The organism is Halobacillus litoralis, assembly GCF_020171725.1.
Lineage (GTDB): Bacteria > Bacillota > Bacilli > Bacillales > Halobacillaceae > Halobacillus > Halobacillus litoralis_F.
Window position 1 is genome coordinate 113,948 of sequence record NZ_JAIVAJ010000008.1, and the last position, 47,606, is coordinate 161,553.

The window sequence follows — 47,606 nt, forward strand, 5'->3', positions numbered from 1 at the left end:
CATGCCCCCACTGATCCAGCAGCGAACATCAGATCAACGGTTTCGATTGGGGACCTGAATAACAAGGGGACTGACAGCACCAAGGCGGCGCCACTGATGCCGAGTCCGACTATCGATAAGGCCAATAATTTATTCAAGGAAAGCATCATAGACACGATACGGCCTCCTCTTTAACATTTCTTTACTACTTTGACGCCCACAGGTCATCCTCCTTCTTTTTCGAAAACAAAAAGAGCCTGAGCCCTATCACAACGATAGTACTCAGGCTCTTCTTTCTATGATGGAACAATCGCAAGCATGATCGTCATAAACAACGACAGCACGATGCCACAGACAAGCAGTGCATACAGGAATGCGGACTTCCTCTCTCTCAGCACGAGATACTGACAGATGGCGAGCACGGCGGTGATGCCGAGCCAGAAGAGTGATGAGGTCGTGAGCTCGACCTGCACCGACATGGCAGGCTGCCAGATGCCTTGGTAGAGGGCGGAGAATAAGGGCGATACGCCTTGGGATTGGACCGTCTCGCTGACGTCCAGAGGCGGTGACGACTGCCCCATAAACCCAGTGACGAGGAAGATGAGTCCGATTACGATACTCTCAGCCCGCAACCAGCTGGGGAACATCCCTTTTTTCAAAAGAAAGGCGTTGACTGCGGCGATGGTGAGCACTCCGGCGTATAGTAAATGCTTGAGCAGCAGGGCTTCTCCGTACGGAAGCAGCCAGGAATTCCAATATTCCGGGACGGTGTACTGCATCAGGATGAGTCCCGCGGCTGTCAGGAGGATCATGCTGCCGATTGAAAAGGGCGTGTACCAGCTGAGAAAGGCGCTCCAGTTCGCTTTATTGCGGGCGAACCATGCCATAATCAGCAGGATGCCCGCCCATGCTGCCATCGAAGTGATGTGCATGGATTGAGCGATGACGCCGATGACAGGTGCGGTGCTCGCGACGTGTCCGGAGAAGCTCGTCATCACGATGAGGATGACGACGCCTGCAAGCGACAGGATCGATGTGCGCTTCGACGAGTCGCCTTCGCTCATCGCGAGGAACACGACGTACAGAACTGACGCCACGAAGGTGATCAGCCACACCATCCCGGGTCTCGAGTCGAGGACGACGTTCGCGAACGGGAAGTTTCCATTCTGTGAAAAGAAAAGCAGGATCCTGAGTACGGGTCCGAAGCTCAGGATTCCGATGCCGAGCGCACTCGCAAGCAGCAGGCCGTTCGGGACACGGAACGCCGGACGCCTGTCCGCTGGCACGAGTCCGAGAATGCTGTGCCCCATCAGGACGGCGAAACAAACATAAATCAGAGCCTCCGTCACCATGAGGAGGGCCATCATTCGTTACGGTTCGGCTTTCTCATGAAGAGCACGACCACTCCCACGAGCAGAAGCAGCGCTGCAATACCGGCGATCAGAAGCGAGTTTCTCAGCTGGTTCGAATCATCGCTGGACTCATCAGATGCCGTTTCAGAGGCACTCTCTGTCTCGCTTTCCGGTGTATTCTCCATATCGGCAGGCTCTTCCTCCGCTTCAGCTTGTCCTTCTTCTTCAGAAGTTGGTGCTTCCTGGACAGGGGCGTCCACTTCGAACGAATAGCCATCCTCGATCGGGTGGCCATCCTCCCCGACAATTGCCCAGTCGACGTTGATCGTTCCATTCGGGAGCGGCTCGACGGTATTGATGATCATCGTATCTCCGTCGACCACCACGTCCTGCAGCGGAAGCTCTGCGCCATCCGCTGTCGTCAGCGTCACGGTACTCCCTTCTGAAATCGGTGTCGTGAACAGGACCGTCACTTCGTTGATCGACTCCGTTACGACGGAACCTTCAGACGGATCGGCTTCTTCCTTTCCTGTATGGGCAAACGCATGGGCAGGTACGAGTAAAGTCAGGACCAGCATCCATGCTGTTATCATTTTTTTCATGAAAAAAACACTCCTTGTTTTGTACAATCTTATAGGTTGATGTAATTCCCCCTTATTATAATGGATGGGGGATTTTTTCGACAGCGAGAGCTGTCCTTCCATTTCATGGTCCTGTTAACATTAGTCCACTATACCAATAGTCCTAGATTCCCTTTACACTTGTTTTATTGTACAAAATAGGGAGGACGAATGTTTGAGAAAGGTTATGTTCTTTGTGTTGATTGGAATGTTGTTGGGGATTGTACTGTCTTCTCAGCCCGTGAGTGCGGAGAAATCTTCAAAAGTGTTATCAGGATATAAGTTTGTCGATTGGACGTATGATGAGGAACGTGAACTGGTATTTGCTGCATTGACGGCTAGGAGTGATCGCGACTATGACCGGGCGAATGTGCTAGCGACACTGGATGCGGAGACGATGGAGGTGCTCGACCTTCACAATTTTTCTAATGTGGACAGAGGGACGGGTTACAAACCCACAGATTTGCTCGTACATAAAGGACTTGTTTATGTGGCGAACGGCCATTCTGTTGTTGTCTATGACCCGGGGATGAGACAAGACATCGATGTCATCGACCACTATCTCTCCACGCCGAATGCGGGGGAAATCGCTTTTGTCGATGACCGTTTGTACATGGCCAGCCATGAAAGAACGAAGCAGGGTCATGTCGTACCGCGGCTACGTTATCATGATACGGGGTCAGGTGAGCTTACGATATTCGAAGAGAGTTGGTACCATATCTCCCGTCCGGCGCTCGAAATCGATGAAGAGCGGGGCTTTATTTATATGGCCGAAACCGACCTTCGTCATCACTCGCCCGTCGTCTACATGTTTGATTTGGATACGCTGGAACGAGTCGGTACAATGCGTGACTTTGAAGGTTTTCAAGGGTCAGGTGATTTATATTTGGATGGGGACACGATTGCTTATGGGAACTATCTGATCGATGCGGGTGATTTGTCGAACGTGAAAGGCGTATTGGAAGAACAGGTGCTGCAATTCCGCGATCGGTTTATAGTGACAGAAGCAGGCATCTATGATCGTGAGACACTGTCGCAAATACAGGATCTGACGGCTTCTTTTAACCATTATTTAGATAGTGACTTGGATCTCTATTACGTAGACTACGGCTTTATGCACGAGACGCTTCAATTTAAGAAAACCAATGTCGGACTTGGCTTTCAGGATCTCGTCCGGTTTGAAGAGGAAATCCAGTATTTGAAGAAAAATGAGATCATCAACGGCTTTACGCCAGTGAAATTTGCGCCGCAGCAACCCATTAAGCGGATTGATGCGGTACGGATGATAATGCGCGAAAAAGGAATGGACGCCACGAACGTGGAGGACCCTGAGTTCACAGATTTACAAAAAGGGGCGCCAGGCTATGAAGCAGTAGCTCTTGCGAAGCAGCAAGGGATTATCGATGGCCTTGGAGATGGGCGATTCGCCCCTGCGGGTCAGCTTAAGCGTTCCGATATGGCAAAAATACTGGCGAATGCATACGGGATTGCGGGTACGTATGATCAAACCTTCTCGGATGTGCCGTCGGATCACCGTGCCTATCCGTTCGTGACCGCTCTTGCCGCCAACGGGATTACAGTCGGCTATCCAGACCATACATTCCGACCGGATCAGTCGATCACTCGACAGGAGTTCGCGGCTTTCATGGCGCGTAATCTGGATGTGGGATTCCGCCCTGATGATGCAGCGGGTTCCCAGGCAGAGCAGCCGTTTCGAATGGAAAATGAGGGGTACATCAACAATCAGAACGAGTACCACTACTTTTTCAAAGGAATGGGGACGCCTGGCTATAAGGTCCGATTGTCCCGTATTGATGGGAAGGCTGTTGGGGAATATGTTCGTGCGGATGGTTATGTTGGCGCAAACGGTCGGTTTTCGTTCGAGCATGATTTGACGGAGCTGAGTGAAGGGACACATTCGTTCACGGTTGAGACACTTGATGAGGACTGGAATGTGGTCGAAGAGGCGTCGGTGGAACTTGTGAAAGAGACGGAGTTGCGTACAAGTTATTGGCCAAACGCTTCGGTGAACAAACAGAATGAAGAGCATTATCCGTATGAGACATTTATTGACCCGTATGCGACGGTGACGATTTCATTTGTTCAGGACAGTATGGAGATGACAGAGACGTTTGAAAGTGCAGATGAGAAATCACTCGAGCGGACGATTGACCTGAGTCGGTTTGAGGAGGGGACGATTGAGGTGGACGTGACCTTTGAGGATTCTTCCGGAAACGTGAAGCGATTTTCCGACAAGGTGCGGAAAGATGTGACACCACCATCAAAGCCCAAGATTACGAAGCTGCTTGATATAACGGAAGAACGCCGGTGGGATCCGGTGATTTTTGGGACAGGCACTCCTGGCTCGGACGTCGGATATAAAATGTCGGACGGTGAGGACGTGATTACCTCTGTGGACTATCGTTCTGTAGATGAGGATGGAACATTTGAGGTGCGTTTAGGTAGAGTGACTCAGCTGAAGAGTGGTCCGATTTCGGTGGAACTTTACCATGAGGATTATGTTGGAAATGAGAGCGAACGGGTGACGTTTAAGTTGAAGAATGAAATCGGGCGATAGCTGACGGAGGTTTCACCCTACAAAATGCCTGAACTCCAATCCTTACAGTGATAAAGAGGTTGGAGTCAGGCACTATTAAAAAAGCATCCATTTTCCCCTTTTGAAAAAGGAGGATACTTTGTAAAAATCAATGAAACAAGTAGACCAAAACCAGAAAAAACAGCTGAATTTATAGCTCCGAATCCACTCATCGTATAAGTCTTATAGATCAACCAGATGGTAATAAGACTTACTAGTAAAGCAGGTATATAATATCTTTTTTGTTTACAGGTATTAATTTTCAGCAGTAAATAAACGATTTGAAAAAGTAGAGCAGCTAGAAGTGCCACCTTAAAAATCATTTTCGAGCCCCTTCCCAACCGTCATTTTCAGTATTTGCATACATTACAGAAAGGCTGTAAACATCGTCTATTGAGTATGACGATTAAAATTCTTCTTCGTTACGATACCCGACCAGAAGAAGTATGCAGCAGCTAGCATCGAGCTTGTTAAGAACACTATATTCAGCCATAGCCAGCCCTCGTCTGTAACGATTCGGTCTATGTCATGCGCTGCGCTTAATAGTAATAGAAAAGACAACAAAAAATTCACGAACGGACGCTTAATCATATAATGACTCCTTCCACTTGAGAACCCTTCCCCTGCACAGTGTATCCATAACCAACGATGTGGGACGGGCATTTATTTAATCCTCATCTGTCTCTGCATTCGGCATTCCACTTATGTATAAAATCTTTAAATGAATCGCTCTACATACTCACCAAAGATTCTCTTCATCACTTTAGGCGTGTTCCCCACATAAACATTCATTTGTTCCTCATTCGATACGAATTGCTCCGAATTACTTTCCTCTGTCGGAAAATCAGATATCCCTTTAATAATCAGGCACTCCACATCGTTCTTCCCGCAGATATAAGCAATGGCACCCGCTTCTGTATCGGCTATCGTGATCCCGTTTTCCTGAAGCTCCAAATAGTCCTTCCACATCACCACCGCTTTATCAGCAGTGCCGATGGTTCCGGTATGAAAATCGTCTCCGTATTTGGATAAATCGATGTCGACTACGAAGGACTGCTTAATGAAAGGCTCGATCTCCTTTACGGTGCAGTCGTACTGAACGGCTCGATCGGGTACGAAAATATCCAAAGGACGGTACTGATCACCGATTCCGGCGCATGTTCCCGCAACGATGACTTTCGTTAAATCGAACGTAGATATCATATACTGATTCCCACCGACACCATTCACTTTTCTAACGCCCGTACTGTACAAAACAAGCTCTTTATCATGAATCATTCTCATGAAATACTCGCCATACGGATAGCTGGAACGTTCGTCATCCTTCACATTGAAGTACTCCAACGCCGCTTCATATTCCCACTTCGTCGCCATACTGATTCCGATCATGCCCTCACCCCTTCGCTTTTTAACTTGATACAAAGCAACTCCATTCGGCTTCCATTCTGATACCAATTATTTCAAAATTATATCAATTGCTCAACTATTGATTCCCAAATTTTTAAAACTTATGAAAACATTGAGCATAAATCGCAATCCCCATCTATAATGAAGCTAATGGTATTCGTTTACAGGAGGGAGTTTTTTGATGAGAGTTACGACGATCGACACCTTAACACAGGTCACATTCATGCCGGGATGGTTCCCGATCAACTGCTACATCGTGGAGGAAGAAAACGATCTGACTGTGGTCGACACGGGCATGTCGTTCAGCACGAAGGCTATATTACAAGCCGCTGAAAAAATCGGAAAGCCGATACGGAATATCGTGGTCACGCATGCTCATACTGATCATATCGGTGGAATCGACCGTCTGAAGGAAGCACAACCGGACAGTACATTTTATTTACCGAAACGTGAATTGGAGCTCTTGGAAGGAGATAAGTCGTTGAGAGATGGAGAGGATCAGACCCCCATCAAAGGAGGCGTGCCAAAAGGCATTCAGGCACGTCCTGATGAGGTCCTGGTGGATGGTGATCGTATCGGCTCACTGCAGGCGATACATGCCCCGGGCCACACACCAGGGATGATGGCGTTTATCGACGTCAGGACCAACGCCTTACTCGCAGCAGATGCCTTCCAGAACCATGGCGGCTTCGCTGTCGCCGGAGACATCCGCTGGCGCTTCCCCTTCCCTGGTCTGGCCACGTGGAGCAAGCCAACAGCCATCGAAACCGCCCGGACGTTAGCTGACTATCAACCTGCCATCCTCGCACTGGGGCACGGCGATCTATTGATGAACCCCGTTCCAAAGATGCAGGAGGCCATCAATCAAGCACCACAAAAGTAAATGACACTCGGACATTTGTGAGTATTTGCTTTTATAAGGAAAAAACCATCTAGAGAAAGAAAGAGGGTTATGCGAAAGAGGAAAAATAGGGGGTGATGAAGGATTTTTCCAACATCACTTCTCTTTCGTAAGATAACTTTCAAATAGTCTATAAAACGCTCAAAATATGAGAGTGCAAGAGAAACTATATATACAATGCTCTAAATACTTTACTATAGAGGGTTTGCGAATCATTCAGCTTTCTAATCTAGACTCCAAATCTTGAATTATCTGTTTAATGATATTTATATCTTTATAATCCTCTTCAGTTAAATAAAGTGGATTTTTTTCTCCAGCCAGGTCTTCCAATCTGGAGATTGTATCATGAATAACATCCTCAACATTGTCCATCAATGATTTTGTACCTTGGCTAGTATAAGTCTGATCCCCTAATTTATAGTATCCTCTCTTTGTATTTGTATAGCCTTGTCTTTCAACTAATTCACGCATTGTGCCAGAAAAATTACCTTGGGTGAATTCCGTATCTGTCTGAGAGTGAATGTATTCTTTGATTTCCTTCAAACTCTTTTCTTTTCCATCCTGCAAAAACTGCTTAACATAGTATTTTATTTCCTCTGCGTTCGATTTGAATTGTCTCATCAGTAATCTTCTCCTCCTTTTATGGTACAAAAAAGTTTTGTGTTGTATTTCATATTACTGTATCAACGATCCAAACACAACAAAAAGACAACAAAAACAACAAATAATCCTTAGCTGTATCGGTGCTATCGGGAAGATATTTTGATAAACACGACTTTTCATTAAGCAGGCGGGCTTAATGAAAAACAAGCTTCACACTCCTTCTCAATCCCTAAAGTCCATCACTGTACCCTCAAGCATCCCTCGTGAAGAGGCATACTGGCAGATGTACACTTATTATCCTTACACTTGCTATGAAATTTAAGCAACATTTGTCAAGGATGATGAAATGAAAAAGCATAGTTTATTCCTGATAACCTCTCACCCAACTTTACGGACTTATAAAACAACGTTGACAACATTGTTTTATTTGTGTTTTAATATACACATGAGCCGCTTATCATCAACCGTTGCGTTGCAAGTACAGACGAGAAGGGATATAAGCAGGACATATATTATTAGTCTGGGAGTGGATAAAATGGGAAAGTTAATGATTGCCGATCAAAGATGGTTAGACAATTTGGAAAGCCAAAATATTTCCAAAGAAGATGAAGTCAATTTCTGGTCAACTAAGAACTCTAGTTTAGAAGAAGGAGATTACTTCCTTCTAACAAGCGGAAGAGAGGATGGCAATTGCAAAATCGAGGCTATTGCCCAATTTGTTAGAAATGAAGACTTACCAGTAGATGAGGCATGGGAAAGTTTCAACCAGCTTAATGGGGCAGTAAATTACGAAGAGTTTAAGCAAATGGTTTCGGAAGTTATCAACGTGAATAATGGGTTAATTACATGCACAGTATTGAATAACTATACTCCAATTGAACAAAGTGAGGGCAAATCTCTAACATACAAAATTCCAGGAACCGGTAAATTAAGGGCTTCAGGCATTTTCATCTCGAAACGTTGACCATAAAAACCCCATCTTATAAAAGCCGTTTGATACCAGTCAAACGGCTTTTATTTACTTCAGAGAGCCTTTGTGGTTACAAATTAACTAAAGACCGTGCTTGCAAACCGATATTCAACGATGATCGAGTCGTGGTAGTCAAGGGCATGCCTATCACTCTTAGTACTTAATCATATAGGCCATACCCGTGAAGATATACTCCACACCCTCTACTTCTACTGAACCACCATTTCCTCTAGCAGACGATGATTTCACATTATATTCTACTTCTTTTACACTTACCCCTAACTCCTTAGAAATGAATTTGTATATATCTTCTTTCACACTACCTTCTGAAGAAGGCGAAAACATCATGCCAAACGTACGTCCTTCTTCTCTATTTTCTTTCTTGTTAATCACTACCACACTTTTCCCATCTACCTTCACTTCAGCTCCATCTTTACCAGAAGGCTCTACAACATAGCCCTCAAAATGTTCTTTCGTCTTTTCTAACGCCTCATTCACAATTTCTGAAGACTCTTCTTTCACTTTCTCTTTCGGCTCCTCATACACAGGGCGTTGCTTTGTTTCATCTTCCGACGTATCTGGACGGTCTTCAACGGAACGTCCATCAACTTTCTCCTGCCCTTGCTTCGCTTTCTCAATTAAGGACCTCTGCGTCTCTGTTTTATCCAATGCCTCCTCACCAAGGCGATTCATACCATTATTGTACATTCGATACAAAAACACTACAGCTTGCACACGAGTCAAGGACTGCTTGTGACCATACCGTTCCAATATACTCCCAGACTCCTTAACACCCTGTGTAATTTCTTTTTCAAACAAATACTGAATCGAATCTTCCAATTCATAATTCTGTCCGAATACATACGCAATCGTCTGCGCAAACACACCACGTTGAACCGGTTTTACTCGATAAAACTCATTATCATACCCCATCAACGGCGCTTCTATCTTCGCTAAATTCACATATGAACCATCCGACCAATGCCCTAAGTTATAAGGATAAATTCTTTCATCAACTTGAACCTTATCTAAATCCTTGAAGAACCTGGATAAAATGGCCGCAAACTGCCCCTCTGTCAACTTCAGATGAGGCTTAAACAAACCATTCTCATAACCTTGAATCAAACCATTTTGTGCCCCCCACTGAACTGCATCAGAGGCCCAATAATCATCTGCTATATCACTAAACGAACTCGGCTCGGTGACTCTCAAATCATTCAAAGCATACCTCTTATCTTCCAATGTTATATTCGCATGGACGTTTTCTTCTCCAATACTTAGGCTTAATGTTCCGACAAGCATAGCCACAATGATTAATCTTCTCCATATCTTCGCTTGATACATTATAATACACCTCTTCTTAGTTACACTTTTTAGAAAGCAGACATCACTCAAACAAATATTCTTTCGAAATAATCACTTCTATTGATAAGATGATCTGATTCTAAAAGCTCTCTTCTCTTCCTCTTCGTATACAGTCAATTCAATTGTCTTATCGTCTAATTTCCATTTATCCACGAATACATTTCCATTGTGGTTAAGGTATCCGACCTCTTCAAAGGACTCGTCTGGAGTTCCGTATTCATCAACTAAATCTTGATAGAATGTGAGTCGGAGCTTTTCTTTCGTTTGATTACTTTCACCCCAATATCTTAGACTCATCACTTCATCAGATGTATATTCAATACTCATCCGGTCAATAAAAACTGTGTTGTCCACCGGATGTCCGAAGATCTTATCAACCATATAATCTTGATTCATGTATTCGCGATCCCCAAAAGTGTAATAAGGTTCTGTTCTTAGAAGTTCTTTAACCTCATCTGTCGTCATGTCCCCTTCTATCACATCAATATAATTTTCTTTAGGGAGGACCTTTGATTCATCAATACTTGGATCGATGTAGAACTCTTTCTTTACAGGAGAGGTAGCGTGACCATCCATATCCTCTAAATTCCTTACAAATAATCCGAAGGTTCCACCTTCTTCTAATTGTTCTTCATTACCTTTTACTTTGATGACGTTTGGCTTTACTTGTTGAATTGTGGATTTGATTATAAATCCATGCCCATTACGTATATAGATGTTTTCTTTGTTCACAGAACTAGGCTTTATGGCTTCACTCAATTTAATAGTCCACTCTTTACTTTCAGAAACTTCATCAACCCCTTCGATAGAACGAGCTTCTGGTAGTACTGTGAATGGTATAGATTTTGTAACATAACCCTTAAGACTCAATCTCATGTTTCCTTCTCCAGCTTTTAGCGGAATGACTTGGTCTGTTACTGGGTCAACCCTTATAAGTGTAGGCTCATAAGTATAAATGTCCCTGCGCTTAGAACTCATGTAGGGATTGCTACCATCGCGAAGAACGAGTTCTTTTTCGAACCTTGGTTCATATCCCAGGTCCAATGTCAGTTGGTTCACTTCAATTTTGGTATCATCCTCTTTTCCGTAACGGAAGAAAGAGATTCGTTCAAGCGTATTCTTCTCATCATTCGGCAGTACGTTCTTTCCTGCCTTAGAGAGGATATCACCTAAATTGATATCTTTTCTCTGGCTTGTCCAAACGCCTTCAAAGTATTCATATGCAACAAGAACTGCAGGGTGGTCTTCAAAAATCTCTCTATTCCTATAATCAATGCTGAAATATCTCTCACCATCCATGACTACAGATAGATCAGTTACTGTTCCTCGTCCTCTATCATAAGGAAATACTTCTTCAGCTAGAACCATGCGAGACATCTCTGGATTGGTCACACCTGAATTTAAGCCTATTCTTATATGAGAGTCCGATACCTCTTTCACTTGAATCTCCATTTGATTAGATGGTATTTGGTAATGAACCCTCGGAGAAACCCCAGATAAACCCTCAAAGTAAGTATCCAATCCTTTTACGTGGGTTGCGAGTGGATTGTATGGGTTCTCTTGAGGAATGTTTCCGCTCTTATTAGCTGTCTCACTACCATACAAAAGAACATAATCCTCAGCAGCCATCTCTTGAATCCCCCACATGTGATCATCTTGATAATGATCGCTTAACAAAGGATCGACAATATTCCTAGCATTCTTATAAGATAAGTTTTCATAGTTTCTGATCGATTCATTATTCTTCCACCAATGGTATTGAGTAAAATGGTGTCCGTACTCGTGTGCTAACGTTCTTACTTCGTCTTTTAAAGATTTAATGCTTTGAGCCTCTTCAAAAACAATTTCCCCTTTAAATGTGTTATCAGAAGAAGTATAAGTATAGAACGCAGAACCAAAGTGGTGGTCATCATCTACTAATATAATCCTATCCAAGCTCCTTATTTCTTCACCAAAAGTATTATCGAATAATTGAACTGCAAGGAACTTCAATTCGGCGGCATCATCCCATTTTGAGCTGTGGCTGATTAAGGATATTTTGTGATCGTATCCTGGAACCTTTGCTTCGAATTTTGCATACACCGTTTCGCAATCGTATTTCCCGCAATTGAGCTGTGCATATGAAGTAGGTGAATGTATTCCTAATACGGTTAAAGTAATACCCATTAAAAACAAGAATTTTTTCAAAATCACTATCTCCTTATTTCGTTTGATTTTGGTAACATTGGGACAAAATATTTCGTTACGTTTGTACAGTGTATATATTTTTGAGTTTTCCATTTACAAATGTGTACTGATTTTCCCCGATAATTATTTCACGCACTTCATAAAGATCTATATCAATGCAAGAGTCCAGATATCTAAAGTCTTCCCCAACATCATGTGTGTGGGTGGTTAACAACTTATCTATCTCATCATTTATCCAATACAATTCTCTATCAGATTCAATTCTTCCCTGCAAGGTTTCTAGTGGCTCTTCATCTCTTAAAATAAAATCCTCATCTTCTATCCAATGCTCCGAAAAGACTTTTTCTAAGGTTTCTCTTACAACAGGGGTTGCATTAGTTTTAGTGACCTCGTAGACATGCCTTTTTCCATTACAATCACCACACATGATGAAACCTGTCCCCTCACAGCTAGAGCAATTGAAAAATCCTACTTCACACTCTTCAGGACATTTCACCCTCGTTTCACCTATACACTCACTGCACGTTTCTCGAACATATTGATTACCCTGGCATCCTGCACAGTACAAATAGCCATTATCACAACCCTCTCGGCAATCAACTAGAATATCGGAACATTCAATTTTCTTAAATTTTTCCAATTCATGGTTATATTCGTATTCAATTTCCCGTACTATACCTCCGAACGGCTCTTGGACCTTCTTCCAGGCTGAAGTCCAACCGTTATCACTGCACTCCCCACACCCATCACCTTTACACTTTCGACAATACTCTTTTTTCGAATCGATTACTTTTTCTGTTTGACAGTTGCAACGAACTTTCCCGTCACTACACTCTGTACATATCGACTCCTCTTCACCTGTCCCACGGCAATTTCTACATGCAACTTTCCCGTCGATACATGTAGTACATCGCACCTTACCAGTATCGCAATACGGCTCTCTACACTTGACCGTTCCTTTTACTTTACACGTTGAACATTCAATTTGTTCTACTGCAGTAGCAAAGCTGCGACCACTATCATTTATTTTCATTTCATCTACTATTTCATCAATGGTATATCTTTCAGTGGGTTGTTTTTGAATATTGGATGTCTCCTCTGAAAACTTCAAATCGTAGAGGTCCATAGATATTTTCACTATTGCAGAAACTTCTTGATCTTTATCCAATAAATCACTTTCAAGGATTGAATATAATTTTTCGTAGGTCCAATCTCCACTTGAAATGAGATTTAATAACAAGTAATCTCTTTCCCAATTGTCATAACTGAAATCACCTCTATAAGTACGCTCAAACTCTTTTCGTCCTAATTCGTTCAAAACCTTGTCATTTTTTTCATCCAACAATAACTGAATTAATTTGTTATCTGAGAGATCATCAAACAGACTGACATTAAAGAAGCCAAGTATCTTTATCTTTTTTTCGTTGCTGTAGTTATTAAACCGCTCACCAATGAATTGATTATAGGCATCTGTAAATTCCGGTTTCATTTCTTTAAGTACTTTATGTAAAGTGTCTGGTCTAGCATCATCCAACACTTCCATGATATACGTATCAATATTTACGGAGAAGTTCTCTTTTATAGAGTTTAATACCCTCTCTAATGCAATACGATCATCTTCTTTTACAGCGTGTTTCATGATTGCATGCAGTTGTTGCAATGTATATGGGGTTTTACTTTTACATCTAATGGAACGAACAAAAGCTTGATTCTCTAAGTCAAACCAATCCTCAAAGTCATCACCCTTCCATTCTGCCCCTTCTAACACGAATGCCTCGGTCGTATTAACAGAACCATAATCAATAGATTTTCGTAAGTAGTGGTCTTTGTCGACACAAGAAGCCAGATAATGAACGACAACAGAGTTATCTTTATAAATAGCGAAATCCAAAGTGGTTATATTATCTTCTTCATTCAATAAACTTTCAGGTTTATACTTATTGTATTCCAAAAAGCGCCTGACCTTTTCTTCCTTACCTTGAAGTAGATTGCTTACCAAACGCTTACAATCGTCTTTCTGATAATGATTTTCGTTAAGTTCAATAAACCTTTTTATAAATTGTTGATTGAAAATAGAATGGTTATTCGAGGAAGCAAATGCAAGACCTACTCTTACCAATACCAAACAAATAGATAAGAGAATTAGAAATACAGGTGATCTTTCGGTAAAGACCATTACTGCCATTCCTATCAAGAACAAAACGGAGGACAATTTAGTTAATAATGATGAATAGTAATAGATGAAAACACCAACTGGAATTAACGCAAAAAAGTTAAGTACATAGGCAAGAGGAATAAAAATACAAAGCAAAATAACAGCCCTCATAGCAATATGCAATTCGGTGTACTTTCTTAAACTCTTTTTGAACCCGTTCATTTCCGCTTCTTCAACACACATAAGACACCTATCAAAATACAACCGACTACTGCACTTGGCACACATCTCCACCTGTCAACCACCTCATCATGCTCATTTCTTTTAAATTACTAACCTACCAATTATAACCTAATATTTATATCGGACATAGGTATATTTCATCAAGGTATTATCATCAAAATAATTAGTAATAGGTCTGGCAACGTGGAGCAAAGGGACGGCCATCGAAACCGCCCGAACATTAGCCAAGCATCACAAGTCGCTCAGAAAAAGCGATGAATGCGAACGAAATCAAGAAGTATGTGACCATCTAGATCTATCGAAAAAAATGCCTGACCCGTAATCTTTTACATTCATAAAACGGTGGGGGCATGCACTTTTTTAAAGAAGAAGGAAAACAAATATGCTGTTCATCACGCTCTCGTAAGGAATAATACGTCTCATGGTCCGTACAAAAAAAAGCCGCTAACTAGGTAGCGGCCTTCCTTTTCCAACCTTCTAATCAGATACTGGAGCATCCTCTTGTCTATCTTTTCTCATAAGCTTATTAGCCATTGTCGTAATGGCTCCATCGCCCGTAACGTTCGTTGCTGTACCGAAGCTGTCTTGAGCTAAGTACAGGGCGATCATTAAGGAGACCATTGTCGAACTGAACCCTAGCATGGATTCGAGAAGACCAATCGCTGCCATAACCGCTCCGCCAGGGACACCTGGAGCTGCAATCATGGTAACTCCCAGGATGAGGATGAATGGAAATACATCTGCAAATGTTGTGCTTTGTCCCTGCAAATACATGACCGCCATGGCACAACTGGTAATGGTAATCGTACTTCCTGCTAAATGGACATTCGCAAGTAACGGCACAGCAAAGTCTGCTACACGTTCCCGCACTCCGATTCTCTTCACATGCTTTAATGTAACGGGAATCGTAGCCGCAGAAGACTGCGTCCCAAGTGCTGTAAAGTAGGCAGGGGTCATTTGCTTCAATAAGCTAAATGGATTCCGGCCATGCATACTGCCTGCGATGCCATACATCGCGACAAGATAAAGCCAGTGCAACACGATGATCATCAAGAACACTTTGGCGAATACACTTAAGATCGTACCTACTTGTCCCGCATAGGTCATATTCGCAAAGATTCCGAATATATGAAACGGCAATAGAGGAATGATGATGTTCTCTATTACCTTTTGGATAATCGATCGGAATTCATCCATGACGTGGAATAAAGCTTCGCCTTTAACAGCCGTCATTCCAACTCCTAATAAGAAAGATAAGATAAGTGCGGCCATTACGCCCATGATCGGAGTCATTTCAACTGTAAATGGAGCTTCCACCAGGGATTCTTCCGGATTAGCGAAAGATCCTCCACTTTGTCCTTGTAAAAAGGATGGATACAGGTTCTTAGCGATGAAGAACGCCACCGTACCTGCCAATACCGTAGAAGCATAAGCCAGCCCGGCGGTCAGACCCAGCATCTTTCCTGCTCCTCTACCCATTGAGGCGATTCCCGGCGCAATGAAGCCAAGAATGATCAACGGGATGACAAAGCTCAGAAAGTTACCGAATAAGCCTGTAAATATGGCGGCCATTTCAATAAAGATTTCTGGTGCAAACTGCCCTATCACGATCCCTAACGCAATCGCTAGAACAATCCTTACTAACAAAGGTATTCTTTTCATCTCCCTCTCCCTTTCTCTTGTTGTGAAATTTTAGTGAGTTAAAGTGATACTGAAATAAATCATCGTTTATACCATAGCTTTTTTTAGGTGGTTTGTGAAGTATAAAATATTGTAATTTCAAGGATTACATCTAATGTCTGGTATTGCAATTCCCCCACACTCTATCACCATTGATTGGAACATCAGTTGTTGCTTATGGTTTCTGATTTTCTATCTGACATCTATGTGCTGTTTAGTATTTGGAGTAGATTGATAAATTCCTTCACCCATAAAAAAATCCGCACCATTTCCAGTGCGGATTCGATAAATAGATACCTCGTCTCTTACTTTGTAAGGACAGCATGCAGAGCGTCATCAGCAGGGACATACTCATAGCCGAGGTCTTTCGCTACGGCTTCGTACGTGACCATGCCGTTTGCCGTGTTCAAGCCTTTTTTAAGCGCCGGATTGTCTTCCATCGCTTTTGATACGCCTTTGTTGGCAATCTGAAGCGCATACGGGATCGTGACGTTAGTCAGAGCGATCGTCGATGTCCGCGGCACGGCACCAGGCATGTTGGCTACGGCATAGTGCACCACATCATGCTTCACATAAGTAGGGTTGTCGTGCGTCGTGATCCGGTCAACGGTTTCGATGATTCCACCTTGGTCGATCGCTACATCGACAAGGACAGAACCCGGTTTCATCGTTTTCACCATGTCCTCTGTGACGAGTTTAGGTGCTTTCGCTCCTGGAATCAGTACAGCACCGATGACAAGGTCGGATTCTTTCACAGCTTGGGCAATGTTCAACGGATTGGACATGAGCGTATTGATCTCTGTACCGAAGATATCATCCAATTGGCGGAGACGTGCAGGGCTCAAGTCTATGATCGTCACGTCTGCGCCGAGTCCCATGGCGATTTTGGCAGCGTTCGTTCCGACGATCCCGCCGCCGATGATGGTGACTTTGCCTCGTTTCACGCCTGGCACGCCGCCGAGCAGAATGCCGAGTCCGCCTTTCGATTTCTCGAGGAACTGCGCACCGATCTGAGAAGACATACGGCCTGCCACTTCACTCATCGGTGTCAGAAGCGGCAACGTACGATCCGCTTCGACCGTTTCGTAAGCAAGCGAAGTGACGCCTTTTTCGACAAGTGCCTGTGCCAGCTCCGGTTCTGCGGCGAGGTGAAGGTATGTGAATAAGATGAGTCCTTCACGGAAGTATCCGTATTCGGATGGAAGGGGCTCTTTGACCTTCATGACCATTTCTTTATCCCATGCTTCGGCTGCCGTCGGGACAATCGTCGCCCCCGCTTCCTGATAGTCCTCATCTTCGAAACCACTCCCGACACCTGCTGTCGTTTCGACGAATACACGATGGCCGGATTCGACCAAGTTCAGTACCCCTGCTGGTGTGATAGCGACACGATTTTCATTGTTTTTGATCTCTTTCGGAATTCCGATGAACAATACCCTCAACCCCTTTTCGTTATAATCGATTTTGTATCTCCGATTATAGTCGGGTAAAGGAAGGAATGCATTGTTGAAAAATGAGAAAGTCGAGACCTTCTTTTGTGCATTCGAACAACGTCACTTCTTCAGCCGTTCCATCATCAAGTCGATGTACAACGTCACTTTCTGATTTGGGTCTTTGAAATTGAAACCTGTCAGGTCGGCAATCCGTTTCAACCGGTAATTCAACGTGTTCGAATGGACATGCAACACTTTCGATGCTTCGTTCACATTACTGTCCGAACGCAGGTAAACGCTTATCGTCCTCAACAGGTCGGAGCGATGTTTCTTATCATAGGCTCTCAGCGTTTCGATATATTGGTTCGTATAATGATCACGCACCCTCTTTTCATAAAGATCCTCGATGAACTGGAAAATGCCGAGGTCTTGATAACTGTTGATATCGCTCACTTCTTCTGCAAAACGTTCTTTCACCGATAAGGTGTGCAAGGCTTCCTTATAGCTGTCATGGATATGGGAGGGACTATGATACAGCTTCCCTGCAGCCCCTTGCAGCGCTTCTACGCTGACGCGCTCACTGATTTTCTCCATAAAGTGCTGGACGAAGTCGCTCACTTCTTTACCAGGTGCTTCGGTCTGATAGGGCCTGACGAGTAGAATCAACTGATTGCCGTCAATCGCACTACAGACGATGCCGATTTGACGAGATGCTTCAATATAGTAATGGATATGCCGCTCCAAGGACTGGTGGATTTCCTCATCGAACCCAAAGACAACCACAGCGAGCTGCCCGTCCAAACGGATGTTGTATTTCTCCGCTTGAGCCTTGATAGCATCTGCGTCTTTCAGATGGTTCGTCAGCAGCTGCCAGAAGAACTCGCGATGATCCTCTTCTGATGTCCGCTGCTTGATCTTCATGTGCAGCATCTGGTTTTTCACCAATTTGGCGGCTTTCTTGAACAATTCCAGCTCCTCTTCCGACACTTCTCCGTTCAGCTGAGCCCAAATGAATCCAAGGATTTCATTGTTCTTCCGCACAGAAACCGCCACACGCCTCCCGAGACCGACGGATTCGATTGCGGGAATCACAACGGGCTCCTCGCTTTCGAACAACTTCGGGATCACTCCGTTCTTCCAGAGGGTCTTGATCACGTTCTCCGGCACTTTCCTCCGCATGATGGTCGCAATCCTCGCAGGATCCACATCCTCATCATGCGTACTGTACGCCAGAATGCGATGGTTCGCATCTTCTATGGTGACAGGGCAGTGCAACCGCTCCCGTATCAGGTCCGCCACTTCCTCCAAGGACTGGAACTTCCCTTGAAAAGGATCTTGGCTTCCGTGTTTCATTTCCATGGCATTCTCCCCCGCTTCCTGCTTATTCCCTTGCATTCATTCTAAAACAGGGAGAGGAGGAAAAGCTATAGGAATCGAGGATAGAGTTGAGTACCGTTCATGATGAAATGACCAAGAATAACACCTTTTATTTGAATAAGTCTTTTGGGTGAAATGCTCAAGAAGGAAAGAAATCTCTCCTGAAAAGATTTCAGCGAGCGGTTTGAACGAGGAAATGGTTCATTTTTAAATAAAAATGTAACTTTCAGAGGCCTTCATCCGTTATAAAGACGAATGCTATTTCTAGGAGGAGAACGATGTTCAGAGTAGGCAGTATATTCATTCCAGTAACAGACCTTGAGAAATCCACCGCATGGTATGAGAAGCACCTTCATGTGAAAAAAATCGGCGGGTGGGAAGGCGGTGCCGGCTTTTATTTACAAAAAGGCCCGACCCAGCTCGCCCTGATCCAAGTCGACACCCCGCAGCCCACAGAGTTCACGATCAAAGGCCAGCAGAAGAATTCGTATTTCAACTTCGTCGTCGATGATATCGAAAGCACCCATCAACGGTTTAAGGATGAGGGCATCGCAACGACGGAAATCGATGATTTTGGCGGGATGAAGTTTTTCGACTTCTATGATTTAGATGGTAATCCGTTTAGTGTGGTGAATGAAGTGGAAGGTTCGCGTTATCATTCGGATTCTGTGAGGGAGATGCAGGAGGGAAACACGTAAAATATGAGTCCTTCAAGCAAAAAAGCCAGCCTTCACTACTATCATCCCTTTAAGGATAGTAGTGAAGGCTGGCATCAAATCATATCTTAGGACATTTCCTTTAATCTTCTAACCACTTCTTCTACTCCCACGCAGTGCTCTGCCTAAGCTTCTCGCTTCAGCGAACACACCTTCCATGACTCTCACCGTTTCATAGCAGGCATCCACATCAAGTCGCTCATCATCCGTATGCTCCATCTGATACCCGACAGATACATTCACCGTCTGGATACTATTGGAAGCCCATACTCTCGCATCACTGCTGCCACCATCCGTACAAGCCCAGTCATCATGACTATACGCCAGCGCTGTCTGTTCCACCCATTCACCGAAGGCTTCGTCACAAAATGGCTCATAACCTCCACAAGAAGTCACAATGTCACGGTTTCCTCTCCGGTCAAGAACGAATGCTGCATCCACATCCCACAGAAACGACTCATCCACACGCTTCGCTCCCTGAAGTCCCACTTCCTCCTCAACTGAACAAATCACCTTCACTGTTCCGTTGAAGTCCGTTGCATGAAGGCGCTTGATCGTTTCTACTAGCACCGCAATCCCCGCGCGGTCATCAGCTCCAAGAATGCCTTCACTAGAACGCCATGTTGACCCATCTTTGAGAATTCTACGATCTTCGCAAAACTCTTTAGCAGTATCTAGGTGAGCGCTCAAGAGAATGGTTGGTCCACTCCCTCTTCTAAACGCTTTTCTACAAATTAAGTTTCCGTAGTGGTCCACTTTCATTTGATCCACCCAAGGCTCGAGTTCCTCTTTTACAAAAGAACGGATGGATTCTTCGCTCCCGCTGACTCCATCAATCTGAAGTAACCGCTCCAACCGTTGTTCAAACTGCACACGCTGTATCCATGCCTCACCCTTTTCCAAGTCCGTCGCTTTCAAAGTATGAAGAGATTCACAAATGTCCAGCAGTTCCTTTTGCTCTACATGAATCCGAACATTTCTTCTATGCTGGGTGACCTTTACCATCCCCACCGTACGCAGCAGGCTTTCTGCCATTTCAGCCGTTTCTTCATCTACAAACCCAATATGCGGTCTCCTGCGTCTGTGCCCATCGCAGCTAATGATCGTCTTCAGTCCCAGACGGTTGAATTCTTTGACCAGACCACTGATATACGTATCGAACTGACGGATGATCAACGCTGATCCAATCGATTCCGTTCGACCACGTCCAGGGACATCCACAGCCTCCAACCAAATTGCCTCTTCAACAGCCTGATCCAGAATGGTGACCATTCCTCCTGCACGGGAATAGTCAACGCCGACGCGGTCTAAACACTCATATAAGAATGAAAGATTATCCTCTGATTCACCTGATTCGTCAAATACCCGATCCTTCACTTCAACCATTTCGAATCCCTGTCTGATGAATAATTGATTCCATGTTTTCATGTGCCATCATCTCCCTTATTGGTATAATCCAATTATATGAAAAGGGCGATGACCGACCTGTCATTGAATAGATGCACGATCATCATGACGGTAAAGCACAGTATATACATAGCTAGGTTCGAAGACGTACTTCTGATTCTTATATTGAATCGCTTCGTCTAACCCCACTTCCGCGAGTTGACGTCTCAAACGAGATATCGTTTGAGCAACCGTGTTAATCGGAGAGCGGTCCACCCGTCCTCTTATTTTAGATAAGCGCCACCCGTCAAAAGGTTCCTTAGCAGAATGTAAGACAAGGTCTCTCAACACATCTGCCTGAGTGTACGTAAGATTAGTGCTTCGGTATCCATGAAACAACTCAATTTCACGATCGTTGAAAAACAAAATCACTTGGGACGGATCCGGGCTTTCCACGATGGCTTCACACTCTTTTTTCGAACAGTACCCTTCCCCATCATTGGTCACTTTGACAAAGGCACGGGCTTCTAAGTAATTGTCGGACTCTAACAAGCGGCCATACAAATCAGATAAACCTTCAAAACCAAGGGGATCATAACGACCCTCCAGACCTAGGAGGTCCATTTTTTTATAGATTTCATAGGCTTGGTGAAGGGAACTATTGATCGCATATAAGTGTGCGTAATACAGCTGCCTCTCGTCCAAGCGATAAGCCTCCTCGGCGATATCCTGCAACTGAATAGCTTTTTCAAAATGAGAAGACGACGCTGCATACTCTTGATGACGGGAATAAAGAAACCCGAGACGATAATGAGCAATCGGAAGGCAGTTATGTAATGAGATGGCTTTTTTTAAAGAGTCAATCGCATCTCTCGTACGCTTCACATCACCCATCTTCAGGTATGCTCCATAATTGACGAGATTCTTGACCACCTTCCTCTGTACAAAAGCGACCGCTTCCCGCTCTTTTTCTTTTCTATAACGCTTAATCATCGCCTCATAGACCGAAATCAGTGAGCTATACCCATAGCCGTCCACCTCGATAAGTTCCTGCAGCCGTTCTTCTTCGTCCATCAGTTCATCCAATGTCATATCTCGTAAGCTCAACTCATTCACTCCTTTCACATTATCAATTATACCTTCAAGACTAGAGCAAGCCCTGAGATCAGTTCTGGCTGGATACAAAAAGAAAAGGGAATCTATCTTGTATAAGATTAGATCCCCTCTTCTTTTACATACTTCTATGAGAAACTACAAACGCAAGGTATTGTATCATCTTGCATATCCACATAATTATCTATACCTTCTTCATCCATTATTTCTCTATATTCCTTCATAGTGAAGCGCGCCCCGTCTCTCTTAAGAATTGATACGTCCTTATCAAAATACTTTCTAAACCTTTCTTCCATCTCTTCTTGTTCCTTATAACGTTCAGGCCAGACTTTATATAATCTTGCATAATGCCCTAAGCCTCCACGTACACATCTTCCTCCACAATTGGCGTGAGAAAAGCCCAGGTCGTACATTCTTGGCAGCTTAATTTTCCATTCACTTTCGATTATACTTTTCACATCAATATCTTCTCTATACGTGTCTATCATAGGGAAACGAGTTTCCACAGGTTCCAGCGGATGATGGCTATAGAAATTCTGAAGGTTTTCCATACGATGCTTCTCATGAGGACCAATGCCAAAATGCAAAATAGGCTCTAAGTTTTGCTCATCACGTAGATCCTCCAGGAACGTCAAAGTTTGATATACCTTTAATTCCTCAGAACATTTCGCTACTCTGGAATTACCTAAGAAACCATAATCATAAAATACTTCTTCTGGAGTACGTCCATCTACTACCTCTGTAATTTCAACTCCGATATACTCTGAAACCTCTTCCATAAACCGATAGTTGTCCTCGTCTTCCCAGAGAGTGTTAGTGAAAAATAACATACTATTTTCCCTACCATATGTTTGGACCATTTTGTATGCAACATAAGCACTCGATGCACCACCACTAAACATTGCAATGTGAACGGGTGTACGACCTGTTTGGTTTTCCATAATAATCCTCCTGTTTATTCAATAAAGTCTTCCATTAGCTGAACAATTAACGTTTCAATTTCATCGTTAGAAACTGTACGTCCTCCATTCTTCAAGATCCTATAAACATTGTCGTAAAGTGTCTTTGTTTTAGGAGACATCCTTACCTGTTTAACACTTTTCACTTTTCCATTATATTTTATCTCTGTTCCTTCGCTGGTATTAACATAAAGAGATTGTATATGACGTTGAATTTGTTCATAAAAAGTTTCCGTTGTAATATCAGACCAATTAGTAAGAGGAATACCAATCACTTCCACAGCTAGAAGTTCAATAAGATCTTCCTCGGCTGAATTCAAGACAGCATAAACTAGAGGGTTTTTCTTTTGTTGAAAACTGTCTTGGTTTTTAGCCCATCTCAAGAGTTCAGCATAGTTAGAACAATTTAACTTATGATAAATATAAGCTTCAAATTCATTTATTTTAAGAGGTATAAATGACTCTAAGCTTTTTTTATATTTTTCTAAGAAACTTTCGTCCTGGCTCCATTTTGTTTTAAGATATTGTACAGAAGCATTCGGATCAATTTCTGAATAACGAATATTTCGTTTAAAATCTATAAGTTCTCCAGTCATATTTTCTGATAGCTGAGTGTATTTAGGTAAGCTTCTGAGCCACTCTAATAATGCACTTGTTACTTTTAGAAATAAGGGCTTATCATCCATAGACTCATGTATATAATCAGCAAACACATCTTCAACGTACTCGAATAATAATCGATATTCTTCATTATAATCGTAGTACTGAACAGAAATTGTCTCTGGTTCGTTTTCTATCATATCGAAAATCTTCTCACCATTAATACCCGCTATGAACATATCATTTTTATATAACACAAGATTGTTCCATTTGTCTCTTAATAATCCCACTATTAAGATAGGTATAATTGGTTTCCTAACTCCATAAGGCTTGGACTGCACTACGTCAATTAATTGCTTCAAAGTACAAAATTCATTTTGAGCTAAGGTAAGTAACAATTTTTCTCTAATAGCCTTAATAGTTGGATGCGTTATTTCATTTAATTTTTCAATGTTTATACCATTATTTTTAAACACTGTAGCATAGATTAAATAATCTGGACCAGAACCTGTGATTCCAATGTTCTCTTCTGATGGATTACCTAGAATGCCATCTATCACATCTATTCCAGCTTTCCTTTGTACTCTACTGATTTTCCGTCTGTTAAAAGCATCATTCAAAATCTCTGGAGTTTGAGGGTATTTATCAATCATTAACTCTGTTAGCCTACGTTCGAGTTGTATACGACTCAATATATCATTTGATTTACCTTGGTGAATCCATGTTAAGCTTTCCGAAAAGCGATCATAAGCTTCAACTTTAGTGTATATTAAACTCTTAAGTTCTGTAATGCGAAATTCTAATTCCTCTATTACAGTTTGATCTTCTTTTGCTAATAAACCTTCTTCAAGTAGAACCTCACAAGTTTTCCATTCTTTTAGGTAAGGAGATACATTGTCTAATGATAAATCTCTTTCAATAACATAGAATGTGAATTCATCTTCATCACTCGCTACTTTATCTAGCAATGTGGAAATAGATGAGCGTTTCGGCAACACATAATTTATCAAGATGTCGGATTCGTCTATATCATTATTAGTCACATAGGATACATCATCTAATTTATCCTCAAAGAGGAAGTTCACTTTTGCGAATCTCGTCATACTCTTTTGATGATTATACTCGCTTGGTAAATAGAACTTATTGTGCATTAAAGACAACAAATAACTCTCTATTTCATCATCGCCCATCTTAACATCAAGAGCTCTTTGATTTATGGCATTTCTCAAATCAACACTGCTGCCATCGTAAAGTTCCCAGTGATCCTGTACGTAATTAAACCGAACTACTTTCTTATCAGATAACGACTGTAATTGCTCGGTGATATCCTTATTCATGGAAAAAGACAGGAATTCCTTAGTAATATTAAGCTTAGAATAAGAGTTAGTAATTTTAAGAATCAATAGCAAACGAATTATGTTCGTTTCTTCATTGGTTAATTTAGTCTTTTTGATAAGCCGATTGAAAAGAGCTATATCTTCACTGTAGTCTGAACCCATATTACCTCGGTCCATCTCGGGGAAGAAATAATCAAATAACTGATGTGGTAAATAATATTCATCAGTATTGATAATATGTTTCCTCAAACCTCCACTAATGTTACTTTCTAAGAAAGTAAATAGAGTTCGCTCATTCTGACCGTAAACTTTAGACAATTCTGGCAAAATAAATGTAGCTACTGGATGTAACGGATAGAATCCTTTAATGACCAGCTGTTCTACCTCAGTCATATTTAAATCTTGGAATAAAGGATACTTTCGTAACCTTTCCTTCATTTTAGATACATAACTACTATCTTGAGAGAAACTAGCTTCATCTAATATCTTTTGACCCAACCTTAAAAAAGTTGACCGGTCATTATCTATATGATACAAACTGTATCGTTTTTCTATTCGTTGAAACTCTTGCTGAAAATCTCTAGATAAATGAGAGAAATATTGTCTTAAGTTTTTATGTGCTATTAAAACATTATGAAGATTACTACTCTCTTCATTAGATAGCTCAGCAATATCTTGAAGATCCTGCATCGCTTCATTAATAGACTCTGAGTTTAAGTTCTGTAAGAAACGACCAAACTCGTCATATATAAGAATAATCCCCATGTTCTCATTGCTCAATTTACTCAGAACATATTTTAATTGCTCTACAAAATCCTGTGTCTCATAGTTTGTGAATTCTGTTCCAGCAGTTAAGGAAGGGAATATGTATTTAAACCAGTCAATTTCGTCTCGATTATAACTAAGGATCTCTAGTCTCCAAAGTTCATAATCTTTGTTACTCTCTTCAAGAAAGTGTTTGAATGCTTCAAAAGTCTTCGGAAAATCTTGCTCCCACATATCTATAGTGCTAGTTATTTTAGAAACTTCACCCGGTACTGTTATAGGGATCTTGTTGCGGTTCAAAGTCTTAAGTAATCCAGATAATACAGCCTCTCTAAAGCGACCCTCATACCCATTTAAAAAGACAGGTAAAAACTTTGTATTATTACTCTTAACATTTTTCAAATCTTTGTGTATTGAATCATCTACACTTTCATACTTATTAATTAAAGTTTGATAATCTTCATCTCTAATAAAATGTGAAGCTATTCCCGCTATTAATGTACCTATTAGTGACTTACCCGTTCCATATGGACCAACAATTATATGCGACTGTTGCGTATTGTTATTCAAACCACTTAGTAGACCTGCCATTGCACCTGCATGAGAAGGCGTAGGTAGATAGTAATCGAATAATTCACTCTTTGCAAAATCAAATTTCACATTTATGCTAGTTTTAAAATTCATAAAGCGACTTCTGCCTTTCTTTCATATTCAAACTGTAAAAATTCTAAAGGAGTAATATCTGGTAAACGTACGGTGTCTAAATTATTTGTCCTAATAAATGAAATTGAATGTTTCGGATGATCAGTTAACCGATTCAAAGAATCCACTACACTTGACCTGGACATATTAAAAACTCGCCCCCACAACCCCGGCTGATTTAATATTTCATCCACTAGCAAATCTTTAGTTTGATTCGTTTGAGCGTAATCTAAAAGAACATACATTAATGTTGTATATCCTATGTCCTTACCTTCTTTGAATACCTTTCTAACGCTATTTTGACTAACTTCTAATAAATTCAATACATGAAGAGGACTTTGGTTGACCTCTTCAGGGTCTTGAGAGTTTTGACCAGCTGTGTAAAGCTTAATTAAACAATCCACATCTCTTTTTAAAGAATTCTCTGACACTTTAATGTCCTTCTCAATATCTACCCATTCAATAAGGTCTTCTGAAATTCTATTTTTTGTAGTGAACGTTTCATTGTAAATATTAAAAAACCAATACCATGTAGTTGCAGGTTCAGTTCTACTTACAATGTAATAGTGTAATAAAGATAGAGTATCCCTCATTTGAATGTAAGGGTCATTATCTCGAACAAATTTTGAAAAATCTGTTATAAAATGACCTTTTTTTCGATCTTCTCTTATTCTTTCATCTACTAAGTTAGTGGCTAAAGCCCAAAACCGTAGTGATTTAACCATATTTTTACCTAATCCAACTTTCTCAAATGCATCTTTTCTATAGAAGAATCGATCGTCATTTGACACGTTTTTAAAAATCCTTTCTATCCATCTATCTCTTAAATAAAAACTTTGATGCTGTCCGAATGCCATATTTAAATTCCTTTCTTGCTGGAAGCAAAGCTCCAATGATAAAATCATTCCGGAAAAAGTGCACCTTATAAAAAGATGCACTCATAACTCAATTATTCTCAGTATATTCTTGGTTTTAAAAAGTTTATTTTAGTTCTAAAATTAAATGATCGGTGTACTACCTTTAAAAAAATGATCCTTTAGTAGTCATTATGTATGTAGTAAGGAGAAAAAAGTACTCCTTACTTAATTTTACCAAAAAAGAAACGAGAGTAAAATATCATTTTGCAAAATAAATAAAATAGGGGTGTCCCCCTTTAGATTCGATTCAAGCACTTAAGTTAAACCAAGACTATAACCTTTTATTTTGTTTAAATTGAAAAACACCTTTTAGTATTAGCAACTCAGCTTGCATCCTTTTTGAATTAAAAGTCCACGAAACAACCACAACCACCAATATCGAACATATCTACTTGCTCTCCACCTCGTTCTAGTTCATGTCTCAACTCTTTCAAAGTGAATGGCATTTTTGTAGAACGCTTTCTATAATATCCGGGTATAACAACCTCTTCAGCTTCCGCTTCTAACATCCCTTTTTCAAATTGGTCGTAGAGTTCTGAGTCCTTTTCTAATGTCTCTCGATCATATTTTTTAGGCTCAACCCACTCATCGATGGTCTTTGTCTTCGACAGGATTGATACATCTCTTCCGAGAAAATGCCTCATTTCTTGCTCTCTTTCCTCGTGGTACATGTATAACCTTGGTTTTACTTCCCATAACTGAGCGAAATGACCTTGGCCTGCTCGGACACAAAAACCACCACAATTGTTGTGACTAAAACCTTGTTCATATAATTTAGGACGTTCAATTTCCGTTTGTTCTAAAAGTTTTGCCATATCAATCTTTGTCCAAAGTGGTTCTTCACACATAGGAAATTCAACACGATATGGCGCCCAGTTTTTTTTAGGAGCTTTGACCCTATGCTCTTCTGTCCAATCAATACCTAAATACAGAGTACACTCTTCAGACGTGAAGTTTTCTTTTATCCACTTTTGAGACATTTTTTGCTTTAACTCATGGGAACAATTCGCAAGCCTACTATTTCCCAAAAACCTCACATCTTTGAAAACATCCCAAGGATCACGACCGTCATTTATCCATATAAAGTTAGGGTTTCGCTTGTTAGTGTCCTCAGACAATTGCTTTAGGAACAGTTTTCGATCCTCCATTGTCTCATGACTAGTCTCCGGAATATGCTTTGTTCTCTCAATTAAATCCGTTTGTTCGACTCCATACATCTCTTGGGTAGTCTCTAATAAGAAACGATACAGATCATCATCTTCAATCAGAGTATCAGTAAACAAGCAAATTACATCTTCCTTACCGTATCTATCTATAACACGTTTTGCTGTAGCCCAACTACCAAGTCCGCCACTATAAAAAACTATGTGTTTCATATTTCCCCCTATTTTATACCTATGAATTCTATATGACCCATGATCTACTCAATCATAACAGTTTCTAATTATAATGCGAGTCCTAATAAATTTCTATTATTTGGACTTAGTAAATACCTATTTGTAGATCTGCTAACTAGCCTAAAATTTTTCTCGTGTAATATGATACACCTACGCCTGGCAAACAAATATAACTGAGTTAAAGACCAATTTATTTATATAACAATATTTTCAAAACATGAGGGAGACTGGTTACTACCAATCTCCCTCACATTTAGTTTATACCTTGCAAGTCTTCAACATTCTCAAGGTCTGTTAATTCGCTTTTTATGCTCTCTAATAATCTCTCATACCTGTTACTCAGCAGTCGCTTGTGAAAATCATCCATCTCCTCATCTTCTGCTCTATTCCAATTCAAACCAATTGCATGTCCCCAAGAGGTGATATCGGACAAATAATTAAAATAATCCTCAGGAGATTTGTCTCTTATTTTAGAGTTTGAATAATCGGAAATGTAAGTTCTGTTTAAAGGACTATTCAGGATATTATCACTATTATTTCTTAACTCTTTAGCAGTCTTGTCAATGGTGTATCGAGCCCCTAGGGGATATATATGATGATCATGAACCTTCAATTGACGTTCTACACCATCCTCATGCTCTACATCGACCCCTTTTGCTATATCCCAGGCATTCAGCGGAATATTCCTATGCGGGTTAAAGTCTCTAGGTTGAGTACTAAGAACATACTCCAAGAGCCCCTTTCTAATAGCAGCAGGTACAACCTCACGCTCTTCAGATTCCAATAATAATACATCTCTATCAGAATATCCTTCGCTAGATAGTATTTTAGTGAACCTATACCTGAACGGATTCTCTCCTCCATTTACCCAATCATATAGAGACCTTATGTCTTCTATACATTGCTGGTTTTGCTTTTCTCTATAAGAACCACCAAACAAAGAGGCCCAATACCAATACTCTAGTTTTGCAATAGTGGATCTACTTTCCCAATGTTCTTCTTCTTTTAACACATATGCCAATGGTAATAACATCAACTTATAATTGAGATCGTTAATACTTAGCTTACCACATCTAAATTGCAAGAAAGCTAATGCTCGTACCAAGGATACAGTGGTTAATTCTGTGTTTTGGTTGATTTGGTCAGCGTTCAACTCTAAATGCTTCTCTTTTTTAATTAAGTCTACCTTAAAATTTGAGAAATCACCGTAGTCTACGTGTGAAAAAATTGAAAGTAGATTAAGATATTGTTCTCTTATTGGATTTACGATTTTTTTATCATCGATTGCCCCTATTTGCGTGGCTGCCCACTCTCTATTAACACTACCATTCAATGGATCAACTAAGCCGTCAGAAAGGTTAATAGGAGCACTTAGGGTTGATGCAATCCTTTGCGTTAATGTTCTTTCACTCCTATTACCAGCAGCTGCCTTAGCAACAATTAGATCATATGTATCAAGGCCTTTTCCACCCTTGTTAATATTCTCATAAATAGAAGTAGCTCTACTTATTTCATCAGATGGTAGTTGAATTACATGAAGCTCCTGATCAAGAACACCCTCTAAGTATTGAAGAACATCTTTTTTCCAATCAGCTGCTAATGAAGACCATGCATGTTCCAACTCAGTCTTCTCATCTGTGTCAAGCTGATCTCTACCTTCGTACGATACAACTTCTGGGTTTCTTTGCCCCATTAGTTCTGTAAGTGTTTTAGAGCCCTGCTCTACCTCAACCTTTAAGTCCTCAACTCTTGCTCTTGCAATTCTACCTAATGTGTACTCTAAAACAGTGTTAGATTGTTCATCAGAACTATACAATTCATAAAAAGGTATAATCCCTTCTTCTGCAGCGCACTTAGCAATTTCGTTTTTTAATGAAATTCCTTCAAGGTATTCACCATTTCTTACAATACTAAAGGCAGGGTGATGCCAAGCATCTTTGTTTCCTTTAATGATTTTTTTATATTCGATTTTGTCAAACACTTGTCCTGGTTCTAAACGATCCAACTTTTTGAAAGACAAATTTTCAAATCCAAAAATGTCTTCGTTATCGATTTTTTTAACGTTAATAAACCATCGATACCTTAACTTTTTATATAATTCATCATAATTGTGTTCCCATTGATCAGTAGTCCCATACAAATTTGAAAATATTGCTCTTAATGTTGAAGTCCTCTGCTGTCCATCTAAAAGGTACAGGCAATTTTCTGCTTGATCAAAATCCTCACTTTCATAACACAGCTGTCTTGTAGCAAACTCTCCTCTGTTCCCTTCTAGTAATAGCAACCCCCCTATAGGAAGCTTCACTAAAACAGTAGATAGTAGCAATTTTTGATCATATTCCTTCCATTCATACCCACGCTGGAAGTTTGGTAGTACTAACTTACCGTTTTCGTTATCTTTAAATAGCTCTCTCAGTGTCTTAGTATTATTCACATTGACCCTCCATACATCTATTTATTTACATTATTATACACCAGAACCATTAATATTATCGCTTACACAATTATTAAATTTCTAAACCTGAAAGTGTTACTACTTAAGCTTTCATAAAAATAAAATGGCAGTAGATAAAGGTACTTCGTATGGATACCCCTATGATGAACCTCCCCCTGATTCATATACGACCTCTTACTTTCAAGCTATTACTTCATAAGCTATTCTTTAATTAATGATTATTTTACGAATTCTTTCAGAATAATTAGGACGATCTAAAGAAAGCGCTTCTATTTCTAACTCTTTTACCCAATTTAGCAAGTTAGATAGATACTCTTTAACATCCTTGCGATATGGTGAGGGATCATCTATTAAAGAAGAATGTAGCTTTTTGGTTAGATATCCAAAATAAGCTTCTTCATCAAAAGCTTCCCATAGCCACCTATAAACTTTAGTTTTCATAAACCTATCTTTTATTAGATCCATATCCCCAGAATCTTTACTTGTAATTCCAAGAAGAGAACAATCTCTGCTATAGAGATCATATGGTGAACTGCTATAAAGCATCTCTGAACACCACATGTTATTCAAAGTTGTCATAGAATCATGTTGTTTATGAATGAAGTCATCCCATTGGGCATTTAAGAAATTCTCTTCTAAGTGTTTCGTTGCTCTTAACTGATCTTCCATACTCTTCTGAACGGTATTGTTCATTTTTGCCGAAGAATTAAAGAGACAATCCACTTTATCTATTTGATCTGAACCTAAGGTACCGTATACCACACTTTCAATATTCGGAGCTTTGGACAGTCCTAATCCAGAAAGTGTTACATTTGCACTCCCTAACACAAAAGAGGCTTCATCAAAGATCATAATCTTGGAGTGAAGATCGAAGTTAAAAAATAAATCCCAGTCGTTCTTTGAACAATACTCAATAAGTTCAAAATCTGAGCTCTTTGATATTATGTCATCCATTCTAAAGCGAACCAACAGCCGTTTCTTTTCTAAAGGGATACTTATTGTTTCATCAATTACTTTGAGTGCCTCAACTTTTACATAAGCTGAAACAACTGTTAGTTCACTCTCTGTTTTTTTAAGGTTCCGTAGTACGGTTTCAAGTATCTCTTCTGAGTGAAGAATAATGCTCATGATTCTACAATTCTTCCTCAGTCATAAAATTTTTAGCTATTCTTCCCCAATCTTTCCTAATATCTTGAATGATATCTTTCCTTTGACCGTCAGGGACTTCATCTTCAAATCTAGCCCATGCAGCCAATAGTAATCTCAAACCTTCTGAAGCTTTCTCTAAGCGTTTCTTGAGACTGTCTACGCTCTCATTTTCTGATCCATCATCCAATAGCACTTCAACTAAATTCTTATATGCGGGGTGTTCTCTGTTAATTGCGATGTTAATTGCGCCTCCACTTGGCCTAACGGTAAAGAATGCGTCACTTTCAAAAGAAAAATCTATAAAGGAGTACTTTAGATCGTGCTTAACTGTATATTCGGCTACCTGTCTAGCAGTTTGAGAATCTAGACCTTGGTTTTTTAAACCCGTCTCGATAGCATCTTGTCTTTCTTTTGGTGGATTTTTTTCATCTTTATCGCTCGCACCTGAATAACCGAGTTCTTTTCTTTGGTTTGTATGATCTGTTGCTTTTTTCTCAACACCGTTACCTGGATCTTCATACCTCTTTTTTCTATTGCCTTTATTTTGTCTATCGATACTCTTTCTCATTAGCTTTATCTTTTTATGAATAAAATCCCCAACAATTATCAAGGGCGCACGAGGATCCCCTTCTTCCTCATATTCATCTTGAATTTCATTGATGTTTCTTCCGTCTTTTTGCATCTTTTCAATATCTTCTACAATGCTTAAAATATCGGAGAAGTTTCTAGCTGTTTGTTTATTATTTGTTACACCCATAAGTTCATCAAGAGAAGGAGGGAATTCGACCTCTACACCCCACCACCTCTCAGTTGGAGTAGATTTAAGTACTAACGTTTGATCTAGTTCTAATTCTCGACCAGCCCTTACAACAGAAATTCCTACATTTTTTGCTGCGTGCTTACCATGAGGTTTACTACCGGCGGTACCTTCACGCGCTTCATCTTTTGCAATTGAAAGTCTAATAGACATTTCATGTTCTTCCCCATTAGCGTGAATGTAAAATTTCTTCTCGTGATTCTCTGATCCACCGTAAGGCTCAAACATTGCACTGTCAGTAAAAGGTTCGCGACAGCTGGTCTTCTCTATTAAATATCCTGGATCATTTGGTAGCGTAAGTCTCTCTAGCGAGAAAATAGTCGGTTTTGTTTCATCGAAAACTTTCAAGTTGATTTTCACTTTATCGTTCTCTAAGAACTTCCTATACATCCTCCCAATTAATAGCTCTGAATGAGAAACAAGAGTTTCACCTTTACTCCACATCATACGGTCTAGCTTAGACCAGACAACTAAAGTGCCGGATTCTCCTATATTACTTGCTGCTTCAACCCATTCATCAGGAACCGGCTGCTTAACAGGTAAAGGCATGTCACCTGCTTGATTATCTTTAACATTATCCACATCTAACGAAACCATTTGAGCGTTCTCAATACCACCTTGCCAACTCCAAACATCTACTCGTTTACCTTGAGAAATCGAAGACGCCGGTAGACCCATGCCGAACCTTCCCATCCCAGTCCTTTCTGATTTTTTTAACCTTGTCCCGTTACCAAATTGCAAAGACTTTGCCAATACCTCAGAATCCATCCCTGAACCATTATCTAGAATTGCTATTTTTTTCAGTCGCTTACTTTTCCTTTTTGATAATTGAATTTCTTCCTCTGAACATAACAATTCCACATCTGTAGCTCCAGCTTGAATAGAGTTGTCAATAAGTTCCGCAACTGCATAAGCAGTGTTCTTATATCCATTATCCCTCATTGCTTCAATCGCCAAATGTGCCGGAACATACGAATTATTCTTTGTTTCAATACTCATTCCAAACATCCTCCCAATTTACAAATGCTTCTGCGACCGATCCGAATCCGGGTAACCCCTGATCAATAACCGTTAAAATTTCAGCTTCCTTATTCCCACCAGCTTTTTCTCCTCGTATTGCACGACCTATCATTTGACTATACAACACCAACGAAATGGTTGGGCGAGCAATTATAGCGGCGCTGGTTTGAGGAGCATCAAACCCTGTGGTTAACACTCCATAATTACACAACACTTTCACATCTTCACCGTCATCTTTAAAGTCTTCAATAACATGCTTTCTTTTTGTAGGATTCGTGCTTCCAGTTAAAGAATAACTAGTAATCCCCATAGTTCTTAAGACAAATGAAATGCTCTCAGAAGAATTAACCGAAGGGGCGAATAAAATAATCCTCTTGTGGTTCTTTGCTAACTTCTTTGTTTCATGAATTACTTTAATATTTCTCTGTTCATCTTCTCCTAATCTGTCTAGAACGTCCTTCGGAATCTCAGAGAACCTTTCAAAGTCGTCACTTTGAAAAGAATCTCCATGATATACGAGTTCTTTGAAGTTCACTTTTGCAATATACCCCTCATCAACTAGATATTCGACGGGGTTTTCGTAACCATCAACTTCTAATATCACTTTTTTCTTCGAGAAAAAATCCGCTAATCTTTTATCTTCTTCTACATCGTCATACGTTCTGCCTGGTGTAGCACTTAACCCAAGTAACATTTTGTTATCGTCGTGTTCAAATAAAGTATCTAGCACATACCTATAGGTAGTTGCAATTGCCTGATGTGCCTCATCAACGATTATTAGTGACGTTTTATTAGCAAAATTGGCAATGAATTTATGACCATTAGAACGTTTGACTTTAGATGTGATTTTAGGAAATCCAACAACAACTAACCCTTCTGTAATATCTGAAGGTTCCAGGTCTTTATTGCCCCAATATCTATGTATATTAATAGGTCTGTTTCCCAAGTACCCCCAAGCTTTTTCAAATTCTTCTGCAGCTTGCTCACATAGTTCTTCACTAGCGGCTAACCACACTACTACTGTAGGTTCATTTTCTCTAAGATGATCAGCAATTATGTTCATGGTCGTCCTAGTCTTTCCAGATCCAGTAGGCATATGCAGTAACGTTTTCTTGGGAGACTCGTTAAGTAATTTTTTTACTTTCTTAGATGCATCTCTTTGGTGTTTAAATAGTGGGTATTGTCCGTTAGAGATAGTTAATGCCGTAGATTCCTCTTGTTGTTGAATAGGTGGAGGGGTTAGATTAAAGAAAGAAAATATTTCTCTCTCATCATCCGATCCTCGACTAAACCTCTTACTTTTGATTTTATGATAAATAGAGGGAATACTGCTATCAGAGTCGTATAAATCCAAAGCAAGTGCTAAGTGTTTAATTTCATCCTGTTTCAATAGATCAATTATTACACGTCTTAGATTCGGGTCTAACAACAAGTACTCTTTACCTTCCACCTCTCGAACTAGTTCCTTTAATTTACTATTATATTGGTACATATCATCTACTAATCGCAACATTTTTAGTGTCTGAGAACCAATTATTTGTTGAATTGTTATTTCGTCTGCCCTAGATAATACCTTTTCAACATAAAGCATTTAGTCACCTACTTTCTATCAACAACCTAAGGTATGCAACCCAATTGTATCAAAAGAAGTAACTTTATGGTATGAGGTGCGTATATTTAATTACGAAAACACAAGAAATCTTTAAATTATTAAGTCTTTTTGTTTACATTTCATCTATCTATTGTGTATTATGAATCAAATTAACTGAAATATAGGAATGTTTTTCATTCAATTCAACGGTAGGAGGGGTTTTAAATTTTTCGTCATAACAAATGGATTCATGCCATTAGGGAAGCACTTCAAAAGAATGGGGGTGTGGGTACTCTTGAAGAGGTGTACAGAGAAGTGGAAAAAAGTAGTTTAATAAATATAAATGAATTCACAGATTGGAAAGCCCAAATCCGCAAAAATATATACCTTCACTCAAGTGATTGTGAGATTTTCCGAGGTGAGCCGGGTGATCATATGGATATATTTTATGCTCCAGAAGGAAAAGGAAAAGGTAAGTGGGCACTTCGAGAATATAAAATTGATAATTAGAAATGTGCACATTAAATTAGTTAGTGGATTTACAAAGATCTTCATACCCAATAGCCTATGCATTAAAAGAGGCTTTTGGATATGAAGATGTATTGTGACTAGATTCAGAAATAATATTGTTCTATCTATTGTTTAAATTGTTATTGTTCTTTATAACGTTTATAAGGTCCTCAATGACTGTCTTTCTGTCAATTGCTTCACACTGGAAATGAACCCCCTTTAATACTGTTTTAGCAATGAATTTATCAGCTTTATAAATATCTACAAGCAAAGAAAGCTTCCCATAATTAATGTAAAAGATTTCTTTTCTAATCTGTTTCACCCCCCTGTATTGGGTCAGGTGAATCTATAACCTCTACTAGTAGTTCACCAGGAGAAACTTTAAGAGCATGAGCTATACGATACAACACAGGAAGTCTTGGACTCCTGATACCTCTCTCTATGAAGCTAATATATGTACGATCAATACCAGCTCGGAATGCAAGCTCTTCTTGGGATATCTCCTTACTCTTTCTCACGTGACGTATCTGATCACCGACAACTCTTCTTATTTTCTGATCATATGAAATTTCCATACTAAAATCTTCCGATTGCCGCCGTCATAAGACCACGTACGGAGAGTCACATTCAGTACAAAAAAACTTATATTAAAACATAAAGAAGTGAAAGAGGTGATTAAGGTGGCTGTTAACCGAAAGAAAAATTAATAGCCGAATTCACCTGAATTTCGAAGGTTGCACTGATGAAAAAGGGGAAAACATCTACCGCACTAAGTCTTTTAGCAATTCGTGAGTCGACACGTTATGACGAATTCATGATCTTCGAACCTTATTTAAATTAGGGGGATCGATGAATATGTAGTTCGCTTTCGTCACACAGATGTCGGCTTCCGATTACGATCGCTTTTTACCTGCTGCACCGTATAGAGGGTAAACCGGACTTAATGATCGAAAACAATTTGAATAGACTAGCCGTTATACACTGTTTGCATCGGGGATCAGGCAAAAAAACGCACTCTTCACAACCGCTTCACCAATTCCCTCGAACACTCCCCCACAGCCTCCATCTCTTCCTGGAAATGAACCGGGTGCACACCGCTCTTCGAAATCACTGCCATCACATTAGGCAGCACATCCAAGACATACACAGACCCATCACTGAAAGACGAAGCGAACTCCAACAGTTCTTCCCTTTTATTCACGAGATAGTTCACCTCACCTTGAAACCGCTGCTTCACTTCTTTCAAAATGGACGCATTCGCCTCCGTATCTTTGAATCGGTTCTCGATATCGGCCATCTTCCGTTGTTTGATGGTTTCCTTTTCGTACGTCACGTCGACGACTTTTTCGATCAGCGTCACCGTTGCTGAGTTCATTTCGTTTTCCTGCTTTTTTGAAAGCATGCGACGCACACTGTTGGATAGTCTTCCGCCTTGACCGGCGCCTGCGTAAGCTCCGACCATGGCTCCTGTGATGCCTCCGGCGGGTCCGAAAAGCAGGGTGCCGACGAGGATGCCTGTCTTTTGACCGAGGGCTCCTAAGACGACGCGTGAGGAGGTGTCGCTTACGACGTTGACGACGGCTTGGTTGATGACGACGTCGTCTTTGAACACGCGCTTGATGTTATAGATGGTGCTGATGCCCGCGCTGATCCAGGGAATTTCGAAGTCGAGCAGGTCGTCTGAATGGTCGAGGGTCGAGCTGGTGGCTGCATAGACTTCTTCTTGTGACACGCTTGAGACGTACACGTTCGGGTTCCCTTCGAAATGAGGGGCGAGCTCTTCATTCACATAGACCGGGATATCAGGATACGTCTCCAGGTGCTCCCGTACACCGTCAGGGTCTTGGAGGCTCTTCACTTGGAACGGCTGACCGTCGACTATGAGGTCGTAACCTGGTTGATTTGAGGCTCCAGGGAACTCGACATCGTGCCCCTTCGCCTCGAGTTCAGCCGCTACCATCTGCTCGGCCACGTATCCTTGCAGCTGTGCCATGTCGCCGGTTCGTACCGTCGTATCGATTGCTCCTGAGAACTGGCTGAGGGTGAACAGGGAGGACAAGTCGTCTGCTCTTGCAAAATCGACACCTTCGACGACTGTCGGGTTGATCATCACGTAGTCGTAGATGAATTCCCCTGCACTGACGGAGGTGATGGCACCTGTCTGCTTCATCTGTTCTGTGGTGCCGAATAGCATCGTCTGAAGACGAGGACCGGATTTCTTCTCTTCTTCAACGGCGCAGTGCAAAGCGTCGTCATACTGCCCTTTTTTCCAATAGGACCAAAATTCCTTGTTTGAAATCGACATGTTGAACGCCTCTTTCCTACATGGAAACAGCCAGATCTCTTAACCCGTGGTACTGCTTTTCCATGTTTTTGATTTTTTTGCTGATGAGGTGATGGGCACCGCGTAAGTTGTTGCATTCCTGTTCCAGCGCTTGTTTCTGATTCGATTCGACAGCTCTCTTCTCTTTCAAATCCTCGATGTGAAGGTCGAGAGCTTCGACGGCTTCGCGTTCTGCTCGTTTATAGGTGCCGGAAGCGTTAAGGACGTCATCGACGAGGCGATCCAACACTTCATCGCGCCTCTTTTCACAGCTGCGGATGTCCATCGAGCTTGAAAAATTCGAGAACGTGTTCCCTATTTGTTTCCAGACACCCGTATCGGCTTTCATCTTTTTCTTTTTCTGCTTCAAATCGGCGATGTGACGAGTGATTTCATGATATTCATCGGCGTGGTCCGTAAAGACGCGTCCGACTTCCAACCGCTTCAGATTAGCACCTTTCAAGGAAGATCGAATCTCCTGTCTGATGTCCGTGATTCGGCCGAATTCTCCGACGATTTTCATATCGATTGCGCGTATCGTTCGTTCGCGGAGCTTGATCTGACGCTCTTTCTCCTCCTGCTTCGCTTCGTTTTCCAGCAAAGCCGTTTGCCGCTGCACGTAATGCTGATAACGGCTTCCCCATTCCTTGATGAAGGGCTCGAACTCGACAGAATCTCCCCCTTCACTCATATAAGGAAGCGCCACCTGCATGACGGTGATCGGAAGCAGTTTTTTCTTCAAGGATTTATTTTGTTGATTGAAAATAAGGACGCCGCCCCCCAAAAGTAGCGGAATGATGAATAACGGGTTCGCTACGATGGCGATGGTGGAGGTGAGGCCTGTGTAAAATCCGAAGGGCAGTGTAAGACCCAAGAGACCGGCAAACGAAGCAATCAGTGAAGTGGCGGTCGTGTAGAACGCGAAGCCGCTCACTTCGACGATGATTGCGAATACAATGCTCGTCCCACTTGTTGCAATCGCTTTGCGGACGACTTCATTCGTCAGTTGATCTACCCCGAGCTTCTCCTTAATCTTCTCCTGCTTTTCCTTCGGGAGGCTCAAGATGTATTCGTTCACCTTCTGAGCGAACTTTGTCTGGTCTTCAATCGAGAAGCCGTCGAAGTTATCATCGAATTCACTGAAGACCTGCATCATCTGGAAATTCACCAGCTGCTGGAGCTCGGTCGTGTTGGACTGTTTTTCGGAAAAGGATCGGAATTTCTTATTCTGTTTCTGGAAGGTTGCGTAAGTCTGGCGCACAATCTCGTTACACTGGTCTTCGATTTCTTTCTGTACCGTATATTTTGTCCCTCTTAATTTCAATAGCTTGGTCATCTCTAAAAACAAATCGACCTGAAGCATCGCGTCGTCCATGGCTTCGACTTTCTTCATTTCTTTTTCCAAATGATTGGTGAAGTGATCGGTCTCTTCTTTCGTGAGAAAATCTTTTGTCTTGGATGACAGAAGCTGTGTAATGTTCGTCTTCAGTAATAAGGCATACACCATGCGAAGGTCTGTTCCTTTAAGGGAAACGAGGCTGTTCGCCAAAATTTTTCCGTCCAACGTATCCACTCCTTACGTGATTCTTTCTGTATACTATCGGGTTTTGGTTCTTATTGTTTAGGTCATATTGTTCACAAAAAACTCAGTCCTTCTAATAGACAAACCATTGTTTCATTCAGCTGTTGTCTGCGTGTATATTAACGTTTTATCTTCTTCTTAACTTCATACCGTAATAAGACCTAGCTGTTTCGAACTCTTAGCTACGTTGTGGCGTATCTAGTATGAAGCACACCTGTAAAGAATCCACGGGTTCAACCATCCAACGATGTCAAGCCTAGAAATAACGTAACATCTTCTCTATTATTGAAAATATGAACACAACTTTAGTAGGGGGATAATAAAACTAGTAATCTTTGTTCTGCAACAGTCTTTGATATGTTTCGACAGTTAGATCGATTGGATTCGTAGTATTAAGAGGAGGATGTAAATATGAATATAGACACGTATAAGACCGTTTTTTCTGACTATGAACTGGAGATCAACGAAAGCATCTCGCTCCACTTCTCATTTCTCGACGGGCATCGCTTGGAAATGGAAGGCGACCCGATGTTGAGTGAGGCGGAATTGATGAAGCTGAACGACTATATCAAGGAGTACAAGGAACGAAGACATCACCGCGACCAGCTCGTTCGAGAAGTGCTCGACTATGCTATTGCTCTTGAAACATTGCATGAAGTCCGCAGTCTATTCGAGAAAATTGAGCAAATGGAAGGCGTTTCTCTGGATGCATTCTGCCTGTCATTAGCTGAACGGGTCCCGCAATTTGTGAAGCCTCAATTGGAGAAGCTTAAGGTAGAGGTGTGGGATGAAATGTTGGTTGCCTATAATGATTGATATCGATAGAAAGACGGCTTCGATAGCGATTTTTTTTGAAACCTTTTAAATGCGAAAAAGAATGATAGACCCAATTTTTCTGACGTTTCTCCATATACGTTTCCGGGAAAGAGCGTAGCAGAACATTAAGAGGAGGAACCACAATGAATCAAGAACCAAATATCATCCATCACTACACAAAATTCGAACAGCTGGAAACAGGCTTAGACGAAAGCCAGCTCGCTTTCCCAGAATACGAACAGGTCCTGAGAGACTACTTACTCAGCCAGCCAAGAGAAACGATGGAATTCAAAAATGGCCGCGTCTCTGAGCAGGAGGATGGCAGCAGAACGGTACATACGGAATTTCATGATCACAATGGAGGGAACCTGATCCGACTTTGGGGGACGAAGACGGCAGAGGGGAATGTTTCTGAAATGGTGGTCGATGCTGTGAATGTGGAGACGAAAGAGCTCATGTATGAAAGGAAGTTAGCGTAAGACAAGGAAACACCCGCTTAAGTGCTGGTGTTTTTTTGTTCTGTTCATGAAGATGTCAGGCTTTAGAGCATAATTCCTTTCTTCTTTGCTTCTTCATCCTTCCCTGCTCCGATCGCTACTCCCTTCGTATCTTTATATACTGTTTTAAGGAGGTAAAGGTTTCAAAAACCCCATTATATAACCCGGAACTTTCACTCCTGTCAGTTATTAATACTAAAAAAGCCAAAGAATAAAGTAATGACCTTGTCCTCTGGCTTTTTCACGGTATGATGCTCTGATCAAACAAGAGTATGAACGACTTCTAACAAATTGTTCCAACAATCTGTGATAAATAAAAAATGGTGACCAAAACGAGTCACCATTTTTATGCTTGAGATATGATAGAGCAATATTCAATTGCCATCATATTTCTCACCATTTATGATACCGCTCTCCGTAATGAATATAAATGAGGTTTCATCCTACAAAATGCCCTTTACTAATAAAATTTTTAAGCTTAAATACTTTTCAATAGTATTCTTAATATCTCTTGAATTAGTTAAGTTCCCCAATTCAACAGATAGCTCGTCCACCATTTCTTTTCTACTAACCCCGGATAGTAACTCTTTATCCTCTTCAGGCAGGTTCTCAAAAGACTCCTCAAACCTCTTAGTCATAATCTCATTCTTTGCTTCGGGACTTAGGTCTGCAAATCTAATACACTCTGTAATCCTAGAAAAAATCGCAGGGCCTACACTGTTTTTTATTTCATCCTTTGTTGAGTAGTTAGAAGTCAAAATAAAGATTGAGTTATCTAATTCTGCTGAATAATTATTGTCTCTTATTCTACCTTCGTCAAAGAGCTCGTAAAATGCACTGTATAGATTAGGATGGACTTTATCAAATTCATCAAACAAAATGACATTGTTTTCTCTCGAGAGTAGGTCTTTTGCTAAGCTATCGTTCTGTGGGTCTGCTCCAAATAAAAATTTGTATGCATGCTCAGTCTGATACATTGATAATTGGAATCGCTTTATATGGTCATTTCCATACAAGGCTTCTGATAATATTTTAGCAGTTTCAGTTTTACCTACGGCTGGTGGACCATAAAACATAATGACGACTGGTCTCTTACTTTGTCTTATTCTAGAAACATTAACCACAGACAGCAATACATCAAGCACACGTTCCTGGCCAATTATTCTTTCTGTGTAAATTTCTTTTAGGCCTGATAACTTTTCAAAATCAACTTTTTCAAAATCATGATAAAAAACAGTGACTTCATGATTTCTTTGAAGTGACTCAACTATATTTATAGGGGGATTTTGAAAATAAATCTGATTACATTCTACATTTTTGAAAAGGAGCATTATGTTATTAATTAAATTAGTAGACATTGAGGAATATTCCTGCCTATAACAAACAATAGTTTCATACTCGTAAATTTTTGGCTTCCACTCAGAATCCTCAGTTCTAACAGTATAAGAATGCTCAGTTTCAAAGATTTGCATCATTACTTCGTTCATTGTAGTAAATGATGTACCATTGATATATTCTTGAAATGCATTGTCCGGCCCATTAAAAATTTTAATTTCCATCATTAGCAACTCCAGCAAGTATTACATCGTAAATACTTAATTTTTTTTCGTTATTATTTGGTAGTTCCTCATCTGTATGGCCTTGTTCTCGCCCCAAAATATTTTCAAAAGCACTTCTGGTATCAGTTTGCTGTACCTCACTTTGGTCCTCACTAAATTCAGCCTCCCAATCTAATTGAGATTCTGTACATTCCCCAACTTTTATTCCAACAATTTTTATATTCATTTTGGTTAAATCATTAAGCCTGTAGTTATTTCTTAATGCATCAAAGTTAAATCGAAATACTTTCCTATCTTCTTCAATAGAGACTAAATCGTAATATCCTTTTGCTTCACTAAATATTTGGTCTAGTGCACTAAGCTGAATTGGCATATCATTTCCTAGGGATTCCTCTCTAATTATTTTTAGCATTGGTGCTATCATTTTTAAGTAAGTGACTGAATCAGGTATGAATGCTAAACGGGTATTCGAGAAAATCCCGAAATTTTTTCTCGTATTTTCATCTCCATCTTTATCACCAAAGATTTCATCAATAAAATTGGAGAGGACTGTACTACTTACGGTTTCACTGATCTTTTTATCTTTATCCCGATTGTAAGATCCACTCCCCCCTATTTTCCCTTTCAAGCCAAATAAAGAATCTACTACAAAAGATAGAATTTTTGGGTCTGTAGAAGCTTCCGCACTTACTTCCCCCGCAATTTTCTTCACGCTTTGAATAATATCTGAAGAGACCTTATCATATCTTCCACCGTGAGCAGCCTCTAAATAATCTAAAGCAGAACCTTCATCAAAATAGACTATTTTTAGAAAGTGAGGTTGTGTACCTTTGTTCTTTGTCATACCAATCCACCTTTGCATAAAATGAATCCTGTTCTTCATTTCCAACTTATTCTATTTTATCATACGGTGGAATGATGAACTCTTTGAAAACAAATTCCAAAGAGTTAAGGTTTTTGGGTGATTCCTAGATTTCTAGTAGGTTTATATTACCTTCTAGATTTAAAAGAGTACTTATGGAAAAGAGATACTGGACTCAATTGTTTGAGGGAAGAGATATGAATGAACTCAATCCATCCACGGGTAAGTTTCTTCCGAAAGAATCTCACTCAGAGCAAAAAAATAAACAACTCGCTATCAGAAACAAGCAATATTTTTTACTGCTAGAGGTACTTTTGGGAAAGCCCTTTTTGCACCTAAACTTTTTGAAGGGTAGCTATTAGCGATAATTTAATGCAAATAATTCCTACCTGCAGGCTATATTTTCTTAAACTCTTTATATAAAAGGAGCTAGTATTAAGATACACTTACTACGGTTTTTTAGACACTTTGGAAGCAGAGCATATATCCTAGGTTCGCATGTAAAAAAGAAAATAATGATAAAGCACTCTTATCTAAAGAACTTAGATACAAATCGTATCTGCTTGAGCAGCAAGCACTTAGCATCTTAAATAAAGAAGTATTTCCCCTTTAAAAAAGTAGCTGTCTGTATTAGACAGCTACTTTTTTAAAAACCTCATTTACTTATGGTACGGCTCGTTCCGAATAATCTTAAACGCCCGGTACACCTGCTCCACCAACATCAGCCTCATCAGCTGGTGCGGGAACGTCATATTCGAGAACGACAGTCCGTAATCACTGCGCTCCAGCACCTCGTCACTCAAACCAAGCGATCCGCCAATGACAAACGCGACTTTGCTTTTGCCGTAGGTCGCCAGGTCATCGATTTTTTTGGCGAGCTTTTCGGAAGTGACCTGTTTGCCTTCGATTTCGAGTGTGATGACGTAGCTGTCCGGATTGATCTTCTGCAGGATGCGTTCGCCTTCTTTCTGCTTCACCTCGATCATTTGGGCTTCGCTCAAGTTTTCAGGTGCTTTTTCATCTGGGACTTCGATGACGTCTACTTTGGCATAGGGGCCAAGGCGTTTGACGTATTCGGCGATGCCTTGTTTGAGGTATTTTTCTTTCAGTTTTCCTACCGTAACAATCGTGATTTTCATGTGTGAATCCTCCGTAGTGTTTGTTGATTCAAGTGTATCATAGACGGGATGAGCTCGTTGCTTGGGCGGAGATTTCCCGGGAAATATTGTCGAAGGATACATATAAAAAATCCTCCCTGTCGAAGGGAGGATTGATTTATTTTCGGAACAATAGGGCGAAGAGCTTTTCGATTCCGCTCTTTTCTTTGACGGTCGCTTCGAGGCGTGTGTTGAAGTCGTTCTGTGCACGCCATACCTTCTGCTGTTCTTCGCGCATTTGTTCGATTTCTTTTTGAAGTTGGTCGTTCTTCTGCTTTTCTTCTTCCAGCATTTCTTCGTATTGCTTCTGCTGCTGGTCGATCAGCTTGTTCATTTTCTGGGTGGAGTTGCCGATGCCGGAGCTGATGACGTGGTGGTCTTGTCTCAGGCGGCCGACGTTCTCTTTCATTTCCGCCATATCGTTTGCCAGTTGGGTGTTCATTTCACGGGATGCCGCCAGTTCTTTGGAGATGAACATGAGAAGCTCGCGCATTTTCTGTGGATCTTCCATTGGCATATCGTATGTATCGGCAGTCGCTACATCGGTTGAACGGCTCGTCAGCCGATCCTGCTGAGAATCGACGAGCTCAAGGGCGATTTCCTCCAGAGGCTTGTCCGTATCGCGTATCGCTTTCAAAGCGTCTACATCGGATTGAACGAAAACTCGTCGTGTGCCGTTTTTGAAAAACTCGTACCCACTTCTTTCTAGGATCTGGCCATACTTCCTGACGGTCGGGGTGGCAATATTCAATTCTTCCGCTACTTCTTTCGTAGAATATGCTCGTTCATTCGGCTGTATATCGTGTCGCATACCGGACCTCCTCCTCTATCTTAAATATGCACGTTTTGAAGCGTTTTTTCAAGTGTATATCGTCATACGATACGAATTAATTTGCGCAGCATATCGCCGGCCGATACAAGCGCTATGTATCTGCTGTTTTTCGGTTTTTTCCGCCCTTTTTCGGGAATGTTTAGAAGAGGAAGGAGGAGACATCATGAGTTCTTGTGTCATCGTATGGTTTAGAAAAGATTTACGAGTACACGACCACCAGCCTTTGATCCGGGCAGCGAAGAGTGGTCGCCCTGTACTTGGCGTTTATATATTCGATCCAGAGGAGTATCAGGAGACAGCGTACGGTTTTCCGAAGACGGACCGCCACCGTGCTCAATTCATACGCGAAAGCGTAGACGATTTGAGAAACAACTTATCCGATATCGGTGTGCCGCTCCTTGTGCGATATGAGGACCCGGTCGATACGTTCACGTCCATCCAAGAGGAAGTGGACATTGAGTCCGTCTTTTTGCATGAGGAGATAGGCAGCGAAGAGCAGCGTGTTGAAGAGCGCGTGCGCGGATCGCTTCCCGATACGACCTTCACCGTCGACCACGGACGCAACCTCTATCACCCGGACGATCTCCCTTTTGACATACACGATCTACCCGATACGTTCTCTCAGTTCAGAAAACGGATTGAGAAGAACAATACAATGGTGCGCCCTTCTCTTACACCGCCGAAGGATGTGCAAGGCGCATCACTATCTCTCGATTACGGGGAGTGCCCTTCTTTATCAGCGCTCGGCTTGAAGGAGCTGGATCGGGAGCCTCGCTACCGGGGAGGATCTTCGAATGCGAAGGAGAGGCTTCTTGACTATATTTTTCATAAAGACCGCCTGAAGCATTACAAGGAAACGCGGAACGGCATGCTGAAGGAGGATGACTCATCGAAGTTCTCGCCATGGCTCGCCCACGGATGCTTGTCAGCGAAGGTCGTCTACGAGCAGATCCTTAAGTATGAACAGGAGAGTGTGAAAAACCGGTCCACCTACATGCTCTACTTCGAACTGTTGTGGCGCGATTACTTCCACCTCGTCCACCGCAAGCACGGGAACCGTATTTTCTTCCCCTCCGGCTTACGCGATCAGGACGTGCCGTGGAATGATAATCAGGAACATGCTGTCGCCTGGCGCGAAGGGCGAACCGGATATCCGCTCGTGGATGCCGCTATGCGGGAGCTGAAAGAGACCGGCTTCACATCCAACCGCGCCCGTCAGAATGTAGCCAGCTTTTTTACGAAAAACCTCGGACTCGACTGGCGTGAAGGAGCCGCCTGGTTCGAATCCCAGCTCGTCGATCACGACGTGGCCAGCAACTACGGAAACTGGCTGTATATCGCAGGAGTCGGGAACGATGCCGTCCAGTTCAGAGCCTTCAATGTAGAGAAGCAAGCGCAGGACTACGACCCGGAAGGTGCCTACCTCCGCCACTGGCTCCCAGAGCTTCGTGACGTACCGGTCCCATGGATCTTCAAGCCACGCGAAATGGGAATGGTCGAGCAGGAACAGTTCGGCGTCATGCTAGGAGAAGACTACCCGCTCCCGATCGTCGACCTTCTGTCCGCGATGCAGGAACGTAAGGCCGTGTTTTTGGAAGCGATGAACAAGTAGAGTGCCGGATGGTGCTCTACTTGTTTTCTTTTCCAGAGAGGCTTTCTATTCTTGGGCGCGACTT

The 47,606-nt window shown here is 41.4% G+C and carries 38 protein-coding genes; 9 read left to right on the forward strand and 29 right to left on the reverse strand.

What is annotated here, in order from left to right; translation table 11 throughout:
* Positions 1-275: 275 nt before the first annotated feature.
* Positions 276-1,331 (reverse strand): copper resistance D family protein, encoded by a 1,056-nt coding sequence (locus LCM20_RS16630; protein WP_225196622.1) that lies wholly within the window; start codon positions 1,329-1,331, stop codon positions 276-278.
* A gap of 11 nt (positions 1,332-1,342) precedes the next feature.
* Positions 1,343-1,933, reverse strand: coding sequence for a copper resistance protein CopC (locus LCM20_RS16635; protein ID WP_225196623.1), 591 nt, complete (start codon positions 1,931-1,933; stop codon positions 1,343-1,345).
* 193 nt (positions 1,934-2,126) lie between these two features.
* Here LCM20_RS16635 and LCM20_RS16640 point away from each other — a divergent pair, with 193 nt between their 5' ends.
* Positions 2,127-4,529 carry an S-layer homology domain-containing protein gene (locus tag LCM20_RS16640; RefSeq protein ID WP_225196624.1) on the forward strand — a complete coding sequence of 801 codons (2,403 nt, stop codon included), beginning with the start codon at positions 2,127-2,129 and terminating at the stop codon, positions 4,527-4,529.
* A gap of 65 nt (positions 4,530-4,594) precedes the next feature.
* On the opposite strand, the gene LCM20_RS16645 is transcribed toward LCM20_RS16640, so the two are convergent.
* The 3 genes from LCM20_RS16645 to LCM20_RS16655 form a co-directional block, all read right to left on the reverse strand.
* Entirely contained in the window at positions 4,595-4,870 is a 276-nt protein-coding gene (locus tag LCM20_RS16645) for a hypothetical protein (RefSeq protein ID WP_225196625.1), read from the reverse strand.
* Between the two features lie 67 nt (positions 4,871-4,937).
* Positions 4,938-5,120 carry a hypothetical protein gene (locus tag LCM20_RS16650; protein ID WP_225196626.1) on the reverse strand — a complete coding sequence of 61 codons (183 nt, stop codon included), beginning with the start codon at positions 5,118-5,120 and terminating at the stop codon, positions 4,938-4,940.
* A 144-nt stretch (positions 5,121-5,264) separates the two neighbouring features.
* The gene (locus LCM20_RS16655; RefSeq protein ID WP_225196627.1) at positions 5,265-5,936 is read right to left on the reverse strand and encodes a permease; all 672 of its coding nucleotides are present in this window, start codon (positions 5,934-5,936) and stop codon (positions 5,265-5,267) included.
* A 199-nt stretch (positions 5,937-6,135) separates the two neighbouring features.
* Here LCM20_RS16655 and LCM20_RS16660 point away from each other — a divergent pair, with 199 nt between their 5' ends.
* Complete coding sequence (locus LCM20_RS16660; protein ID WP_225196628.1) at positions 6,136-6,837, forward strand: MBL fold metallo-hydrolase; 702 nt, start codon at positions 6,136-6,138, stop codon at positions 6,835-6,837.
* Positions 6,838-7,071: 234 nt separating this feature from the next.
* On the opposite strand, the gene LCM20_RS16665 is transcribed toward LCM20_RS16660, so the two are convergent.
* Positions 7,072-7,476: a hypothetical protein gene (locus LCM20_RS16665; RefSeq protein ID WP_225196629.1), complete on the reverse strand. Its 405-nt coding sequence runs from the start codon at positions 7,474-7,476 to the stop codon at positions 7,072-7,074.
* Between the two features lie 517 nt (positions 7,477-7,993).
* Here LCM20_RS16665 and LCM20_RS16670 point away from each other — a divergent pair.
* Entirely contained in the window at positions 7,994-8,422 is a 429-nt protein-coding gene (locus LCM20_RS16670) for a hypothetical protein (RefSeq protein ID WP_225196630.1), read from the forward strand.
* Between the two features lie 159 nt (positions 8,423-8,581).
* Here LCM20_RS16670 and LCM20_RS16675 read toward each other — a convergent pair whose 3' ends face one another.
* The 6 genes from LCM20_RS16675 to LCM20_RS16700 form a co-directional block, all read right to left on the reverse strand.
* Positions 8,582-9,772: an S-layer homology domain-containing protein gene (locus LCM20_RS16675; protein ID WP_225196631.1), complete on the reverse strand. Its 1,191-nt coding sequence runs from the start codon at positions 9,770-9,772 to the stop codon at positions 8,582-8,584.
* 78 nt (positions 9,773-9,850) lie between these two features.
* The gene (locus LCM20_RS16680; RefSeq protein WP_225196632.1) at positions 9,851-11,980 is read right to left on the reverse strand and encodes a hypothetical protein; all 2,130 of its coding nucleotides are present in this window, start codon (positions 11,978-11,980) and stop codon (positions 9,851-9,853) included.
* Between the two features lie 55 nt (positions 11,981-12,035).
* Positions 12,036-14,378: a hypothetical protein gene (locus LCM20_RS16685; RefSeq protein WP_225196633.1), complete on the reverse strand. Its 2,343-nt coding sequence runs from the start codon at positions 14,376-14,378 to the stop codon at positions 12,036-12,038.
* Between the two features lie 477 nt (positions 14,379-14,855).
* A complete protein-coding gene (locus LCM20_RS16690; protein ID WP_225196634.1) occupies positions 14,856-16,040 on the reverse strand; it encodes a dicarboxylate/amino acid:cation symporter in 1,185 nt (394 codons plus the stop codon).
* 323 nt (positions 16,041-16,363) lie between these two features.
* A complete protein-coding gene (ald, locus tag LCM20_RS16695) occupies positions 16,364-17,491 on the reverse strand; it encodes an alanine dehydrogenase (RefSeq protein ID WP_225196635.1) in 1,128 nt (375 codons plus the stop codon).
* 120 nt (positions 17,492-17,611) lie between these two features.
* On the reverse strand, positions 17,612-18,850 hold the full coding sequence (locus LCM20_RS16700) for a PucR family transcriptional regulator (RefSeq protein ID WP_225196636.1): 1,239 nt from the start codon (positions 18,848-18,850) through the stop codon (positions 17,612-17,614).
* A 296-nt stretch (positions 18,851-19,146) separates the two neighbouring features.
* Between LCM20_RS16700 and LCM20_RS16705 the strand changes: the two genes are divergently transcribed.
* On the forward strand, positions 19,147-19,566 hold the full coding sequence (locus tag LCM20_RS16705; protein WP_225196637.1) for a VOC family protein: 420 nt from the start codon (positions 19,147-19,149) through the stop codon (positions 19,564-19,566).
* A 108-nt stretch (positions 19,567-19,674) separates the two neighbouring features.
* Here LCM20_RS16705 and LCM20_RS16710 read toward each other — a convergent pair whose 3' ends face one another.
* The 10 genes from LCM20_RS16710 to LCM20_RS16755 form a co-directional block, all read right to left on the reverse strand.
* Positions 19,675-21,012: a M20/M25/M40 family metallo-hydrolase gene (locus LCM20_RS16710; RefSeq protein ID WP_225196638.1), complete on the reverse strand. Its 1,338-nt coding sequence runs from the start codon at positions 21,010-21,012 to the stop codon at positions 19,675-19,677.
* A 60-nt stretch (positions 21,013-21,072) separates the two neighbouring features.
* Positions 21,073-22,077: a hypothetical protein gene (locus tag LCM20_RS16715; protein WP_225196639.1), complete on the reverse strand. Its 1,005-nt coding sequence runs from the start codon at positions 22,075-22,077 to the stop codon at positions 21,073-21,075.
* A gap of 134 nt (positions 22,078-22,211) precedes the next feature.
* Entirely contained in the window at positions 22,212-23,024 is an 813-nt protein-coding gene (locus tag LCM20_RS16720) for a hypothetical protein (protein ID WP_225196640.1), read from the reverse strand.
* Positions 23,025-23,038: 14 nt separating this feature from the next.
* The gene (locus tag LCM20_RS16725; protein WP_225196641.1) at positions 23,039-26,404 is read right to left on the reverse strand and encodes a hypothetical protein; all 3,366 of its coding nucleotides are present in this window, start codon (positions 26,402-26,404) and stop codon (positions 23,039-23,041) included.
* A 20-nt stretch (positions 26,405-26,424) separates the two neighbouring features.
* The gene (locus tag LCM20_RS16730; RefSeq protein ID WP_225196642.1) at positions 26,425-27,351 is read right to left on the reverse strand and encodes a DUF4007 family protein; all 927 of its coding nucleotides are present in this window, start codon (positions 27,349-27,351) and stop codon (positions 26,425-26,427) included.
* 356 nt (positions 27,352-27,707) lie between these two features.
* On the reverse strand, positions 27,708-28,739 hold the full coding sequence (locus LCM20_RS16735; protein WP_225196643.1) for a hypothetical protein: 1,032 nt from the start codon (positions 28,737-28,739) through the stop codon (positions 27,708-27,710).
* Between the two features lie 274 nt (positions 28,740-29,013).
* A complete protein-coding gene (locus LCM20_RS16740) occupies positions 29,014-31,194 on the reverse strand; it encodes a DUF262 domain-containing protein (protein WP_225196644.1) in 2,181 nt (726 codons plus the stop codon).
* 228 nt (positions 31,195-31,422) lie between these two features.
* On the reverse strand, positions 31,423-32,343 hold the full coding sequence (locus tag LCM20_RS16745; RefSeq protein WP_225196645.1) for a hypothetical protein: 921 nt from the start codon (positions 32,341-32,343) through the stop codon (positions 31,423-31,425).
* A gap of 4 nt (positions 32,344-32,347) precedes the next feature.
* On the reverse strand, positions 32,348-34,180 hold the full coding sequence (locus LCM20_RS16750) for an ATP-binding protein (protein ID WP_225196646.1): 1,833 nt from the start codon (positions 34,178-34,180) through the stop codon (positions 32,348-32,350).
* Positions 34,170-35,792, reverse strand: coding sequence for a DEAD/DEAH box helicase (locus tag LCM20_RS16755; protein ID WP_225196647.1), 1,623 nt, complete (start codon positions 35,790-35,792; stop codon positions 34,170-34,172). Before LCM20_RS16755 ends, LCM20_RS16750 begins: the two co-directional genes overlap by 11 nt.
* A gap of 315 nt (positions 35,793-36,107) precedes the next feature.
* On the opposite strand from LCM20_RS16755, the gene LCM20_RS16760 reads away from it, so the two are divergent.
* Positions 36,108-36,302 (forward strand): hypothetical protein, encoded by a 195-nt coding sequence (locus LCM20_RS16760; RefSeq protein ID WP_225196648.1) that lies wholly within the window; start codon positions 36,108-36,110, stop codon positions 36,300-36,302.
* Positions 36,303-36,610: 308 nt separating this feature from the next.
* On the opposite strand, the gene LCM20_RS16765 is transcribed toward LCM20_RS16760, so the two are convergent.
* Entirely contained in the window at positions 36,611-36,877 is a 267-nt protein-coding gene (locus LCM20_RS16765; RefSeq protein WP_225196649.1) for a helix-turn-helix domain-containing protein, read from the reverse strand.
* A 139-nt stretch (positions 36,878-37,016) separates the two neighbouring features.
* Between LCM20_RS16765 and LCM20_RS20270 the strand changes: the two genes are divergently transcribed.
* Positions 37,017-37,094, forward strand: a complete 78-nt coding sequence (locus tag LCM20_RS20270) for a DUF1659 domain-containing protein (protein WP_225196663.1) — start codon at positions 37,017-37,019, stop codon at positions 37,092-37,094.
* A gap of 226 nt (positions 37,095-37,320) precedes the next feature.
* Here LCM20_RS20270 and LCM20_RS16775 read toward each other — a convergent pair whose 3' ends face one another.
* Together LCM20_RS16775 and LCM20_RS16780 are read right to left on the reverse strand one after the other, a co-directional pair.
* Positions 37,321-38,607: a hypothetical protein gene (locus tag LCM20_RS16775; protein WP_225196650.1), complete on the reverse strand. Its 1,287-nt coding sequence runs from the start codon at positions 38,605-38,607 to the stop codon at positions 37,321-37,323.
* 16 nt (positions 38,608-38,623) lie between these two features.
* Positions 38,624-40,189, reverse strand: coding sequence for a hypothetical protein (locus LCM20_RS16780; protein WP_225196651.1), 1,566 nt, complete (start codon positions 40,187-40,189; stop codon positions 38,624-38,626).
* 429 nt (positions 40,190-40,618) lie between these two features.
* On the opposite strand from LCM20_RS16780, the gene LCM20_RS16785 reads away from it, so the two are divergent.
* Both LCM20_RS16785 and LCM20_RS16790 read left to right on the forward strand, forming a co-directional pair.
* Positions 40,619-41,023, forward strand: coding sequence for a hypothetical protein (locus LCM20_RS16785; RefSeq protein WP_225196652.1), 405 nt, complete (start codon positions 40,619-40,621; stop codon positions 41,021-41,023).
* Positions 41,024-41,166: 143 nt separating this feature from the next.
* Entirely contained in the window at positions 41,167-41,502 is a 336-nt protein-coding gene (locus LCM20_RS16790; RefSeq protein ID WP_225196653.1) for a hypothetical protein, read from the forward strand.
* Positions 41,503-41,963: 461 nt separating this feature from the next.
* On the opposite strand, the gene LCM20_RS16795 is transcribed toward LCM20_RS16790, so the two are convergent.
* From LCM20_RS16795 to LCM20_RS16810, 4 genes are all read right to left on the reverse strand, one after another.
* A complete protein-coding gene (locus tag LCM20_RS16795) occupies positions 41,964-43,079 on the reverse strand; it encodes an AAA family ATPase (RefSeq protein WP_225196654.1) in 1,116 nt (371 codons plus the stop codon).
* Positions 43,069-43,923, reverse strand: coding sequence for a DUF6414 family protein (locus tag LCM20_RS16800; RefSeq protein WP_225196655.1), 855 nt, complete (start codon positions 43,921-43,923; stop codon positions 43,069-43,071). The genes LCM20_RS16795 and LCM20_RS16800 overlap by 11 nt, the downstream gene beginning before the upstream one ends.
* Before the next feature lie 677 nt (positions 43,924-44,600).
* Complete coding sequence (gene rlmH, locus LCM20_RS16805) at positions 44,601-45,080, reverse strand: 23S rRNA (pseudouridine(1915)-N(3))-methyltransferase RlmH (protein WP_225196656.1); 480 nt, start codon at positions 45,078-45,080, stop codon at positions 44,601-44,603.
* 136 nt (positions 45,081-45,216) lie between these two features.
* Entirely contained in the window at positions 45,217-45,909 is a 693-nt protein-coding gene (locus LCM20_RS16810; protein ID WP_225196657.1) for a hypothetical protein, read from the reverse strand.
* A 184-nt stretch (positions 45,910-46,093) separates the two neighbouring features.
* Between LCM20_RS16810 and LCM20_RS16815 the strand changes: the two genes are divergently transcribed.
* Positions 46,094-47,542 carry a DASH family cryptochrome gene (locus LCM20_RS16815; protein WP_225196658.1) on the forward strand — a complete coding sequence of 483 codons (1,449 nt, stop codon included), beginning with the start codon at positions 46,094-46,096 and terminating at the stop codon, positions 47,540-47,542.
* Positions 47,543-47,606 lie beyond the last annotated feature (64 nt).

What these genes read in the sequence shown, in the direction of transcription:
- LCM20_RS16815 (WP_225196658.1), top strand. Translation starts at nt 46,094, where the DNA reads ATGAGTTCTTGTGTCATCGTATGGTTTAGAAAAGATTTACGAGTACAC.
- LCM20_RS16670 (WP_225196630.1), top strand. Translation starts at nt 7,994, where the DNA reads ATGGGAAAGTTAATGATTGCCGATCAAAGATGGTTAGACAATTTGGAA.
- LCM20_RS16810 (WP_225196657.1), bottom strand. Translation starts at nt 45,909, where the DNA reads ATGCGACACGATATACAGCCGAATGAACGAGCATATTCTACGAAAGAA.
- LCM20_RS16785 (WP_225196652.1), top strand. Translation starts at nt 40,619, where the DNA reads ATGAATATAGACACGTATAAGACCGTTTTTTCTGACTATGAACTGGAG.
- LCM20_RS16665 (WP_225196629.1), bottom strand. Translation starts at nt 7,476, where the DNA reads ATGAGACAATTCAAATCGAACGCAGAGGAAATAAAATACTATGTTAAG.
- LCM20_RS16720 (WP_225196640.1), bottom strand. Translation starts at nt 23,024, where the DNA reads ATGGAAAACCAAACAGGTCGTACACCCGTTCACATTGCAATGTTTAGT.
- LCM20_RS16795 (WP_225196654.1), bottom strand. Translation starts at nt 43,079, where the DNA reads ATGGAAATTAAAATTTTTAATGGGCCGGACAATGCATTTCAAGAATAT.
- LCM20_RS16755 (WP_225196647.1), bottom strand. Translation starts at nt 35,792, where the DNA reads ATGCTTTATGTTGAAAAGGTATTATCTAGGGCAGACGAAATAACAATT.
- LCM20_RS16685 (WP_225196633.1), bottom strand. Translation starts at nt 14,378, where the DNA reads ATGTGTGTTGAAGAAGCGGAAATGAACGGGTTCAAAAAGAGTTTAAGA.
- LCM20_RS16635 (WP_225196623.1), bottom strand. Translation starts at nt 1,933, where the DNA reads ATGAAAAAAATGATAACAGCATGGATGCTGGTCCTGACTTTACTCGTA.
- LCM20_RS16800 (WP_225196655.1), bottom strand. Translation starts at nt 43,923, where the DNA reads ATGACAAAGAACAAAGGTACACAACCTCACTTTCTAAAAATAGTCTAT.
- LCM20_RS16710 (WP_225196638.1), bottom strand. Translation starts at nt 21,012, where the DNA reads ATGAAAACATGGAATCAATTATTCATCAGACAGGGATTCGAAATGGTT.
- LCM20_RS16765 (WP_225196649.1), bottom strand. Translation starts at nt 36,877, where the DNA reads ATGGAAATTTCATATGATCAGAAAATAAGAAGAGTTGTCGGTGATCAG.
- LCM20_RS16705 (WP_225196637.1), top strand. Translation starts at nt 19,147, where the DNA reads ATGTTCAGAGTAGGCAGTATATTCATTCCAGTAACAGACCTTGAGAAA.
- LCM20_RS16690 (WP_225196634.1), bottom strand. Translation starts at nt 16,040, where the DNA reads ATGAAAAGAATACCTTTGTTAGTAAGGATTGTTCTAGCGATTGCGTTA.
- LCM20_RS16750 (WP_225196646.1), bottom strand. Translation starts at nt 34,180, where the DNA reads ATGAGTATTGAAACAAAGAATAATTCGTATGTTCCGGCACATTTGGCG.
- rlmH (WP_225196656.1), bottom strand. Translation starts at nt 45,080, where the DNA reads ATGAAAATCACGATTGTTACGGTAGGAAAACTGAAAGAAAAATACCTC.
- LCM20_RS16645 (WP_225196625.1), bottom strand. Translation starts at nt 4,870, where the DNA reads ATGATTTTTAAGGTGGCACTTCTAGCTGCTCTACTTTTTCAAATCGTT.
- LCM20_RS16675 (WP_225196631.1), bottom strand. Translation starts at nt 9,772, where the DNA reads ATGTATCAAGCGAAGATATGGAGAAGATTAATCATTGTGGCTATGCTT.
- LCM20_RS16790 (WP_225196653.1), top strand. Translation starts at nt 41,167, where the DNA reads ATGAATCAAGAACCAAATATCATCCATCACTACACAAAATTCGAACAG.
- LCM20_RS16775 (WP_225196650.1), bottom strand. Translation starts at nt 38,607, where the DNA reads ATGTCGATTTCAAACAAGGAATTTTGGTCCTATTGGAAAAAAGGGCAG.
- LCM20_RS16660 (WP_225196628.1), top strand. Translation starts at nt 6,136, where the DNA reads ATGAGAGTTACGACGATCGACACCTTAACACAGGTCACATTCATGCCG.
- LCM20_RS16745 (WP_225196645.1), bottom strand. Translation starts at nt 32,343, where the DNA reads ATGAGCATTATTCTTCACTCAGAAGAGATACTTGAAACCGTACTACGG.
- LCM20_RS16730 (WP_225196642.1), bottom strand. Translation starts at nt 27,351, where the DNA reads ATGATTTTATCATTGGAGCTTTGCTTCCAGCAAGAAAGGAATTTAAAT.
- LCM20_RS16630 (WP_225196622.1), bottom strand. Translation starts at nt 1,331, where the DNA reads ATGGTGACGGAGGCTCTGATTTATGTTTGTTTCGCCGTCCTGATGGGG.
- LCM20_RS16735 (WP_225196643.1), bottom strand. Translation starts at nt 28,739, where the DNA reads ATGAAACACATAGTTTTTTATAGTGGCGGACTTGGTAGTTGGGCTACA.
- LCM20_RS16700 (WP_225196636.1), bottom strand. Translation starts at nt 18,850, where the DNA reads ATGGAAATGAAACACGGAAGCCAAGATCCTTTTCAAGGGAAGTTCCAG.
- LCM20_RS16655 (WP_225196627.1), bottom strand. Translation starts at nt 5,936, where the DNA reads ATGATCGGAATCAGTATGGCGACGAAGTGGGAATATGAAGCGGCGTTG.